This is a genomic window from Moraxella tetraodonis, assembly GCF_022359095.1.
GTDB lineage: Bacteria > Pseudomonadota > Gammaproteobacteria > Pseudomonadales > Moraxellaceae > Faucicola > Faucicola tetraodonis.
Genome location: NZ_JACSYB010000001.1, coordinates 1,441,789 through 1,499,459 on the forward strand (window position 1 = coordinate 1,441,789; position 57,671 = coordinate 1,499,459).

The window sequence follows — 57,671 nt, forward strand, 5'->3', positions numbered from 1 at the left end:
ATCGTTGGCTTCAAGCTTTTGTTTAACTTGATTCAGTAACATTTTGTCACTGTTTGATTTGGGCTGTGCTTGACTCAAGGCTGTCTGTATGGCTTCTGAACTAATCGGCCAGGTTGATATATCAACATTTACAACGCCATTGATTTTTAAAATCTCAAGTGTTTGGCGTAGCTCACTATCAATTTGAATTAATTGACCTGCCTGACTTAATTGCGAAAGTCCAAGTAGTACACCCAATGAGAGATATTTAACCGTTTTATTTGTCATATGAGACTCGCAGTTTATGTATTGGCATTGAATAGAGTGGTTAGTACATCAACCGTGGTAGTCGCAATCGTTTGCATTTCAGTTACTGTCAATGTCGGGTGTATTAAAAACATCAAGCTTGTTTCCCCTAATTCTTTAGCAACTGTCAATCGCGCGTTAGGACGTGATGGATGATTGTCAAATGCTTTTTCTAAATAAATTTCTGAACAAGAGCCAGAGAAACAAGGAATTTTTTTCTCATTAAGCGCATTTAAAATACTATCTCGATTGATATTCTCTGGCAAGTTTTCTGGTCTGACATATACATAATATTTATAATACGCATGGACAGAATCGCCACCCATGACTTGGTGAAATTCTATATCTGGTATGCGTAAAAACTGTTGCTCACCTGCAAATTGTGTTAGAGCATCACGCAAAATCTTGGCGTTTTGTGTACGAATCTTGGTCCACTCGGCCATTTTTTTAAGCTGAATACGACCAATCACTGCTTGCATTTCCATCATGCGCCAATTGGTGCCAAAGCTGTCATGTAACCAGCGAAACCCCGGTGGATGTTGTTTATGATAAATGCTATCGTAGTTTTTACCATGGTCTTTATACTCCCACATTTTTTGCCATAAGGCTTTGTCATTGGTCGTGACCATGCCACCTTCGCCGCCTGTGGTCATGATTTTATCTTGACAAAAACTCCAAGCACCAATGTGACCAATACTGCCCACTGGTCTACCTTTGTACTTGGCGCCATGCGCTTGGGCACAGTCTTCGATGACCCATAGGTTATGCTGCTTGGCAAGTGCCATAATCTCATCCATATCGCAAGGCCAGCCAGCTAAATGCACGCAAATAATGGCTTTGGTTTTATCCGTGATTTTTGGTGCAATTGTCGTGGCAGAAATATTACCCGTATTGTTATCTACATCTGCAAACACCGGTATTGCGCCAGCATTGACAACGGTTGACACACTGGCGATAAAACTACGTGGCGTGACAATCACTTCGTCACCCTCGCCAATACACATGGCTTGTAACGCAACATCGAGTGCCAATGTGCCATTTGACAGCGCCACTGCGTAGTCTGTCCCTGCCCATGCGGCAAATTCTTTTTCAAACTCTCGACATTCTGTGCCCGTCCAGTAGTTAACTTTATTGGACAGTAAGACTTGCGAGACGGCATCGGCTTCTTCTTGGGTAAAGCTAGGCCAGGGTGAAAATTGGGTGTTTAGCATTTATTTACCTCTTATTAATTTAATCTTTTTTTGAAAAAATATTTTCGATTTCTTGCCAACTTGAAACTCGAATATCAGGTAAAAACTCATTAGGCAATGAAAAATCTTGTTTATGTATATTATTACCTTGGTCATTTAAACATATAGTTAACCAACCCATCATATTTGGAGTAACAAAGTCTTTCTTAGTGTTGTCAGCTATATAGCAATAACTTTCACAATCCAATAGTTGTTTAACCTTGTCAAAGTTTGCTGGACTGGGTTTCTCGCTGCCTATTTCTTCTGAAATAATAATCGTATCGATATATAAATCGAGTCCAAGCGATTTAATTTTGTTACGTTGGGTTGTTGATCGACCATCTGTGATAATTGCAAATCTAAAATCATCTCTAAACTTTTTTAGAAAACATTCCACATGTGGGTAAAGTTTAATATGGGGAAAATGAGCTCGATACCAGGTTAAAAGTTGCGATTTATCAACATTATATGTTTTTCCAACATAATCGAAAACATTTTCATTTTTAAAATATTTTTCTAACATTAAGAAATATAATGTTTTATCAATTGGTGCAATTTTTTCCGAGATAAATTGATAGGCTGATTTAAGATAGTCAATTTCTGGATACAGGGTATCATCCAAATCAAATACTATTGCATTATTTTTTGAAGTCATGCACTAATACCTCAGCATCATACCGTAGCATTAATAAATCTTGCTCCCATGATTTATATACTTCAATCTGCTTATCAAGTAAATATTCTTCTAATACCCACTTACTATAATTTGCTCCAGATAAATAGGTAAGCGGATAACCACCACCAAATCTTGGATTTATTTCTATACCTTTAATGATTCGCTGCTCTTTATGCAAAAATACTTGAATAGTCAAGCAACCCCTTGCACCCTTTAATTGAGCAATATTATTAAAAAAATGCTCTACGATGAAATTGTTACGAGTAGCAGCTTTATTAACTTCTCCTGCTCTTACAACAAGGCGTTGCCGTGGTACTACACATTTTAAAATTGAATTTTTATCATAGTAACAATCAACCGTGAATTCATCAAATTCATCGTTTGAGATAAGCTCCATATACATAAGCTTTTCATTTTGGCGATGTTCTTGTGTAATATCATCCTGGCTATCTGCGATAAAGATTCCTTTACTTAAACTTCCATCACAGGGTTTTACAAATACAGGAAACTCCAAATTATTAAGCGTATATTGCTTCGGCACTGCAATATTATGGTCTTGAAACAATTGATTGGTTAATCGTTTATTTCTACATTTCTGAATCAGTTCATGGTCACTAACGAGAGCAGTAATATTATGCGATTTAAATTTTTCTGCATTTTCGCTTAGCATTAAAAGTTCGGTGTCTATAGTCGGAATAATAAGTTTAATATTGTTTTCTTCACAAATCTTTATTATTTCATCAATATAGTTTTCGGCTGTGACTCGTGGTACTTTAAAATAACCATCGGAAATATGACAAGCAGGTGCAAGAGTGGGATTTAAATCGGTGGTAAATACCTTAGCATCGGGATAAATTTTTTTTAGTTCATTTCGTAACGACTTAACTAAAGATACGCGTTGTCCTGCTGATGTGATTAAAATATTTTCCATGTGAAATCACTTAATAATTTTCAATTTATTATTAACAAATTGTAATGGGTAAAAAAGGAATTTATGGTTAAATATGCAAATAAGCATTTTTTGAGTCTTACTATTATAGCCGTCAAAACTCTTTATAGGATATGCTTTAGAGGCGTTCTTAAGTTTATTAGATACACTCTTTAAGTCTTCTTGTGTTCGAAGTGAACGCACTAATGCAAAAAACATATAACTTTCTTGTCGTTCACTTAATCTTTTATAAGCTAAGTTGTAATTGTCATCATTTTTATCTAAGCTTTCTATAAGTTTATTAAAATCTTGGGCTGCTAAAAACATATCATCCCGTAATTTAGCTTGTCTTTGTCTATTTTTGGTATTAACTGTCGAATTAGGGCTGTCGACATATTGATAGATGACATTTTCAACAATAATCCCATTTTCAACCGAAATAAGTAGTTGGGTAGTAAATAGACCATCCTCACATAATCTATTTGGAATGAAGTAAAAATTAGCAAATTTTTCTTTTTTATATATATACCACCAAGGGCCATTATTATAATTATGTTGGCTTAATAAATAGGCACCATTGCCCTTATACATGATATTAATTTTTCGTTCTGCTTTCTCAGTTCTTCTTTCACTTGTACGCTCCACTCTAAAGCCAACAAAATCATAATCATTTTCAAGAGCTAATTCTAATATACTACTGATACCATTTAATAATAAATAATCATCTGAATCAACGAAATATAAATAATATCCATTAGATTCATTGATGCCTTTATTTCTAGCGATACTTTGTCCATAATTTTCTTGTCTAAAAACACGAATATTAGGATATTTCATTTGTAAATCTAAACAGACCTGATATGAATTATCCTTTGAACCGTCATCTATCAATAATACTTCAAAATCTTTGATATCCAAACCCTGGTTAAAAATTGAATCTATGCAAAAAGTAAGATAATTTTCAACATTGTAAACTGGCACAATAATAGACAACAAGAGGTTATCGCTTTGCATTAATTAGCTCCTTGAAACTTTTCCATTGTGACATCCGTTGGGCTGTTGATATCATCTTTTCTTATCACTTTTTTAACGGTTTTTAGCAAGATTTTCATATCTAAAAAAAATGTTTGATGCTCAACATACCAGGTATCAAGCTTGAACTTATCTTCCCAACTTAAACTATTGCGACCATTAACCTGGGCATAACCTGTCACCCCTGGACGCACGTTATGACGCTTGGCTTGTTCAGCGCTATATAAAGGTAAATATTCCATGAGTAAAGGTCTAGGACCAACTAAACTCATATCCCCTTTTAATACATTCCACAATTCAGGTAATTCATCAAGGCTACTGGCACGCAGTTTTTTGCCAAAGTCAGTCAAACGCTCGCTATCTGGCAGCGCATTACCTTTTTTATCCGTCGCATCTTTCATGGTGCGAAATTTAATCATCTCAAACGGCCTGCCATGTAAACCTGGACGAGTTTGACGAAATAGCACAGGTGAGCCCAGTTCTTTTTTGACTTTATACGCCGTAATAGCGAGTACAGGCGATAGCACTACAAGGGCAGAAGTAGAAGCGGCGATATCAAAGGCACGTTTTAGCATTTACACTCCTAAAATTTTTAGTAGTCGCTCATTGACCTTGTGAGCATCAAATTTTTCTTGGGCTATTTTATAACTTTCTTCACCCATTACTTGAATTTGCTCTGGATTTTCGATGAAATGAACCATTTTCTCGGCTAAGGCCTGCGGATTCCACTTGGGTACAATAAAGCCATTTTTGCCATCTATCACAGTTTCACGACAACCTGGCACATCTGTGGTGATTACCGCTCGCCCCACTGCCATCGCCTCTTGGGTACTGCGTGGCACTCCCTCGCGATAGGATGGCAACACAAACACATCACCGTTGGTAATCCAATCCACGACATTCGCCACTTGCCCTGGATAATCAATCACTCCAGTCGCTACCAGCTCCTGCACTTGGTCAGCGTGTAACGCCCCTGGATTATCGGCATCTGTCCTACCAAGTACAGTAAATTTGGCGTTTGGATATCGCTGCTTGACAATTTTTGCAGCTTCAATAAAGTCGAAAATCCCCTTTTCCTTAAGCAAACGACCGATAAATAAAAAGTTAGTTTCATCGTTTTTTGGGTTAACAGGCTGATGTGGATAGTCCGATAATTTTAGTCCAATTCCACCCAATACCTCATAATGCCGAACGGGAATATTGTGTTTACACAATAGATCGCTAACATCATCAGGGTTAAGGAAAATAATTTTATCGGCGAATGGTAAAGCCAGTTTAAATAAAGCGACTTGTACTCGTTGTACGATTTTAGCTTTTTTTGAGTAGCCCTCTGGTTGCTCGGTAAAGGCAAAGCCTAAGCCTTCTATCATGGCGATTTTTTTAGGTACTTTGGCAAGTTTGGCAGCGAGCGTGCCATAGATGACAGGTTTAATAAAATAACTAAGGACGATATCGGGCTGAATTTTTTTGATTTTTTGATAGAGACTTATGGTGTTAGATAAATCTTCATAAGGATTAAGACCGCCACGACTAAGCTCGTAATGGGTAGGTATTGCCCCTAATTGGGCAATTTTAGCAAGCTCTACTTTATCACTGTCTGAGGTAAAGGCATACACGGTATAGCCTTTATTAACCAAAGATAGAATAAGGTCTTTTCTAAAGGTATAAAGACTGGATGCGATTGTGCCTAAAAGTATTATTTTCATAAGTAACCAAAAATATAAATAAATTTTAAAGAAGCAATAAATATAAATATAAATATAAACATTAAAAATAAATTTTTATACTTTCTTAAAATTGTATACGTTATTAGAGTATTTAAAAATAATGAGAAGAACCAACTGGGAAGACCATATCTATTGGAAAAACCCGCAAACCCAAAGGTATAATAGAAAATTGATAAAATCAAATATATATTTACCAAACTATCCAGCTTATTTTTAAGAAAAAATTTATTTACCGTATAATACAATAATCCTAAACTTATGGTGTAAATGTATAAATCTGGTTGAAAACCATATCTATATGAAAATACATCTTCTGTATAATATTTTATGTTTTTATACAATGGTAAATTTAATGTATCAGATATTAATTTAATTAATTCTTCATTTATACTTAAAAAGTAAAAAGCCGCTGAAATTATACTGATTATTAATATAGTCTTTGTTTTTAACTTAGTCAAAAATATAAAAGGGAGTAACAAAAAGTTAGAGTAGTGAAATAAACAGGAAGCTAAATATGTAGCAATAGCAGTTTTCTTTTTGTTAAAAAACATTAAGTCTAAAATTGCAATATATAGCAACGCTAATGCTAACCCTTGCCTTAATCCATTGGATGATGAAACCAAGTACCATGATGAAGTTAGAATAAATCCAAAAAAAACTATTAATAAATTTACAGCTTTATACTCGTAAAATCTAGCAATCTTAAATAAACTTATTATCAAAAATATATTTAAAATACAATTTAGAATAAAAAAGTATATAATATAGTCATTAGTAAAACTATGAATTAAGAAAGTAATTAAGTCAAAAATATATTCATATCTAAAATTACCGAAAGATATATTATAAAAATTTTCTTTATAAATCGAATTATCTTCTACTGCTTCAATATTTCTGTTAGCTACAACTAATGCTAAAAATCCATTAATGATAAATGCTAGATTTATAAATGAAAGGGTACTTTTCTTAATTAACATTGATTACTCTAAACAATTTTGCAAGAATTTTTCGAACTTACAATTTATTAAAATATTTTCCCAACTATACATATCCATTGCTGGTGAGTTATAAACATTAGGTAAAATTGTACTCCGACCCTCTTGTAGCCAAATTGGCTCAATTCCTATTTCTTTACAAAATCCCTCAATCCAATAATAGTGATTTGATATTAATCCCAATCCAGATGCTAAATACTCTAAAGTTTTAGTACTTGTTTGAATATTAAAGGGATAAATATCAGGTGTGAAATTTAACCCATATCTAGCATTTCTATATATTGCTGGTAAATCACTACGTTCTACCCGACCTAAAATAGTAATATTTTTATGCTTTAATAAAGAGCGTTCTATCTCACTTACATTCCCTACAACAACAACCTTATAATTTCCCGCAAGTCTTCTCAATACTTCTATAAGACCATTACGTCCAGCAATAGAGCCACAGTAAACAATATCATACAAAGGATTCTCACTTGGGCTTTGGAACAAAGCTTCTTCCACTCCCATATCTCTATAAATATAAGGGATATTATCACTAAAACTTAAATCACGATGTACAAATTCGTTTAAAAAAATACGCCCATTAGGTCGTTTATTCACTATTTTTTTTGTAAAATTTTTAAAGTGAGCATAAGGAGGTGTAGATAAACTTTGATATTCATGAATTTCTATAGCTCGACCCTCCTTTTTTTTCCAAAAAGGTCGACCACCCATAAAGTAAATATTGACGTCATTATTAGGATCAAGTTCATAATCTAATTGGACTTGATGTCCTAACTCTTTTAGATATTTTACGTATGCATAAGCTTCAGGAGTATATGCAAACTTTGATAAAGGTATACCTATATCCATATTAAACCCCTAACTTAAAGAATGGCTAACCATTTTTTAACGATCTCATTAACTTTAAAGTTACTAACATTCTCTTTAGCATTTATGCACATCCTCAAATAAGAATCCTTATCCAAATTCATCATATTAGTAATTGCATCACTTAGCTTTTCAATATTTTCAGGCTCAACTAAATATCCAGAAATCCCATTGCTAATCAACTCTGCAGGTCCTGTATCACAATCAAAAGACACTATTGGTAAACCAAAACTTTGAGCCTCTAATAATACCATCGGCAAGCCCTCAAATCTTGAACTCATACAATAAAATGAAGCACTTTTAAAGTATTTAGCAATATTATCTGTTGATGAGTTTATTTCTACAGTATCATTTATCTTCAAAAACTCACTAAGATCAATAATTTTTTGTTTATCTTCCCCCTCACCAACAATAACTAATTTCCATCCTTCTTTATTAGTTACTCCACTCCAGGCCTGCAATAACAAATCATATCCTTTTTGATACCTATATCGTCCGACTGCTAATATAACCTTAAAATCTAAATCAGGAATATGTTCAATACCCTCAAATGTACTAGGGTTTACAATTGTTATAATTTTAGATCTTATATTAGATAAGTTATTCTTCCACAATTCTTGATCCCTATGAGTCAAAGTAACAATATAGTCACAATATTTAGCTGCCCATTTGCGTCCGATATCACGATACTTTACTCCGAGATTAACATTAAAATTAAAATGCTCCCAACATATATGTTTTATATTCAGACCAAATAAAGCTGGTACAGTAAAAATGCACGAAATACTATCTACGACTACCAAAGTATCTATATGATGCTGTGTAACAAACTTTCGAATACGCCATATAGCACCAAAAAAGTTCTTCTTAAATGAAATTTTTTTGGTATAAAGTGAATATGTTTTAATACTCGGCACTAGCTCAAAAAAAGGCTGCTTTCCATCCACAAGACTTAAAATAGATACTTGAAAGTCTTTTTGGGCTAATGCATTGGCGATTAGTGTTGTTACTCTTTCGGTGCCACCAGGGTGGCTTAAATCACCAACAAGGAAACAAATTTTTTTCATTTTTTAATACCAAATTTTCTTGAATATAAAGTTGCACTGATAAAATATATTCCAAATAGAAAAAAAAATTTATTCCCGCGATTTACTATATATTTTTTATCAAATGATGATGTATATAATTGCTCTTTTAAAACTTTCCATCTCTTATTGGCTACAAAAAAGCCCTCCGTTTCATAGCTATTAGCTATATAGTATTGCGCTAAAGATATAAAACTTGCGCTCAATTCGGGCCTATAGTTAAAAAAGCCTATTAGCTTCTCAGCAGCTCCACCTATATCATTTATATTTTTTATAGATTTAGTTGCAGTAATTCCATTCGGATTAATTCTATAACCTATATATTCATTATTACAAAAATAAATATTTTTTGCCTTTAAATAAACATAAGGCGTAGTATAAGCATCCTCATAGTTCTTTCCTTCAGGAAATTTAATATCATCAAATAAATTTTTATTATAAACTCTTAACCATGAGTACCATGCAGATCTATTACACAGTTTTTTCCATATCTTTTGATCTAAATCATAAAAGCCATCATCAAATAATTTCGGGAAATAATATGATGTATTGCCATTATCATCAAAGCGAATAGCTCTAAACTCAATAATATCCGGATTATGTTTCTTTATTATAGCCAAAATATCATTAAAAAAATCACCTTGAAGTACATCATCAGAGTCAAGAAACGCTAAATATCGACCTTTAGCATTGTCTATTCCTGTATTACGAGCGCCGCTAAGACCCCTATTTTCTTGACTAAAAAGATGAAAATTACTCTTTATATTATCATTTAAATTTAAGATATAATTTTCTATCAAATTAATAGAATTATCTGGACTACCATCATTAATAATAATTACCTCAGTAGAACCATCACTAGGAATAATCTTTACAATTGAATTTAGGCATTCAATAATATAATTTTCCACATTATAAACAGGAACAATTAAACTTAAATTAACCATATAATTACTTCCTAAAAATACTTAGAAAAATAAGAAAAAAAACACCAAATTTATAAAATAAAAAATTGCCTCTATTTAACAGTAATTTTTTGTTCACATATTTATGATAATCAAAAAACTCATAATATGCTTTTATCATTGCAAAAATACCTTTTTTATCTTTTAAGTATGCTAAATAAGTTTGTAATGAAATTACATAAGGTATAGAATAGAAATTATTGTTTCTTATTTCATTATAAAAATAATTTATTATAAATTTATAGCTATCAATATTTTTCTGAACATTCTTCGAAGAAGCTGAAAGGAGGCTGCCATTCATATTATATCTATAGTTATAAATTTTTTTATCAGAAAAATAAATGTTATCTAATCTAAGTACCAATGAAGATAAAAACACTGCATCCTCAAAATAAATTCCTGAAATAAACCTATTATTTCTAATAATGGACCTCTTTACAATATATGACCATATATACCAATAATGTCTATTAAAAATTTCAATTTTCAGTTCATCAGTTAAGTCATATAGTCCAACTTTATCTAGTAGTTTCATTTCAGAGATTACAGCTTGGTCATTGATTAATTTTTTAAAACTCGCGGCTCTGATAGATATTATGTCTGGCTCATAACCATTTATTATCCTAAATAATTCTTTTATATAATTTCCATCCAAAATATCATCTGAGTCAATAAATCCCACATATTCTCCACATGCAATATTCAGTGCTTTATTTCTTGCAGCGCTTTGACCTTGATTTTTTTGACTAAAAACTTTAAATTGTTTAGCTTTATTTTTTGGTAAATTAAAAATTAATTCATCCAGTATTTTTTTTGAGTTATCTGTTGAACCATCATCAATGATTATAACTTCAACTTCATCAGTAATTTGATATTGTATACTATTAATGCACTCAGATATATAACTCTCAACGTTATACATCGGTATTATTAGACTTAACTTTACGCTCATTTATATTTTTCTCTAAGTATGATTTTTCATTTTTAACTTGCTTTTAAAAAATTTGATGATAAAAATTTTATGTTTTTTTTCTATACCAAAAAGATAGATAAAAGTTATTGCAAAAATACCTTCAATTAATCCCACTAAAATAAACATTAAAAAGTTATCAACAATTATATTTTTTGAACCTTGATATAAGACAAGAAAAATTAGTGACGCTACCATAAGTACATTTAATAAAACGTTAAAAATAAATTTTCTTACATTGAAATTAAAAACTTGAATTTTGGCAATGTAGAGATTAAGCAGCCCGGCAAACAAACTACAAAATATAAAACAAACATATACTACTTTATAATCAAACTTATTTTTTAATAAAAAATAAGTAATTGGTAAAGTTAAAATTATCAAACTACCCGTTATTAAACTAATTCTTCTTACATTTCCTGTAGCATGTATGAGGGTTATAATTGGATTGAAAATTATTGCCAGCAACGTGTTAAGTAAAGTCAAAATTGAAATCATACTTGCATATTGTGGTGGATTACCTAACCAAAATCTTAAAATATAATTTATATTCATAATGATAGGTACACATATCAATAACATCAGATAAAAAGAATATTTTGATGAATAAATTGTAATTTCATTCATTCTGTTAGTGTCATTCTCAGCATAACTTCTCATAATTTGAGGGTTAACTGCCATTAAAAAATTGTTAGAAAAACTACTGACTGCTGCTAAAATCTGATTACCAATTTGAATACTAGCTACCATTATTAGACCAAAAAAGTTGTTCATGATGAGTGTAGTACCATGAGCTCTTAAAATTACAGCAAAATTACCATATAAATCCCAGCCTACAAAACTAAAAATTTGCTTTAAAAATCCTTTATCAATGCCCGTCTTCAATCTCACTTCTTGATATAAATGTTTAGTGACTAATACATATATAGACCTAGTTAACAAGGTCGATAACAATAACCCAAACGCATAATAAACCAATTTCTCTGACGCAAAAAACACCAATGAATAGGCGACTGCTAATTTTGCAAATGTCTCGAAAACACTAATAAACGCATACGCTTTAAAATTTTCTTTAGCAATCAATAACGCTTCAAACGGTATTGTAAGTATTAAAATTAATAATGAAAGAATAGATAAATGCAAAACATTATTGGCTAATGCTAACTTACCATCTGGAATATGAATGTAGTATTTAAGTCCAATCACACCCACTATTTCTAACGCCAAACAAATAAAAACCGCGATACAGACATGCAAAAACAATGACGTCGTAAAAAGCCTTTGAATATGTTTAATGTCACCTTTTACCATCTCAATATTAAAAAAACGGTTAGTTGCACCTGATAACGCATTTTGCAAAAAAGCAATTAACGCAATAATACCTGCCACTGTGCCATACAGTCCATAATCTTCTACGCCTAAGTTTTTCAATACAATACGAGTAGTAAACAGACTTACAACTAACGTAATAAGTAAACGTAAATATAAAGCTATCGTATTAGTAAAAATCAATTTATTAGACATATGCATTCAATCTTATTTATTATGAATAATAATTTATTTAGTCAATCCAATTTTTTCGATTGATAACCTTCTACGTATTTTAAAAACTGTGCTCTTAACCAACTTGTATCTTTACCATTAACATTTTGTATAGAGATTTTCTCTATCACATTGTTGATTTCGTCATAACTATAAAAACGTTCTTTGGCTTTCATAATTAAAGGATGCTGCGTCTTCTCTATATTATCCCCATCAATAATCAGCTCTTCATACAGTTTTTCACCGGGGCGTAAACCCGCAATGACAATTTCAATATCACCATTAGGGTTATGTTGGTCTTTAACTTTAAGTCCACTCAACGTAATCATACGTTTTGCCAAGTCCATAATCTTGACTGGCTCACCCATATCCAGCACAAACACCTCGCCGCCATGTGCCATTGCCCCTGCTTGGATAACCAGCTGGGCAGCCTCAGGAATCGTCATAAAATACCTTGTCACGTCTGGATGCGTCAGGGTGATAGGCCCGCCTGCGGCAATTTGTTTATTAAACAGCGGTACGACAGAACCTGATGAACCTAATACATTACCAAATCTTACCATACTGATAGTGGTTGTTGATTGGTCTGCAGCCATCGCTTGACATGCCAATTCTGCCATGCGTTTGGTCGCGCCCATGACATTGGTTGGACGGACGGCTTTATCCGTTGAAATTGCAACAAAGGTTTCGACACCCGCGCTGACTGCGCCTTGTAGCGTATTAAACGTACCAACAAAATTATTGATTACACCCTCGTATTCGTTACTTTCGACGATAGGGACATGTTTATAAGCGGCTGCATGGTAGATGGTTTGAACCTTGTACTGGTTGCATAGCAGTTCAATAAGTTTTTGATTAGTAACACTACCTAGATGCACATACAGCGGCGTCACAGTTGGTAGTTGTCTTTCCTGCTGAATATGTTTGGCAAGTTTTTGTAGTTCACCATGTATAGCGTAAAGCGCATACTCCGACAGTTCAAATAATACCAGGGCTCTTGGTTGCTGCTTTAAAATTTGGCGACATAATTCACTGCCAATTGAACCGCCCGCTCCTGTCACCATCACAACTTTATCTTTGATATTCTTGGCAAGCAGCGATGTATCCGGTTTAACCGTATTGCGTTGTAGCACATCTAGCACATCAACCGGTTTAATATCTGATAATTTAATTCGACCACTGGTGATTTCTTCCAAACTTGGAATTTCACTAATTTTAACTGGTACGTTTTCTAGCTGCTTGACAATACGCTCTTGGATATGACGCTGATGGCTAGGTAACACAAAAAACACATGATTAACCTCTAAGTCTGTAATTAAAGACTCCAGGTTATCTTTTGGATACACCTTAACCCCTAATACCCTAGCCCCAATAAAGTTATCATTGACATCGATAATCCCAACTATTTTAAATTGGTGCGTTTGATGCAGCACATGCATCAAATCTTTAGTGACGTGACCCACCCCGTAAATCAATACATTTTCTTTTTTTTGTGTATAAAATTCAGGGTGCAATATTCTTGAAATAATAAATTGCAAAACAATTCGGCTATTCCATATCCACAAATAAAGCAAAAAAACATGGATAGCGGTCGCCGCTCGCGGAATCTCAGGGGTTACTCCTAAAAAAATCAGTATTTGACTAATTAACAAATAACCCAGCAAAACTACCAGCGCCCAGCGCATACGCTCATCTTGAAAAACTCGGATAACATGCGAGTAAAACTTGGTAGCCGCTAAAAAGATAACAGGTAAAGCGGCAAGTAGGATAATTGACAACAAATTGGTATGAAAGTCAAATTTTGCATAGCGTAAGGCAATCGCTAAAACCAACGTAATGATAGATGCAATATAATCTATCACCAGCAGACTCACTACTTTTAGCCAGCGAGGCTGTTCAATCGCATTCGATAATACGCTAACCGCTAAAGGTACTTTAATAGTTTTAGTAGCTTTAGTAACATTCGCAGCATTGGTTGTATTACTCATATAAAACCTAGTAGAAAATATGGCTATGATTGATTTTTATATCATTAGTTCTTTGATTTGTATTCATAACCATACTGATCATTATACTTACCAATTATCGATTGTTTCGCATCGTTGAAAATAATCCCTTCTACTTTGATGTTCGCACGCCGTAATCTTTCAATTGAATAATTGACTTGTCTTACAGTTGACACATCGTAACGCGCCACAAATAAGACTGAATCAACCAATTGCCCTATCGATAATGCATCTGAAGTACCCAACACTGGTGAGGTATCGATAATGACGTAATCATAGAACTGACGATAAAAATTGAGTAATGCTTTCATTTTTCTACCTAAAAACAATTCTGAAGCGTGGCTATGCCCTTTGCCTCTAGGTACAAAATGCAGATTTTCATATAGCGTGGTTTGAATCATATAGCTGCTATTAGCCGCATCAATCGTATCATCAACCAAATAATCGATCAATCCATTGATATTTGACAAATTAAATCGATCTTGCAGATGACCTAACCTAGCATCCGCATCAATTAACAGTACCCGTTTGCCTGTCATTGCCATCGCCACGGCAAGGTTGGCTGAAATAAATGACTTCCCAATACCAGGTCCTGCACTGGTCACTAACAACGTATTGCCATCAGTTTTTGTTGCATTAAACAATAAATGAGTGCGAATGGACTTAAAGCCTTCACTAACAATACCTTCAGGTTCAATTTTTTCAACCAAAGGAATTTTAGTTGATTTACTTTTCAACAACCGCGTTAATCGAGGCGAATGAGGAATGACACCAATAACCGGAACATCAGTATTGTTCTCTAATTCTTCCAAATTTTTCACGCCGGCGAATAGCAATGACTTTAAGAAGGCCAGTCCGATGCCTAGCATTAACCCTAAAAGGGTGGCGATTAAAACAATTTGCGCTTTTTTTGGTGCAATAGGTTCATAGGTGTTAATGGGTAAATCTATAATGCGTACATTACCCAATTGTCCAGATTTGACAATTTGTAATTGCTCGTAGTTTTTGAGCATATTTAAATAAATTTCATTGCTAATCTTAACATCACTCGATAACTCTAAAAACTGACGTTGCACCTCTGGAATACGCGTGATATTTTGTTCAAGAGCGTCTTCTTTGTCTTTTAGCTCTTGTATTTGCATATTTAATTGCTTTAATACTGGGTATTCATCCGTATAACGCTCGGATAATTCTGCTCGTTTTAGCTCAAGCTCACGTAGATTAGTTTCAATTGTCGCTCTTTGTGTGACCGCCAATTCCGCTTCTTTATCTATATCAACTGTCGCATTTTGCTCACGGAAATTATTAAATTTTGCTTCTGCTTCGGCAAGTTTTGATTTGAGTTTAGGCAGTTGCTCTTGCATAAATGCAAGTGTTTTAGTCGTTTCCGCGCTACTTTTATCAAGATTTTGCGTTTCATACATTTTAACGATGCGCGTTAAGGTATTAGTGATTTCATCTTGATTAGCGCCTGTAAGTGAAGCGTCTAGAATGCCTGTTTGTTTACCTTTTTCAGCCACCGCAAGATTTGCTCTAAGGTTATCTATCGCCCTAGCGGGTGTAAGTTTACTCAAGTTATAAGAATAACCCGGGGCTAATGAGGTGACTTGAATATCAATATTACCTGCGCTCGTTTTGAAACGCGATGCCGTTGCAACTTTACCGGTAAATTCAGTGCCATCATGCGAAATCAGTTTAAAATTTTGGCTGTCAATTGCTGTCAACACGAAATTCTTGTTTTGATAAGCTAATGGTACATTAAATTCAGCTATCCACAATCCAATCTTTAAATTACCCACCCCATTGTCTGTATGACTAACTAAAGAGTTTTTCTTGATCAGTAATTTGTCTAAAAAACTGTCTTTAAGTTGATTGACAGTTAAATCCAAATGCAATTGATTGATAACAGGCCAAAGAATCATGCGAGAATTAATGATTTCTGCTTCTGTTTGCGCAGAACCATCTTGAGCGTTTAGAAGTCCGGCAACATCCTCACCTAACGCAGAAACGCCTGAGGATTTTTTGTCAACTTGGATCAATGAGTTGGTTTTATAAATTGGCGTTGCCGATTGGGCATAATAGAGACCGCCTAATAAACCAAGTAACAGCATTGATACAATTAATTTCCAGTGATTTAACAAAACTGCGATTAACGCTCTTAAATCAATTTCATCATCATTTACTTTCTGATCCATGCTTACTCACTTGATGCTAAACTACGATAAAATACATTTTAATTGTTACAGAATAAATAAATCTTTCTTATAATTTCGAAAAACTGGCTAGCGTCAGAATTTACGCTAATTTATCCTTCCAACTTTCTACGGCTTTATTGAGCAATTCGCGGCTTTCATAAAATTTCTCAATGGGTAGTTTATAAGGATCGGCTACATTCTCATTTATCCAATGACCAATGCGATATACTTTGCCACGTTGGCTTGAGTAATTTTGTTTCATCCAATTCTCTTGATCTTTGGACATACACAGTACTAAATCAAATGCTTGCATCAATTCTTGGGTAAGCTGCTGGGCCCGATGACTACGAATATCAATATTCCATTCATCCATAACTTGAATGGCTTTCTCATCGGCCCCTTCGCCCACTAATGCACTTAATCCCGCTGATTTTACAGTCAAATTAGGATGCTGCTGCTGTAATAGCGCTTCACCGATAGGACTACGGCAGATATTACCGACGCATACCACTAAAATTTTTTTAAATGACATCGTTAATTTCCATGCGGTTAAAAGCTTCTAGCAATATTTGTAATTGAAGAGAATGGTAAGATTTGACTGATTACACGATTCCAACGCGTCAGACCTGTTGGATCTACATATACGACATCTCCCGGCTGCATTTTAAATCGATTTGCAACCGAAAAATTTGTAATGGAGGTTAAATCAATATGATAGATATTTGACTCGTTTTGGTAGCTATTTTCTCTTAGTACGTATACCTTTTTGGCATTTGCAGAGGTGGGCACCATACCATTGGCCTCCCCAATCGCACCAATCAAACTTAATCCATTCTCAGGAATTTGGATAGTACTGGGTTTGGTAAACTCACCCATTACCGTGACTTTATGATTGGTAATATCACCGACCTTGATGGTATCGCCATTTCTCAAATATAGCGAATTTGGCGAGTACCCGGCATTTTGTAGTGATTTAAAACCAAAGTTATAGCTTCTACCGTCGCGTATCAGCTGAATGTTATTTGTATCTGAGGTATTAATGGTACCGCCTGCCATACTGATTGCCGTATACAGATTGACTGGCTGATCCGCAATGTCATATTGCCCAGGCGATTTTACTTGCCCATCAACATAAAATTTATTACCACGGTAGGAAAGTACACGAACTTGTGGATCTGGATGTTTAAGATAACGTGATAAACGAATAGTTAATTGACTAGTGAGTTCAGCTACTGTAAGCCCCTCTGCTTTTATTCGTCCTATCATTGGAAATTGAATATAACCGCTTTGATCAACTAAAAAGCCACTGCCGTAAATGCTATTACCTGCTGCTGAACTAGTACCGACAACTTCAGGATATCCCGGAAGATTAATTCCTAATACATCTCCCCTAGCAATACGATTATATACACCCCCGCCTCTTGTCAATGGAGGAAAAGAGACCGTTCTTTTAGCAAAAATATCAGGAGCGGGTATATTGTTTACACTTAACTCAGCCACATTAAATCGTATACCATTATCTGCAACAAATGAAACAGGTTGATCTGGCGTCATGACTTCTGGCAGTTTACCCGAATACATTCCACTAGTAATAGCGGTTTTAGAACTACAGGCGCTAATAGATATAACTAATAATAAAGGCGATAGTTTTATGAGCTTTGCTAACATGTGACAATCTCGTAGAATAAAAAGCAAAATCTAACAGTATTAACCAATATGGTGCGTAATTGTAATAAAAGTTTAATGCTACACGCTTGTAAATTTTGTAAATTTAAGTAAGCGAAATGGTCATCATGACATATCACTTTATCATGTTAACTATTGAAAAAAGCGTTAACTCTTATTTTAAATAATATTTAATCCATTATAGCATTATAGATTTGCTTGATAAACAATTAAAAATAATACCTTAATCATTCATACGTTAAATTTTTATCCAGCAATTTTAGTTCAAAAAAAAAGCCCCTGTAATTAGGAGCTTTAATTTGGTACCAGTGGTCGGACTCGAACCGACACGCTTTTAAAGGCAACGGATTTTGAATCCGTCGTGTCTACCAATTTCACCACACTGGCATAGATGGCTATAGCTTTTTAGTTTATCTCTAATTGGCTATGTGGGGTGGTATTTTAGCAACTTTATTTTTTTTTGCAACAACTTTTTCAATTATTTCTCCCTCAAAACAAAAAATACGTAAAAAATAATTTTTCAATAAAATCGATACGTTTTTTACACACTCACTTACTACTTTGTATAGTATTCTTGCCCGCCACTTAATCATAATATCGCTAAAACTAGGGTAAAATTTGTTAATTTATGACTTTCAATCAACCTGCCTCGAACTTTTTCAATAGGATGCTATTTATTGTCACAGCATTAATGGCGGGTTGTAATTCTCCTAATAACAATCAAAATTCAACGGCGGCCAATAACCAATCTAGCAAAGAACCTGCCAAAACAATTTCAACCAATGCGCCTGTTGCCTCTTCACCCAAAGCGACTGAAACTCTACGTATTGCCGCTTTTTCCAATCTTCGCATGGTATTGCCGATTTTGGTATCAGATTTTAACCATAATTATCCGAATATAAAGATTCAAATTACTTTTGCGCCTAATACTGCGCTGTATGATACGGTAAATGCCAATCCCCAAAGCTTTGATATTTATTTATCGGGTAACCAGACTTACCCAAAGCAAATGCTTGCCAGTGTTAAGGGTGTTAAATCTTCGCCTTTTACTTATACCCGTGGTCAGTTAGTGCTTTATAGTCATAAATACCCTATGGACATTAGCCCTACTACCACGCTCGATCAGTTGATGCTCGACAATAAACCCTTTAGTTTAGCGATAGCCAATCCAGAGAATTTAGCTTATGGGGTGGCAGCAGAAGCCTGGTTGGTCAATCAAAACCTTTATAATAATATCAAGCCCAAGATTATTTATACCAATACCCTAGATGAAACTTTTGCGTTAACGGATAGTGGGAAAGCAGATTTTGGATTTGTAAGCCTCTCGCAAGTATTGAATAAACCCAATAACATTGCCCTGCAAAATGTGAATACGCTAAGCAATAACTATTTGATACTGCCTAAAAATAGTTATCCGCCAATTCTGCAAGATGGCATTATTTTGAATCAACCTGACACCAGTCAAATTTTTGTGGATTATCTAAAGTCGGTAAAAGCACAAGATGTTTTAACCGATGCGGGGTTTTTACCGATTTGTACCTCGACAACTATCTTACCTGCTTGCAAATAGGGGGTTGGGTGTTAATTATCCGCTACTTGCAAGTCGCGAATTAATTTGCAATCGCTGATTTTAATTGATTAGCCAGCGCTGCTAGACGCTCATGATCGCCTTGACGATTTTCATGCAATCCAAGATGATAAATACTGCTTGGAATCAAATGAACGTGGTAATGAAATACCGATTGTCCTGCCTCAGCATTATTTAACTGCATCTGCACAATACCTTGGCGATTAAATACTTTGCGCTGCGCTGCCATGACTTTTTGCGCGGCGCTAAAAACTGCCGCAATGTAATCTGCTGGCATATCCGACAATTCAACGGCTTCACATTTTGGAATCACTAAAACATGCCCTTCTGCCATCGGCATGATATCCATAAAGGCAAGCGTTTTATCATCTTCATAAACTTTATGGCTAGGAATCTCACCACGAAGAATTTTGGCAAAAATATTTTGAGTGTCATACGGCATTGATTACATTCCTTCTCTTATTTAAAACAGACTAAAAAACGAGACTAACAAACAGGCCTCAGCAATTAGGTGGGCTAAGCAAAAAAATCTAATATGGTTTCATTCAAGATAAATTGTCGATCATCACCCAACATAGTGACATCATAATTATGTACAAAGCTGACTGCTAATGCGCGGCTGGGATCACACCAGGCCATTGACCCGTTGTAACCCATATGTCCAAATGCATCAGACACATCATGAAACAGACTAAACACGCGATGATAACCGAGTCGCCATGCCATGACCGCTGGCATGATTTTGTCAAATTGCTCATTGTGAATGGTTGAAAGCGCCTTAAAAACAGCAGAATTTATTAGCGTTTTACCTTGCCAAACGCCGCGATTTGCAAGCATAGCGTAGACTGTTGCCAACGCTATCGCGCTGGCTACTCCATTTGCGGCAGGAATTTTCGCCTGCAGGGTGACAGGGTGATAATAATTAAATTGTCTGCTACCGATGGGTACCAGCGCAGATTTATAGTCTTCGATATTGATATTAGCAGGTTGAAAATAGAGCGCGTTAATTGCTTGCGTCGTCAAAGGAGAGCCTGATTGAGACAATTTCAACCAAGCGGGGTAAAAAGGCAATGATTGATAAAATCGTAGCGTTAAGTCAGTATCTTGAGTGAGTAAAGGCTTGGCCTGAGTCTCTTTGGCACGTATTTGACCGGCAACCTGCTCGACTTTGTCTTTGGGTACCCCAAAGTAGGCTTGACCGACCAAATTAAGCGGTTCCAATAAATAATACTCTAGGGCTTGCTGCAGCGGTAATCGCGTTACTTTTTCAATCAGCCCACCCAATAGCCAACCGGATACCAAGGCGCTATAAGCCGCACTGGAATCCGCATTGGAAGCCGTGCTAGATTCGGTTGATTGATCAACAGGCTGCTTCTTATTAGCTGAACTATTACCTGAACTATGCGTATTAGTTGGACTATTCAACGCCATTTGCTCAACATTGCTAAGCATCAGTTGCCAATCTAGCATGTCTTTGGCGTGTTCGGTAATACTGACAATATTAAATAATCCCGATTCGTGCGTTAGTATATCGCGTAAAGTGACGCTATCTTTGCCATTTTGGGCAAATGCTGGCCAATAGCTAGCTAGAGTTTTGTCATACGCTAAAAAGTTTTGACTCACTAAAATATGAATCAACGTAACCAGTATTCCCTTGCCTGTCGAAAAATTCAGCGATAGAGTGGATGGCTGCCAAGGGGTAACTTGCTGGTTAGTTTTATCAATATTTGCTACGCCATGAGCCAGTTGAGTGACCGCTTTACCTTGATGAAAAATGACAAGACTGCAGCCACCTACCTTTTGATTAAGATCAAATTTTGATAACAGTTGTGCTAGGTTTTGATTGAGCGCTTGATAATCCATTAAATCCTTCATTGCTTCAATAGCATCCTAAAAAACCATTTGCTAAAAATCATTGTGCTAAAAAACACCCTGCTAAAAAAATAGCCGCTTAACATTGAACCCTTATTGAAATTTTTCTGTCGCTTTTTTATCGCTATTATTTAGCCTGCGCTTGGGTGATTTTCCCTATCAAATTGGCTTTTGGTGTAGCGGGATCATACACACCAAAATCCACTTGCTCGTCACGATTATCAAATTTTGCGATAAACTCTACCTCAGAGGGCAAAAAAATCGGCAATTTAAACGTTACATCACAGGTAAAGCTCTCTGGTAAATCGCCCAACGCACCCAAACATTTTGCTTTTGTCCACATACCATGGGCAATGGCCTTTGGAAAACCAAATGCCTTGGCAGATAAAGGATGCAAATGAATCAGATTAAAATCCCCAGAGATAAATGCATAGCGACGCCCAATATCTTCGGGAATTTCCCAAAACTCATGCATATCATTGTCATCAAGTGTGGGCTTGGGTTCTACTTGCGTCGTCGATGCTTTGTGAGTCGTTTTTTTGCTTTTTTGGCGTGATAAATACGTCGAAGTCCCTTCCCAAACCAGCTCATCTTTTTCAAAAACTTTAGTCACAAAATCGAATTGCTTACCACGATCATGGTCGCGCAGGTTAGCAAAGCTCACCGCCATTTTAAAAATTGCGCTATCTTTAATGCGCCGATATTGGGTAACACTGTTTTGCACATGAATCAAGCCGAGCATGGCAAAGGGAAATGGCTCTTTGACCATCATGTTCATCTGTAACGACTGCGACAGCACCGCAAAATACGTCGGCGGCACGTAGCTATTGTTTTCAAAACCACAAATTCTGCGGTAATCGGCTAAGTTATCATGGTCGATTTCAAGCGTATTGACACTATAAGTAGCATTAGGCAGCACCGCATTGGCTGATTTGTCTTGGTCGCCAATGGGTAAAAAACTTTTGATAATATTGGCATAGGTGGTGTGCGGCTTTGGCAAACGACTAAAATTTTGGTCTGACATACAGACTGTCCTTACTTTTTTACTTTTTAAGCTCGAGCCAAAAAATGGCTATTTGATTAGATAGTGTTCGGGTATATTCCATTACTTTTCATTACCGTCAGATCTAAAAATCTGAGCGCTTAGTTTATTATAATCGAATGTCACAATCTAATTGTTGATTTTTTGCATAAAGCTTAGTTTAAGTTTGACTTAGAAAAAATGATGAAAAAAAATCAGTAGCGATGTTTTCGATACTGATTTTTTTTACAACGTCGAAATTAAGCACCTAACACACTTTGACCACAGACGCGGACAATGTTGCCGTTGACGCCGCCCGATGCGGGGCAAGCCAGCCAAGCAATGGTCTCAGCCACATCAATCGGCAAACCGCCTTGGCTCATTGAGTTCATCCTGCGACCTGCTTCTCGAATCGCAAAAGGTATGGCAGCCGTCATTTGGGTTTCGATAAATCCTGGCGCTACCGCGTTGATGGTAATACCGTTCTTCAACGTAGGCGCAGTCGCTTGTACCGCACCAATCACGCCAGCTTTGCTCATGGCATAATTTGTCTGTCCCAAATTGCCCGCAATACCGCTAATGGATGATACACATACAATTCTCGCGTTTTCATTGAAACTGTCATGACTGAGTAAATAATCATCAATTTTTTCTTCCGCATTGAGATTGACGTTCATGACGGCATCCCACATGTTATCATCCATTTTTGCCAATGTCTTGTCACGGGTTATGCCTGCATTGTGCACAATACCATCTAAGCCGCCACGTTTGGCTGCCGCTGCGGCTATTTTTTCACCGGCATCATCGGCGGTGATATCTAATGTTAAAGTAGAGCCGCCTATCTCGCCTGCTACTTTTTGCAAGTCAGATTGCTGTGCAGCCACATCGACACAGATGACATGTGCGCCATCACGCGATAATACCTTTGCGATGGCTTCGCCAATACCTCGGCTCGCACCAGTCACCACCAGTGTTTTATCTTTTAAAGGTTTTTGCCAATCAACCGTGACTGGGTTGCCTTCACCCACTCTCACCACTTGTCCTGACACATAAGCAGAACGCGGTGAGGCAAAAAAACGTAAAGTAGATTCAAGGTTTTGCGCCGCATTTGGGTCTACATAGATAAGCTGGCTTGTGATACCGCGCTTAAACTCTTTACCGACGGATTTGACAAATCCTTCTAAAGCACGCTGGGCTGCTGCCTGTGCGATACTGGTACATTTTTCAGGTGGCAAACCAATAACGATAATCCGACCTGAGCGGTCAATCGAACGCGCAATCGGATGGAAAAAGTTATAAACTTGTTTCAGCTCATGGGTTGTGTTGATACCTGAAGCATCGAAAATAGCCACTTTATAATATTGATTCGCGCCGAACTGCTCGGCGTCAATCGTCGCATTTTGTAAAGCATCACGCGCTGACTCATTGGCGTCTAGATAGACATCTGCTTGCACATTGGCTAATACTTTGGCGATGTCATTTGCCAAGACAGCGTTTTCACTGGCCCCAAAAATGACACTACCGGTAATAGGTGCTTGCTCGTCTTTATAACGTTCAAGACTAATTGGCATTGGTAGACCCAAGTTTTGGGCAATCTTACGTCCCAATGGATTTTGAACGAATTCGGAATAATGGTCTGACATAAGGACTCCTTTGAATAGTTAGTTTTGCTTAGGCTATTAGATAAGGCTCAATTAAAAAGTGAGTTAGACAGTCAATTAAAGACAGTTACTGTGTAAATTTTATACCAATCAAGTAACGTTGAACAGTCATATCAAATAAAATTTTATTGGTTTTATTGATTTATATAAATTATCGTTATATGTATATCTTTAGACGATATTTTTGTCTAAGTTTTATGGTAACATCACTATAACTTAAAAAGTTTAGTTATTTTTAAAAGATTTCGTTATTTTTAAAAAGTTATTTGGTTTAAGTTTATCCAATTTTTTTAATTGATTGCTCAAAAGGACTTTTCTATGGACAATTTTCAACAGCCCACTCACCAGCCTGCTGGCAAAAAGGTCGCTATTTTAGGTGGCAACCGTATTCCGTTCGCCCGCTCAAATGGCCAATACGCCAATGTCAGCAACTCTGAAATGTTGACGGCTGCGCTTAATGGCTTGGTGGAACGCTATAACTTACAAGATAAACGCTTGGGTGAAGTGGTGGCAGGCGCGGTCATTAAATTAAGCCGTGATATCAATCTCACCCGTGAATGTGTGTTAAGTACGGCATTAAGTCCACAAACGCCTGCTTATGATGTGTCACAAGCGTGTGGTACGGGACTACAAGCCGCTTTCGCGGTGAGCAATAAAATCGCCTTGGGGCTGATTGATTCAGGGATTGCAGGTGGTGTTGACACCACTTCTGATGCCCCTTTAGGTATTGGTGATGGGCTGCGTAAAGCGCTGTTAAAACTTAATAATGCCAAAACCAATAAAGATCGCTTGCAAGCATTATTAAGCATTAATCCAAAAGACTTGATTGATGCACCGCAAAATGGTGAACCTCGTACCAAATTATCAATGGGTGAGCACCAAGCCATCACTGCCCTTGAATGGGCGATCACCCGTGAAGCACAAGATGAGTTTACCTTTAATAGCCATAAAAACTTGGCACGTGCGTACGATGAGGGTTTTTTTGATGATTTAATCACGCCATTTAAGGGTTTAACACGCGACAATAATCTACGTCCTGATATTTCGTTAGAAAAATTGGCGTCATTAAAACCCGTATTTGGTAAGAAAAATGCCAACCCAACCATGACGGCGGGCAACTCAACGCCGCTGACCGATGGCGCGTCTTGTGTGTTATTAGGGACGGATGAGTGGGCTGCAGCGAATGGATTAAAACCGCTTGCTTATCTCACCTACCAAGAAACCGCTGCGGTTGATTTTACAGGTAAAAAAGGCGTTAAAGAAGGCTTATTGATGGCACCTGCCTATGCTGTCCCACGTATGTTGGAACGTGCAGGATTGACGCTGCAAGACTTTGATTATTATGAAATTCATGAAGCATTTGCCTCACAGGTATTGTCTACACTTGCTGCATGGGAAGACGAAAGTTTTTGTAAAGAACGCTTAGGTCTTGATAAACCACTTGGCGCGATTGACCGCAGTAAACTCAACGTAAATGGCTCATCACTTGCTGCAGGGCATCCGTTTGCCGCAACCGGTGGTCGCATTCTTGCCAGCACCGCTAAATTACTGGATCAAAAAGGGTCAGGTCGTGCGCTGATTTCTATCTGTGCGGCGGGCGGACAAGGTGTGGTTGCCATTTTAGAAAAATAATCAAGTAGCTAATACTTAAGTACTTAGTATTCAAATAACTGATAAATAAGTACTTAAAAAAATAGTGTAAAAAAGGCGAGATAATGCACTCGCCTTTTTTATCGGCTAACTAAATTTAATCGGTTTTTCACCGTCCTCGTCCTCCGGTTTATTTGGGTAGTGATGATCATGACCGATATCACAGTCTTCTGCCGCTTTTTTTGGACGATGAATATAGCCAGTGCGCTCTTCGACGCCCAAAAATTCATGCTCCCACACCATCACCGCTTGCATACAAGTTTGACGCTGTTCTTCCGTCAACTTTCGACCATCTTCCCATTTGCCAAGCGAAATCGCTTGACGAAATTTTTCAACAATTTCAGGCGTTAACGCTGATAAAATCGCTTGTTTATCCATGACTGAATTGTCCTTATACCCTTGAATAAATCAAAATAGTTTAAAAAAATTTTGCTAAATAATTAAAAAATTATAGCAAATTAAGCGGATAAAATCTATTTGGCAAGTCGTCTTATAGCCGGCTAGCTGCCTACAATGATATGATTACAAATTGGGCAATATTAATTTGCACACAGATATTATATGCTTTGCTTATCAAAAGTTGTGAAAATTTACCTTATAAAAATTTACCTTATAAAAAAAGAGTACCCCTATGAACTCTCTCAAATACAGCTATCATCAACACGCTGTAACCCGTGTTTTTAATCAAAAGAAAACAGCTTTTAATCAAAAGCAGTTAGCTAAAGCAGTCTTTGTATTGAGCCTAATATCCGCTCAACATTATGCGTTCGCAGCGCCTGTGTCACATGTATCACCTGCGCCCGCTCAGCAATTTTCGTCAGATACAGCCCCATCTACGCCGACGCCTATTACCGCTACCCAAACGCTGCAAACGGCATTAACATCCGCCCATGAGCAAAACTTAGCTTCGCAAAAAGCGTGGCTGCGGTTGTTGTATTATCCTGAAACAGTCACCACAAAACAGCCCTTTGAAAGTCGGATCAACAATCGTTTTAACTCACAAGCGAGCCAACGACAATTTTTTGCCAGCGCGCAAGGTGCCAAAAATCCACAAGCAGAACTTGATGAAATCCTCACACAGTTATTTCACCCTACCCAAAAAAATAATGCCTCTGTCCAATGTCGCTTTCCCGCTCGTACACAGTGGCTCATTGAAAACTTAGCCATCGATACCTCAAGCCTACCCCATCAACATTGTGATACGCTCGATTCATGGCTACAAAAAATCAATCCCCAATCCGTCTCATTAATTTTTGCCAGTGAGTATTTAGATAGCCCACCGTCTGCGTTTGCCCATAGTTTTTTGCGGTTTGATAATGCCGACCTTAGCAATCAATACTATTTGAACTTCACCCCGAAAGTCACTGACGGTGAGCATTTTTTAAAATTTGCTTACAAATCCAGTATCGGTGGCAATGCGGGCGAATTTACCATGACCAATTATCAGCAAGGTATTAAAGAATATTTGCAAGATAATGGGCGCAATGTATGGCAATATCAGCTCAATCTTACCGATAAACAGGTTAAACAACTTGCCTATCGAACTTGGGAAATCAAAGACCAAAACTTGCCCTATTATCTGTTATCCGATAATTGCGCCTCTGAAATTTTGGTGTTACTAAATTCTATTTTTCCCGATAAAAATTTTTTAGTGACTGACTCCCCAATGGTTTCCCCCGCCCAAGTGGTACGCATGTTAAACCAAGAAAATTTGATTCGCTCTACCAATTTTAGTCCTTCAGCACCGACTATTGTGCAGGCTCAATTAAATGCCCGCAGCGCGGCAAATCATCCCAAGGCTTTTAACAATCCCCATCAAGATATAGCGTTAAGTTCTCAGATATTGCCTAGCCGCGATAATTCTGTATTGGCTAATCCTTTAAGTCGATTTGATATCGGAGTTAGTCAGCAGTCGTTTGATAGGGTCAGTGGACGACCTAAATTAGACAGCAACCAGGCTGTCACTTTAAATTATCGCATGGTGTATCGTGATGCGTTAGATAAAATTGATGGCTATCCCATAGGCTCACAATTGACTGCATTGAGTATGGGTCTTAGCATCCATGACAACGCCGACCATCAAGATACCGTACAACTTGAGCAGCTAGGATTATTTGATGTGCGTTCATTGCATCCGATTAATAGCGCGAAAAAAGGTATTTCATGGGGTGGCAATATTGGCTTACAGCGAGTCTTTGATGGCATCAAGGGTATCAGCAGTAGCAACAAAGATGACCGCAGCGCTACAGACAATCATTTGGTCGCAAATATCAGCGGTGAATTTGGTAAAAGCGTGGCACTAGGTAGCGCTGCCCCAGACACAGGCGATATGCCCGCCAATATTTGCTATGGCTTGGGCACTATTGCAGCGCAGTTTGGTAAGGGCTTATATCATGGTTATCGCGCTGGGCTTGGCGTCAATATTGGATGCAATGCAGAATTGCGTCCAAATTGGCGCGCGATATCGGAATTAACACTGCCGTTTTGGATAAGTGGCGATAGCGATAACGAAAGCTACTGGCAGCCCAAACTCAGTATTGGTAGTCAATATGATATCAATCAAACCAATGCGATTCGGGTTATCGCTAGCCGTGAATGGTTGCCGAAGTCTGACATTATCGATAACGTTGATGAAGTTGCGTTAAAATGGCTACACTATTTTGAATAATCTATTTTGAATAATCTACGCCTAGCCAATTTTGTGCTACGCCAAGCCAAAATGGCGCAACAACGCCATGCCGATGGCTAGACTAAACATAGAAAACACGGTGGTAAATCCTAAAATATTGGCCGCTAATATTTCATTGCCGCCCATGCTGCGAGCCATCACATAACTGGCAGCAGCAACAGGCGATGTTACCATAATAAACATCACGCCCATTTGTATCGGTGATAACTGCATCAATACACCCACCACGACTGCGGTGATAGGCGCTACAATAATTCGACCGATGCTAGCCTGCATAGATACCCCTGTCATATTGAGCATCGACTTGATATCGAGTGTCGCGCCTGCACAAATCAAAGCCAACGGTAACGCTACCGCCGCCAATAACTCGCCTGTTTTGATGATAAATTCAGGCGGCATTGGCAGCTGCAATAACCGATAAGCAAACGCCGATACCAATGCGATAATTAACGGATTTTGCCCGATTTTTTTGGTCATGGTGATGGCTTTTTTAACCACGCCTTGGCTGTTGTTGTCATTTCTGCTTAGGCTAATCACAGATAACACATTATACACAATGGTTAAAAGACCCATATAAACCGCACCGATACTCACGCCTTGGCTACCATAGGCGTTGGTCACAGTCGCCAGTCCCATAATCGCCATGTTACTGCGAAAGACGCCTTGTACAAACACACCTTTATCGCGGCTATCTTTGACAAAAAAATAGGCAAATAGCTCACCGAGAAAAAACAGCCCAAAAGTGACCATCAATCCCGATTTAATCAAATCGACCTGCTCCGCAAAATGAATGTCACTTTTTAGAATACTAAAAAATAGCAAACATGGCAGGCAATAATTAAAGACCATATCAGAGGCGATTTCAACAAACGACTGGTTGATGGTTTGTTTTTTTTGCATCATCACTCCCAATAACATCAGCAAGATATTGGGCAAGGTAATTTTTAGCGCAAAGAGAAAGGCAGTTAGCATAATAATTTTTTTGAGTAGAAAATAAAAAAGTCCCAAGTTTGGCACATACCAATACCATGGGACTTATGTAGCATGGGTTAAAGTTAAGAGCTTAGCACTTCACGCGCTTTTTTGCTTTTTTTAATCATCATGGCCAAAAGCTGTACCGCAGCTGGCGTGACGCCGCTAATGCGACTGGCTTGGGCAAGCGTCGTTGGGCGCACCTTTTCAAGTTTTTGCACGATTTCATTGGAAAGCCCAGAGATATCATGATAAGTAAAATCCTCTGGAATCAGCGTGTGTTCAAGTTTTTTCATCTGACCGATTTCAACTTGCTGACGATCGATATAACCGGCGTATTTGACACCAATTTCAATTTGCTCACCCACTTCGGCAGACACCGGAGATTCGGTCAATTCGCTAATATCATCAAATGATACGTTTGGACGTTTTAACAAATCAAGCGCGTTATTCTCTTTGGTCAATACTTCGCCGGTTTTATCGATAAATGATTGACCCAGCGTATTAGTGGGCGTTGCCCAAAGCGAGCGCAAACGTGCGGTTTCTTGCTCAATCGCTGTCATTTTATCGCTATACACTTGCCAGCGCGCATCGTCCACCAGTCCTAAGTCACGCCCAATTTCTGTCAAGCGTTGATCGGCATTGTCTTCCCGTAGCAGTAGACGGTATTCGGCACGACTGGTAAACATACGGTACGGCTCTTTGGTTCCATTGGTGATGAGATCATCTACCAACACACCAATATAGGCTTGGTCGCGGCGCGGTGTCCAAGCATCCAGTCCTTGGGTGCGACGTGCAGCATTTAACCCAGCTAAGATACCTTGCGCAGCGGCTTCTTCATACCCTGTCGTTCCATTGATTTGACCGGCAAAAAATAGGTTGTCAATCGATTTGGTCTCAAGGCTTGGTTTAAGATTTTGTGGGTCAAAATAATCGTATTCAATTGCGTAGCCAGGACGCAAGATGTGCGCGTTTTCCAGTCCTTTCATGGAGCGTACTAAAGCCAACTGAATATCAAATGGTAGACTTGTTGAAATCCCATTGGGATAAAGTTCATGGGTGGTCAACCCTTCAGGCTCAATAAAAATCTGATGGCTGTCTTTATCAGCAAACCGATGAATTTTATCTTCAATCGATGGGCAATAACGGGGACCAATGCCTTCAATCACCCCTGAATACATAGGTGAGCGATCCAGCCCACTGCGGATAATGTCATGGGTGCGTTCATTGGTATGGGTGATATAGCAGTTGATTTGGCGCGGATGCATGGACACATCGCCCAAATAGGACATGACAGGCAGTGGTGTATCCCCTGGCTGCACGGTCATGACACTAAAATCTACCGTGCGCGCATCAATGCGTGGGGGCGTGCCTGTTTTGAGGCGTCCAACCGGCAGCTTAAGCTCACGCAATCTATCTGCCAAACGGATGGAAGGCGGATCGCCTGCACGTCCACCTTTGTGGTTTTCTAGTCCAATATGAATAGTACCACCTAAAAAAGTGCCAGAGGTCAACACCACTGCGCCGCAAGCAAACTCAATCCCCGACTGGGTAACCACGGCTACCGCTTTACCGCTTTCAACCAAAATATCATCCGCCGCTTGTTGGAAAATATCCAAGTTTGGCTGATTCTCTAAGGTATGGCGAATCGCCGCTTTATATAAAATACGGTCGGCTTGGGCGCGTGTGGCACGGACAGCGGCACCTTTACGGCTATTTAACACACGAAACTGAATCCCTGCTTTATCCGTGGCAAGCGCCATAGCACCACCCAACGCATCGACTTCACGCACCAAATGCGACTTGCCAATCCCGCCAATCGCAGGATTGCAGCTCATCTGTCCCAAGGTTTCAATATTATGCGTAAGTAGAAGCGTCTGCTGACCCATGCGCGCAGCAGCTAGCGCCGCTTCTGTGCCAGCATGACCGCCACCAATCACAATTACGTCGTAGATTTTAGGGTATTTCATCGTGTCACCCATCATTCGCTTGTCAATAAAAACTGACAATTATACCATGCTTAGATGGCTATCGATTATTTTTTTATCAATGCCAATCATTGAGCGTTTAGCGTGATACTTCGCCTCAACAATCACCAACAACATGGCGAAAAAATCTAACTCATAAAAAAATCCAAGTCATTCGGCTTGGATTTTGATTGATTCGCGGATTGATAGTTATTGTGAATCGATTTGGCTATCGCGGATGATGAGTAACTCATCTTTTAAACTTGTGACTTTGAGTTCGTTGCCATCATTAAACACTTGAATGTTAGCGCCTTTGCTATCTTTATAATCTTTATGACGACGAAAGTTGTGCTCAATTTCAAAACGCACCACCGTCGCAAGCAATGATTGCAATTCTGCTAACGTATAATTTTCCCATTGAATTTCAAGATGTGGGGCTAATTTACCTGTAATCATACGAACTTTATTGTCAATTTTGACGACTTTGGTGGTCATGCCGATGCTCCAATATTTTTATTAGTCATTATGAGTTTTATCAATAAATGCGGCTAGATGAACTAGAGATTGCTTTAATGCTAACGGATTAACCGGCTTTTATCAAGCAAGATTCATAGACTGGGTAATCACCCCAACCACTCTAGCCACTGCTATAAATTGTCTGTTCACTGGTGTAATCAATCATGTAATGGAAAAATAGGCGCGCTGAACGCTCTTGGACGCCTAAAAACAGCCTCATCTTGATAAAATTCTGGTATCACATTGTCATCACTATAGCCAGGGATACCCATTACAGGTAACGGCTGAAAGCTTTTGGATGATAGCTTAACTCCATTCTCCGTCAAATCTGGCATTGCCAGTTGTCTAAACATCCTAGCAATTGCGGTATCAAGCTGGTTTCTCTGACTGGCTATAGATTGCTCAAACCAACCCTCATCTACTAAAATCAGCAAGGTATGACTGGTGATATTTTTTCTTGGGTTAACTAATTTTTCAAGCAGGGCATGACCAAATGGAAAAAAGGCAATGGTACGATGTTGACCCAACCAATTTGCTCTATGCGTGACTAAAGCCGCTTGCCATTTAAAGGCTTGTAACTGTTCAAGCAATAGTTTATCTGAACTCACCACAATGCCGCCATTTTCATCAAATACCGTTAACGCATTACGCAGCGCTGTTCTGGCGTTATGAATACCATGTCGCAAAATATCTTTGGCATGGAGTTCGTTAAATACCGCTTTAGCCTGCGGAAAATTCAACCAAATTAAACCATTAAGCAAATCATGGTGATTGTCACGGGTTGGAATTTTCCCTGTCTTGGCAATAAAACTCTCATAAGCCTCACCCTCAGGCAGACACGCTTGGTCAACAAAGCGAATCGGTAAGTTTTCAAAATTGGCTATACGGCTGGCGTTTACATCCTCAAATCTATCCAAACAAGCATTCAAATTTTCAACAATATTGATAGCATTGATAGCAAGGGCATGACTATGTATTGAATGAGTATGTTTTGCGTCAAGCTTGGGAAAATTCGGAAAATAAGTCAAATAGTGATACCAAGGTTTATCAAAATCAATGATGGCGTTGGTGGGATGAGTCGCTGACATAAATACAATCTGATAATATAAGAATAAGAATAAGAAAAATAATCGTAGGCTGAACGAAAAATATTAGCATACTTTTGGTTAACCCCATGACAGATAATTACCACCTACCAATCATTACCAGCCAAGCATAGCTAATGGTTTAGATACTGTTGACTTCAATTCATCAAGCTATTGCGATTTTTTGAATGGCATGTTTGTATAACCTGTTTTGCATAATAAGCGATTTTTAGCACGATGTTGCAAAACATCATATAATAAGATACAGTCATTCAAATTTTACCACCCAGTAGAAGTAGAGTTATTACATGCATATTTTTCTAGCTCGCAATAATGTGCAAGCCGGCCCTTATACCCTTGAACAACTTAATCAAATGCTTGCCACAGGGCAAGTGTTACTCACTGATTTGATGTGGCATCAAGGGATGGATAACTGGAACACGGTCAATGCGATGACGGATGGGCAATTTTTTTACCGTCCAATAATTGATGAAAGCTTGTCAGTCGATGCCCACCAACGTGAGCAGCCCGCTTCTGATGAAGCAGATTATATTATTAACAACACGCCTAATCCTATATCGCCTTCAGAAGATTCTGAGAATGTTTGGGATCGGTATTCAGTGAATAACCCGCACAAATCCCCTAACCCTACCAAGGTCACATTGACCAAGAAACTTAGCGCGAACCAAGACATTGCACACGCCAAAAAACAGTTAGACCTTGCTAGCATCGGTAGTCGTATCGCAGCAAAATTAGTAGATACCCTGCTTATGGTATTGGCGTCGTCGCCGCTGTTTATCTCCCTATATAACAGCCCAAATTTTGATAAGTTACTCAAATGGGCAGAAGCCGGACAAACCCGCTTGACCTCTGCCCAGCAGATGGAACTCATGTCAGCATTACCTGAGCATATATTGTTGTTAACCAATATTTTGGTATGGGGTTTAATGATTGCGCAAGTCCTATTATTGATGCGCCGTGGTCAGACCATCGGTAAGATGATAATGGGCATACGTATTTTGGATCGCAAGTCCAATGCCATTCCTGGATTTTTTAACTTAATCATTATGCGTGGGTTATTTACCACATTGGCTTACTCTTTATCGATTTTTGGTTTGGTTGTGTTAGTTGTTGATTTGGTCATGATGCTCACCAGCAAAGAGCGATTAAGCCTGCATGATAAAATCGCCAAAACTTATGTGGTACGTGCCGATGACACCCAAACCACACCCCTTGCGTTAAAACCTGACTAAAGTAACTTAAAATCATCAAACCGTGTGGTATAACCATGCGGTTTTTTTATGCTCAGTTGCCAACAGGTCTCGCCACGCGCTAGGTATTTCACTTCAAAATGCGTGCGTTCACTATGATTGGGTACTTGGGTTTTCTCCACCGGTACTTGCCAAACCGTCTGTGCTTTATGCTCGGCTTCATTAATATAACTTTCAATATTACTGGCAAGTATAAGCTCACCACTTGGTTTTAACCGAGACAGCAACCACTCAAAAAACGGCATGTTAAGCCAACGTTGGTTGGGATTGTGCGGCTCTGGATTGGGATAAAGAATAAACACCCCTGACAAGCTTTGCGCGGGTACACCATGGGTGACCCAAGCAATGGCATCGGCATGAATAGTGGTTAAATTAGACAACTGCGCTTGGTTCGCCATTTTTTGCATGGCTTGATATTTTTCTGCGGTACGTTCAATCGCGATAAGATGGACATTGGCATTATCGCTGGCAAAACTCAGCGCATGCTTGCCTTTCCCTGCACCGATTTCAAGAAAAATGGCGGGCTGATGCCAAAATGTTGCGGCAAGTGGCTGAAAATCTCTGGGATGACGGATACGATCGGGTTGAAACGGTCTGGTAAATTGATGACTTAGCATGAACAGTCGCTTGATTCGCCCAAAAAAAAGGATTTATAGTATACTATGGCAAATAATCCGATACACCATTTTTCAGAATACCTTTTGTTTATGTCTAAAACCGAGCACACCCCATCAAATGCGCCAGTCAAAACTTACCCCTGTCCGCGCTGCGGCAAACCCACCGTTTGGGCAGATAATCCTACCAAGCCATTTTGCAGTGCACGCTGTAAGCTCATTGACTTAGGCGCATGGGCGAATGAGGATTATAAAGTCGGTGCAGAAGACACCCCGTTTAGTGACGAATTAGACGCTTTTAAATAACGTAGAGTTGATTGGTTAGTGATTGCGCTAGCTATGACTCGCTGACTATGATTCGCTAACTATGATTAAAGGAATCCCCATGAGCTCTTATTTACTTCCCACCTATAAACGCCAGCCCATTAGCTTTGTTAAAGGTCAAGGTAGTTACCTTTATACCGCTGACGGAACGCCGTATTTGGATGCGTTAACAGGGATTGCTGTCTGTGGCCTGGGTCATTGTCATCCGCGTATCACTGCTGCGATTGCCGATCAAGCCGCAACGCTTGTACATACCAGCAATCTTTTTGGTATTGATTGGCAAGAGCGCGCGGGTGAAAAGTTATGCCAAGTCGCAGGCATGGATAAAGTATTTTTTGCCAATAGTGGTGCCGAGGCCAACGAAGCGGCATTAAAAATGGCGCGACTGTTTGCATCAAATCGTGGGCAAACCCAAGCCAAAGTGATTGTGATGGAAAAATCGTTTCATGGACGCACCCTACTGACCGTATCCGCCACCGCAAATCCAATGGCTAGAGCTGGATTTTTTACCTTAGATGATGATTTTATTCGTGTGCCTTTTGGGGATATTGAAGCGATTAGCCAAGCGATTGCCGATAACGACAATGTGTGCGCTGTGATGCTTGAGCCTATCCAAGGTGAAAGTGGCGTCAATACCGCGACCAATGGTTTTGATTTTTTAACCCAAGTTCGCAAAGTTTGCGATGACCATGACTTATTAATGATTTTAGATGAGGTGCAAACGGGCAATGGTCGGACGGGGCAATACTTCGCTTATCAACATTCATCCATCAAACCTGATATTTTGACCACAGCAAAAGGATTAGGGAATGGTTTTCCTGTGGGTGCGTGCATGACCACGGCAAAAGCCAATGATATTTTTAGCTATGGCTCGCACGGTTCAACGTATGGTGGTACGCCGCTTGCTTGCCGTGTGGTTAGTGAAGTGATTGATGTCATTGATGATGAAAATATGATGGCAACTACCCTGAGCAATAGCGCAGCATTGATTGAGCAAATCACTAGCGAGCTGGGTAGCCAAGGGGTTACTGTACGCGGAACAGGCATGATGCTAGGGGTGGTGATGCCACAGGATCGCGGCCTTGCATTTGATACTTTAGTCGATAAAGCGCGTGACAATCATCATCTAATCATCAATGTGGCAGGCGGTAATGCCATTCGTTTATTGCCACCGCTTAACATGAGTGCCGATGAAACCAGTCAAATTAGTGAACGCATTATTTCACTTATCCAATCAGCCCTGTAGTTTTTTTGCACTTAATGATAAAGTTAGCCGATTAGTCAATATCGGCTTTTTCATCGCAAACTTGCCAGTCAACCGTTTGATTTTGACAAGATGATATAATAGCTGTGTTTTATATTGGGGTAATTTTATGACAACCATTGCTGTTTTTGGGCACAAAAAACCAGATACCGATGCTATCGTATCCGCCATCGTCATGACTTATTGGCTCAATCAACAAGGTATTGATGCCAAAAGTTACCGCTTAGATGATATCAATCAAGAAACCAAATTTTTAATGGAACTGGCTAAAGTCCGATTACCAGAATTACTCACCCATCTTGAGCCTGACCAACCCGCTGCTTTAGTCGATCATAACGAAAGCCAGCAATCGATTGCCAATCTAGCAGATGCCCATATTTGTTACCTTGTCGACCATCATAAACTCGGTGATTTAACCACTGCCGAACCTGCCTATATTCGTTTTGAGCCTGTCGGCTCTACCAGCACCATTTTATATCAAATGTTAAAGGAAAGAAATTTGCTGATTTCTCAGCAAATGGCAACATTGATGGCAGGTGCAATCATATCTGATACGCTTAATCTGACAGGTCCTACCACTACAGACAGTGACAAGCAAGCGTTACAAGCAGTCATCCACCTTGCAGGGATTCACGATATAAACAGCTTTGCCAATCAATTATTCGATGCAAAAAGCAATATCAGCGACTTAACGGATGATGCGTTAGTCACTACCGATTATAAACAGTTTATTTTCTCAAATAAAAAATGGGCAATCGCTAGTATCGAAACTGTTAAACCTGATGTGGTGTTGTCGCGCATTGAGGGCATCCAACAAGCCAGTGAACTAATCCGCCAAAGAGATGGCTTGGATTATATGCTAGTTATTATTGTTGATATTTTAAAACAGCAATCTTGGGCGGTTGGTAGCAACGATGCACAAAATGAAATCATTGAGCAAGCATTTAATACCAGACTCAATGATAAATTGCTTGATTTGGGTAACTTGGTCAGCCGAAAAAAACAATTTGTGCCTACTTTAGAAGCATTTTATGCCCAATAGTCAGTTTTTAATTCACAAAAAAGGGCTAAATTGTTAGCCCTTTTTTTTATTCAAAAATATTTTTTATGATTCAACTTTACCCAAATTCGGAAATTTTACCGATAAAATCGCTGTCACTGTTAGCACAGCGGCAATAAAGCCTAACGAGATAGCCATCGGCACATGGAACACATCAAGCAGCAGCATTTTGGCACCAATAAACACCAAGATGACACTAAGCGCATAAGGCAATAAATGGAATTTATCCGCCAAACCCGATAACAAGAAGAACATCGCCCGTAGACCCAAAATAGCCAGCAAGTTTGCCGTCAAAACAATAAACGGGTCGGTAGTGACCGCAAAAATTGCAGGAATCGAATCCACCGCAAAAATCACATCGGACAATTCAACCAAAATCAGCACCACCGCTAACGGGGTAAAATATTTAACGCCATTTTTCACCAACACAAACCGCTCTTGACCTGACGCATCATGACTGTCATCGCTGATTTTCAGATGTTTTTGTAAAAACTTATACAGCCCTGACTGCTTTGGGTCTTCTTGCTCATCGTGGTTTTGCCACATTTTTACACCCGTGTACAGCAAAAACGCACCGAAAATATATAAAATCCAGCTAAACTCCGTGACAAGCCAAGCCCCTGCAAAAATCATCACCGTCCGCATGACAATCGCACCAATCACCCCGTACAGTAAAATCTTCCGTTGCATCGCAGGCGACACCGCAAACGCCGCAAAAATCATCAACCATACAAAGACGTTATCAATGGCGAGCGATTTTTCCAGTAGATATCCTGTAAAAAACTCGCCCACTTTTTGAGTGGCGATAGCACCGCCAAAATTTTGTGATAGATACCACCATAGAGCGCCTGCAAACAGCACAGACACGCCCACCCAAATGGCACTCCAAATACCCGCTTGTTTCATCGAAACCGCTTCGCCATTTTTTGGGGTTTTAAAGGTAAAAAAATCAACCAATAACAGTATCGCTACGATAGCAAAGAACACAGCATATAGCATGGGACTGCCAATGCTCACGGGTTCTGTCATTTGATTCACTGCTGCAAGTAACATTATCGCTCCTTAGTGTGTATTTACAAACTATGGTTGGCAATAAGTCAAAGGATTTTGGAAAAACGCTAAGCACAAAAAAACCTTGACTCACACCGACCAAATATGTGGTTGTGTTAAGTCAAGGTCTGGCTTACTATTTGATAATTAGCTCAATATATGGCTAAAAAATAGCTGATTTACCGGTAAGCGGCTACTTACGTAATGACGATAAATCACAAACTGGTGAAGTGAGAAGTTACTCCCCTTGATAGCGATAATGTAGCAGATTAACGACGACTTATCAATTGAATTTATCAATCAGTACGTTTTGAATTTATTGTTTAAATTAGCTAGCGTATTAAGCGTTTAGACAGTTAATTAAATACTTCCCCCATACAGTTAGGATGGTAAACTAACACCCATGCGTAAAATTATTCATATCGATATGGATGCGTTCTTTGCCAGTGTTGAGCAACGGGATAATCCTGAGTTACAAGGTAAACCTTTGGTCGTTGGCGGTGATCCCAATGGGCGCGGTGTCGTCGCAGCAGCAAGTTATGAGATACGCAAGTTCGGTGTGCATTCTGCCATGTCATGCTATCGAGCGCGTCAGCTATGTCCACAAGCAATTTTTGTCAAACCACGCTTTGAGGTGTATCATGAAGTTAGTGAGCAAATTCGTGCCATTATGTACCAATATACGCCACTGGTCGAACCTTTATCACTGGATGAGGCGTATCTAGATGTGACCAATAGCCCGCATGAAAAAAATTCTGCGACACTAATCGCCAATCGCATTCGCCAACAGATTTTGCGACAAACGCAGCTGACCGCTTCAGCCGGGGTGTCTTATAACAAAATGCTTGCCAAAATCGCGTCAGATTTAAATAAACCCAACGGTATCGCGGTGATTACACCCGAGCAAGGATTGGACTTTATCGCCAATTTACCGGTAAAAAAATTTCACGGGATTGGCAAAGCCACCGTCAAAATGTTGCATGACATGGGTATATTTACAGGATTGGATTTACGCAATACCCCAGCGGACGTATTAAAACAACACTTTGGCAAACGGGGTGATTTCTTTCACCAGATTGCCCACGGTATTGATAATCGAGAGGTTAAAGCTGAGCGCAACCATAAATCTGTCGGTTCTGAGACAACGTTTGTGCACAATACCATGGATGATAAAGTCATTGTGGCTGCCCTGTATCGCGAAAATAGCCAAGCGTTTAAAGATTTACAAAAAAAGCAGCGTAAAGCCCGCACCATCACCATTAAAATCAAATACAGCGATTTTAGTGTGATTACCCGTTCTCATAGTATTTCCTCCCACTTTGAGCAGGAATCTGATGCCCATTATTGGATTCAATGGCTATATGACCATACCCCAAAACTTTTACCCGTGCGTTTGGTTGGGGTGACTTATTCAAATTTGCTACAAGCTGAAGCCTCGCCACAGATGCCATTACTCTAAACCACTATAAGCCAAATTTTGCCAAGATATTTTTTAGCTAAACGTGCAAAAAATTTTTATGTAAATGCTAACAACAGCAAAACCCTGCTATGTTGCAGGGTCTTACTTTATTGTTATCCTACTTAATTAAAATTAGATGAGCCTAACTTAACTTAACGATGGTTAGGTAAGCTGTGCTACGTTAATTTTATTTGCTTCTTCAGTATATTCGCTCATACGGTCGAAGTTTAAGTATTTGTAGATATCGGCTGACATGCTGTTGAGCTTACCAGCATATTGTTGATATTCTTCGTTGGTAGGTAGCTTACCAAGTACCGCAGCCACCGATGCCAACTCTGCAGAAGCCAAGTACACGTTGGCACCTTGACCTAAACGGTTCGGGAAGTTACGGGTCGAAGTTGATACAGCCGTTGATTTTGGTGCGATACGCGCTTGGTTACCCATACACAGTGAACAACCCGGCATTTCAGTACGTGCGCCCGCTTGTGCATAGACATTGTATAGACCCTCATCCATCAATTGGCGTGCATCCATTTTAGTGGGTGGTGCAATCCATAGACGTGTGCTTAAGCTACCTGCCGGTACTTCTTTTAGCAACGCACCCGCTGCACGGAAGTGACCGATGTTGGTCATACATGAACCGATGAATACTTCATCAATCTTGTCGCCAGCAACGTCAGCCAAGGTTTTGGCGTCATCTGGGTCGTTTGGACAGCAAAGAATCGGTTCTTTGATTGCGCTCATATCGATAGTGATGTCAGCGGCATATTCTGCATCTGCATCAGCGCGTAATAACGTTGGGTTGGCAAGCCAGCTTTCCATACCTTTGATACGGCGTGCAATGGTACGGGCATCGCCATAACCTTCAGAAATCATCCATTTGAGTAGGGTGATGTTTGACGTTAGGTATTCTTTTACTGATTCTTCAGACAGGGTGATAGTACAACCTGCGGCTGAACGTTCGGCAGAGGCATCTGACAATTCGAATGCTTGTTCAACGGTTAAGTTTTCTAAACCTTCGATTTCTAGGATACGGCCGTTAAATACGTTTTTCTTACCGGCTTTTTCAACGGTCAATAACCCTTCTTTGATGGCTTGGTAAGGAATCGCATGTACCAAGTCACGCAAGGTGATACCAGGCTGCATTTCACCGACAAAACGTACACGAACTGATTCTGGCATATCTAATGGCATCACACCGGTTGCTGCAGCAAACGCCACTAGACCTGAACCTGCTGGGAACGAAATACCCATTGGGAAGCGGGTATGTGAGTCACCACCTGTACCAACGGTATCAGGCAATAGCATACGGTTGAGCCATGAGTGAATAATACCATCACCTGGACGTAATGATACACCGCCACGATTCATGATGAAGTCAGGGAGTGTGTGCTGAGTTTCTACATCGATTGGTTTTGGATAAGCTGCCGTATGACAGAATGATTGCATGACCAAATCTGCAGAGAAGCCTAAACAAGCCAAGTCTTTTAATTCGTCACGGGTCATAGGACCTGTGGTATCTTGCGAACCCACGGTCGTCATTTTTGGCTCACAGTAGGCACCAGGACGAATACCTTCTACGCCACAAGCTTTACCGACCATTTTTTGCGCTAAAGTATAGCCTTTACCGGTGTCTGCAGGTTGTTCGGGTTTTGCAAAAATGTCAGACGCGCCCAAACCTAGATATTCACGGGCTTTGTTGGTCAAGCCACGACCTACAATCAATGGAATACGACCACCGGCACGCACTTCATCAAGAAGCGTTGGTGATTTTAATTCAAAAGTTGCAATCACTTCATCAGAATCATGTTTGGTGATTTTGCCGTCATGTGGGTAGATATCAAATACATCACCCATGTTAAGTTTGCTAACATCTACTTCGATAGGTAATGAGCCCGCGTCTTCCATGGTGTTAAAGAAAATCGGTGCGATTTTACCACCCAATACAAGACCGCCAGCACGTTTGTTTGGCACGCCTTGGATATCATCACCCATTAACCATAACACTGAGTTGGTCGCTGATTTACGGCTTGAACCGGTACCGACCACATCACCCACATATGCCAATGGAATACCGTCTTTTTTCATCTCTTCGATTTGTTTCATCGGACCAATCACGCCGTCTTGGTCTGGCACAATGCCTTCACGCGCATTTTTTAGCATGGCTAATGCGTGCAGTGGGATGTCTGGACGTGACCATGCATCTTGGGCAGGTGACAAATCATCGGTATTGGTTTCACCGGTGACTTTGAAGGTTTTGTAAGTGGCTTTTTTTGGTACTTCTGGACGGCTGGTGAACCATTCGGCGTTTGCCCAAGATTGTAACACTTCTTTGGCTACTTCATTGCCCGCTTCCGCTTTTTCAGTGACATCATTAAAGGCATCAAATACCAATAAGGTTTTTTTCAGCGCGTCGCCCGCACCTTTGGCCAATTCTTTATCATCTAATGCTTGGATTAATGGTTCTACGTTGTAGCCACCTTGCATATGACCCAATAATTCAATCGCTTTTTGTTTTGAAATCAGCGGCGAAGTGGTTTCGCCTTTAACGATGGCCGCTAGAAATGCCGCTTTAACATACGCTGCTTGGTCAACCCCAGGTGGAATACGGTTTTCTAATAAGTCTACAAGTGTTTCTTCTTCACCCGCTGGTGGATTTTTTAATAGTTCAACCAAATCAGCCGTTTGCTGTTCGTTAAGTGGCTGTGGCACAATACCCTGTGCCGCACGATTTTCGACGTGTTTACGATAGTTCTCTAGCATGAATCGTCCTCATAGTCATGTAAGATTATTGTGTTAACCATGCGTCTGCAAGCCCTCTTCACAACACAGTTGAATTTTGAAATGGCTACTAGCCAGCATGGCTTTGGCTAAAAAATTTAACCCTTCTAATATACTTGAAATGTGATGAAATGTTAATGAGAAAATACGTTTTTGTTAACATAGCCATTATTTTTTAAAAAAATAGCCCAATAATTTTTAATAAATGCGTTTGAGCCGATTGTCGCTTTTTTTACTAGGATGAAAAATAACTTTGGCTCTGTACTTTAAACAACAAAGCTTATCCCAAAATAGTTTAAATTCGTCAGCATAGATTTCTGTTATAATAACCCCCTAAAATCTGCTAAATGAATTCAAGGATTAATCATAGCAATGACCGACACTGTACAAACTTTTGCCCCTTCAACGCCGCACACCGATAGACCCATCGCTCGTGAAAAGCCAAAACGTCCTGAAGTGGGTGAAAAACTACGTGGCCATGATAAAGTTGCCCGTATTCCGATTAAAATCATTCCAACGGTAGAAACCCCAAAAAAACCTGACTGGATTCGCGTCAAGCTGTCATCACCCAGTGAAGTGGCGCGCATTAAATCAACCTTGCGTGAACAAAAGCTGTATACGGTTTGTGAAGAAGCGGCTTGCCCTAACCTGCCCCAATGTTTTGGTGATGGTACCGCGACCTTTATGATTATGGGAGATATTTGTACCCGTCGCTGCCCATTTTGCGATGTGGCGCATGGTCGCCCCAATGCGCTCGATGAGCTTGAGCCGATTCACACCGCTGAGACCATTGCGGGTCTAGGGTTAAAATATGCGGTGATTACCTCGGTTGACCGAGATGATTTGCGTGACGGTGGCGCTCAGCATTTTGCCAATGTCATTAAAGAATCTCGTCAGTTAAGCCCTAATTGCTTGATTGAGATTTTAGTCCCTGACTTTCGCGGTCGTGAGCAAGTGGCACTTGATATCTTGAGTGACACAGCGCCTGACGTGTTTAACCACAATATCGAAACCGTGCCGCGTTTATATAAAGCGTTTCGCCCAGGGTCGGATTATCAGCATTCATTACAGCTGTTAAAAGATTACAAAGCGCGTCGCCCGGATATCGTTACCAAATGTGGTTTTATGGTAGGTCTTGGCGAGACTGAAGAAGAGGTTTATGCGTTGCTCGATGATTTAAAGGCGCATGATGTCGATTTAATTACTATCGGTCAATATTTGCAGCCAAGCAAATCTCACGCCCCAGTTGATAGATTTGTGCATCCTGATGAATTCGATCGTTATACTGCACACGGTAAAAAATTGGGCTTTGCAAATATTTGGGCAGGCCCAATGGTGCGCTCAAGCTATTTTGCCGATCGTCAATACTATGGTGAACCTTGTCCACGTCCTACCCGTGGTGCCAATCCGTTATCAGAAGTGGATATGAAAAAATCAGGCTGTTGATTTGTGCGTTGATATGTACATTGATTTGTGAATTTGTGTGTTGATTTAAAGCCGTCATTAGACGGCTTTTTTATGCTACTCTAATCATAAAATAACACTCACAGGAAATTTGCGATGAATAACAACTACACATTCTATCTGCCTAAGGTGACGCCTGTTGCCACCCTTCTAATCGTGCATGGCATGGCAGAACACCAAGGGCGCTACCAACCCTTTGCGCAATTTTTGGCAAATCATGATATTGCGGTGTTGACGTTTGACCATTTAGGTCATGGACAGCAAGCCTATGACAATGGTTGCTTAGGCTATATGGGTAACCCCAATCCTGCCGAGTTGATGATTGACAATGTGATGGCGCATGCACAGTTAATCGCTGAAAAATATCCTGATATCCCCCATTTTATCTTGGGTCACAGTATGGGGTCATTTATCGTTCGCTGTATTGTGCAGCGCTATGGTGAGCGATTTGATGGGGCAGTGATTATGGGTACCTCAGATTTTAATCCATTGGCAAACTTGTTTGTGCCTGTGACCAAAAACCTTAATCACTTCACCACGCGCCGCACCAATCCGGTATTAGATAAGATTTTAAACCAATTTAATAACCTACCCTTTAGAAAAGAACCTGATTTACAAGGGTTTAATTGGCTCAATTCAGACCCCAAGCAAGTAAAAGCTTACCTTGATGACAAGCTTTGCGGCTTTCAGTTTACCAACAATGGCTATTTTGCGCTCATGTCGTTGATGCAAGCAGGCACCAATAAGCATTGGTATCAACAAGTACCCCGACAGTTACCGCTGCTATTTGTCAGCGGAAAAGATGACCCCGTTGGGCAGATGGGAAAAGGCATTCCGCGTATTGTCAAACGTTTGCAACAAAACAATTTTACCTCGGTGAGCATGCAGCAATATGAGGCGATGCGCCACGAAATCTTACTAGAGCCTAATCACCAACAAGTCTATGACGATATTTTGACTTGGCTCACTCACCATATCAATTAGCTTAAAACCCCTGAGCCTTACTAATGAGTCTTACCACTAGGTCTTTAAGCGGGGTTTTATAATTTTGATGATGGATATGGATAACGGATAAACCAATAGCCTCGTTTTGACACGCCAGTTGCTTGTTAGAAATATCGATGTGATGTATTGAAAGATTCTAAAAAACAACCATTTAATCTAAAGTTATTCATGGAGTTAAGCTATAGGAAATGTCATTGAGTACAACTGATAAAATTAAAGTGCGTTTAGATAAATGGCTATGGGCAGCAAGGTTTTATAAAACTCGCACCCTAGCCAAGGAAGCGATTGAATCGGGACGGGTCCACCATTTTGGCAATCGCGTGAAGGTCAGTAAAGAAATAGCGGTGGGCGATGAATTGACGATTCGCCAAGGGTCAGCCAATCATTACACCCAAAAGACGGTCAAGGTGCTGGCGCTGTCTGAAGTGCGTGGTAATGCCACTGCTGCCAGTGTGCTTTATCAAGAGACCGATGCCAGTATCAGCCAACGAGAATTTTTCACCGAACAAAAAAAACTTGCTAATCTTGCCCGCCCCGATCATCGGCCAAATAAAAAACAGCGTCGTCAGTTAAGCCGTTTTAGGGATATTAACCATTTTGGCAGTGATGAAGAAGGTTTTTAATTGCTTGTTATGGGGTCATAAAAATCCCGATTTTCCCTGTCATATTTCGTTATAATAAGCACTTTATCATTGCACTAGTCATTGCACTGGCGATGAGCAACTCTGCCGATTATTAACGATATTTTATGACCAATTTTTTTGAACCTAACCCTGTGCAGGCTAATGCTAGCTATGTGGATATTAGCGCATACAATACTATGGCATTAGCCTGTCAAGCCAAACAGTTCATTCGCCTAACTGACTTATCTGATATTGAGCCGACTTTTAAACGACTGGCAGCCCATCAACAAGCGTTTGTGGTGCTATCTAATGGCAGTAATATCATTTTGCCTGAAGTATTGGACGCGGTTGTTGTGTCACCCAGTCTTAAAGGTAAAAATATCCTGTTTGAAGATAGCCAAACGATAACCCTTGAGGTGATGGCTGGCGAGGATTGGCATACGCTCGTCGTAGACACGGTCCATCAAGGTTGGTATGGATTGGAGAATTTGGCGTTAATCCCAAGCTGGGTGGGTGGCAGTCCCGTACAAAACATCGGTGCGTATGGGGTACAAGCTGAAGATGTGATAGACAGTGTAAAAGCGTTTCATATACCGAGTTTAACTTGGCATCATCTAAGCAAAGCTGATTGCGAGTTTAGCTACCGTGACAGCCTGTTTAAACAGCAAGCCGGACAATGGCTCATTACCAGCGTCATTTTTACCCTCAGTAAAACCGCCAAACCCAATACCCAGTATGGGGATGTGGCAAAAGTTGCACAGCACTATGCAAGCCAAGCAGGTCGCGATGAAGTCACACCCGTGGATACCATGAATGCCATCATCGACATTCGTCAAAGTAAACTGCCCGATACCAACGACTTGCCCAATTGTGGCAGCTTTTTTAAAAACCCCATCGTCGCCAAATCTCAAGTTGACCAGCTACTACAGAGCTACCCCAATCTGGTGCATTATCCTGTCAAAGATGCCCAAGGCAATTTGACTGATTACTGCAAAGTTGCGGCTGGCTGGCTTATTGACCAATCAGGGCTTAAGGGTAAAGGCATTGCACCGATTTTAACTCATATAAAACAAGCCCTAGTATTGACTAACCATGCGCCAAAAGTTGCGACGCAATGTGATGTTGCCAAAACTATGCAATTTATACAAGACACTGTACTGGATAAATTTGGGATAAAATTGGAAGCTGAACCGGTTTGGATTGAATCTGATGGTAGCATTCGCCAAGCTCATTAATTATCTTGAGCGATTTTTTTCAATCATCAAACGGATTTTGACCGTTGTGGTATTGGTGGGGTGTTTAATCACACTCAGTTTTTTCACACCGCTGTTTTCTACGATTGTATTGTTTATTTTAGACTGCTATCGCCTTCCAGAATCAGCGGTGAGCGTCAATCCTGCAACGGCGATTGTGGTGTTAGGTGGCGGATTAACCAATAATCAGCAAAATGAAATTGTGATTAACCAATTTACCGAAAGTCGATTGATTAAAGCCAGCCAAGTGTATCAGCAGACTGGCTTACCCATCATCGTCAGTGGTAAGGAGGCACCATGGATGGCAAAATGGCTACAAAAAAAAGGCATCATGTGGGTCGTAGCAGAAAAAAACAGCTTTAACACCTGTCAAAATGCAAAATACACCGCAGAAATGGTCAATGTCAAACAGGTAATTTTGGTAACCGATGCTTATCATATGAACCGTTCAAGACGGCAGTTTGCCATCAATGGGGTGGCTACTGTCCCAAGTATCGCCCCATTACCAAAGGCAAATGATTGGCAGCATTTTGATCAGAACCTGCAGCATTCAAGACGTGCTTTATATGAATTGTTGGCATTCGCTCGCGATCTTGTCAAACCCCAATACGACTGCCAACCGACCAATAAATAAGTTATTTTTGAATTTCCACATTGGTGTAGCCAGCTGATTGCAAGGCAGATTTGGCTTGTTGGGCACGACCGCCGCCACGGCTATACACTTTAATGGTATCTGATTTTGCAATGCCTTGCGCGGTTATTTTGGCAAGTAATTCACTGTGTGGAATATTAATGGCACCTGCGGGATGATTCACAGAATACTCTTCTGGGGTACGTACATCAATGACCACTGTCGCAGCGTTTGCTGTTGGCATCAATAATGCACCAACCATGACAGCCGCGCCTAAAGCAAGCAACTGTTTTTTTGAAAGTTTAAGAGAAGGCTTAAAGATTTTAGGCATCAACATCATAATTTCCTTGTAGAATTTTGAGTTTTAAAACCAAGTTAAACCTCAATGTTTAACCCACTATGATTATAGCATTCATTGTTCGCACTCAAATCACTGAGTTGCTTTGATTTGCAACCCATGTGTCTATTTTGTAAGCATACCAATGGCTATTTGATTACTGCTATTTAATTGCTAGGACAACGCTGCGACATTTTGCCGCATTTATTTATGTCAAAATAAGCGTATAATGGTTTTTTTAACTTAATTCGTTTGTTTACGCCAAGTAATGGGGATGCACGATGCAAAGCATGTATTTTTTGATTCCTATTAGTCTAGTGCTATTTGTATTGGGTATTTTTGCCATTTATTACGCCATCAAATCACGCCAATTTGATGATTTGGACAATGAATCCCAGCGGGTCATTTTGGATGACAGACAATTTCGCCGCGAACAATTGGGGCAAAATCCCGCCAAGCCTTCATCTTCTCAGCCCCCAAAAACACAAGACCCTACTGACGAGCAAAAATAACGCGTTGGTGTTATCTGTCTTCCTGCTGATTTCTTTCTATTGATTTGTTTACGTTTTGCAAAAATTTTTAGACTTTTTTGGAGCATTTTATGACCTGGGCATTATTTTTGGCAGCGTTTAGCATGGGGTTGTTTGGCTCACCGCACTGTCTGGGGATGTGCGGTGGCATTGTGACGGCTTTTGGGCTATCTATGCAGCATGTATCGGACAGCAAAAAAAATGGCTTGATTTTGACTTATCATTTGGGACGCCTCATCAGTTATTCCTTGCTTGGATTGATTGCCAGTGTTGTTGGGGTGGCAATCTTTCAATCCATTATGAGTAACAGTGCGCCAAGAATTGTACTGGGTGCGGTATTGGTGTTGATTGGGCTTGCGATGCTTGGGTTACCGCTGTTTAATCAGTTAGAAAAAGTAGGGATGCGCTTTTGGCAATCGCTTGCCCCGATACGTAAAAAAGTTTTTCCAATTGATAGCTTTGGTAAAGCCTTGTTTGCTGGCTTGCTTTGGGGATTTTTGCCGTGTGGATTGGTGTATGGTGCGCTCATGATGGCGATTGCTGGCAACGACATCGCTACAGGGGCGGCTCTAATGTTTGTATTTGGACTGGGTACCATGCCGATGTTGATTGCCACGCAAAAAACTGTAGGGATGCTACAGTCAAGTATTAAACACTTTCGCCTTCGCCAAATTAATGGGGTGATTATGATGTTGTCTGGGCTTGCGGTGATTTTTATTCCGATGATGATGCACCATAATCATAGCCACGGTTCACACAGTCATGCCAGTCATGCCATGAATGAGACGAGTATGCACCACGATATGTCGACAATGAATCATTCTGCGTCTAATCCTGCTTCTGTGACAGCTTCGACTACCATGCCGACTACTATGCCTATGAACCATAATATGAGCCATAACATGAATCACGACATGCACAATATGCAGGATATGAACGATAAGCACCATGAGATGGCGATGCCTGCCAGTACCGGTCATAATCATTAGTTACTAATCATTCATTTATATTGCCCAAAAAAACAAACCTCTTAATCGGTATATTAAGAGGTTATCGGTTGCGAGTTTTTCAGTTTTACGCCTAACTTGCAGTTTACATTTCTACCGCGTCATCGCCTTCGTCAAGATAGATGATATCGGTTTCATATTCAAACGCTTCATTTAACATATCTAACATTTTTTACTCCTATCCTTCTTTATCCAATATCCCATAGTGGTGGATTTTTTATTAATTTTAAGGCTTTTGCCATTTTTTAGTTGTTTAATTACTACTTACTATTTTACGTTATCAATGCAACTTCATAACGTCATGATATTTAACGTGAGTTTGATGACATTAGCATGAAATTCCTGTAACAGGAATATGAATTTACAAAAAATTACTTTTATTGAAGAATACTCCAGCTACTGAGCAGGTTTGTCGGTGTCGTAAGTAGTTTTGGCACGCTTTTGAGTCGTTGTTGCTGTTCGTCATAGGCTTGTTTTTGAACGCGGTAAATTTCATACACGCACAGTTCTTCGCAGCCATTGTTGCAACATTCCCAATCTTCAGGATAGGTAGGTTCTTGAATCAGGCGCTCGCCATTAGGTAATTGATTTTCCATCATTTTCTAAATCTTCTTTTTCGCTATAACACGCTTATGATGAGCCAATAATTATTTATTATCAGGTCATCATCACGCTTTTAAAGATAATTTCTCTATGAGATTTTTCACCGCATCAATCCGCCCTTCTGGCGTAGCAAGGGCTTTGTCATCCATCATTTTTAGCCCTGTCGCGCCATTCATTTTAAATTTTTTCGGATTCGACTGAATAAGCCCAATAATGGTAATGGCTTCCACAGGGGTGCTTGGTGAAAACTCAAAGGTGACTTGCCGCTCATTGCCATCAATCTTGCTAATCTCCAGCGCTTCAGCCATTAAGCGGATTTGGTGAATGGCAAATAAATTTTTGGTCGGCTCGGGCAAACTGCCAAAACGATCCAGCATTTCGCTGCGAATGCTAATTAAGCTGTCATAGTCTTCAGCATTGGCGATTTTTTTATAAAACAATAGCCGCTGATGGACATCACCCAGATAATCTTCAGGGATGAGTGCCGACAAATACAGATTAATGTCACTGGTTAGCGATAATGGGGTATTCAAATCAGGTTGTTTACCTGCTTTGATGGCTTTGGTGGCACGGTTTAACATATCCATATACAGATTAAAACCAACCGCTTGCATATTGCCGCTTTGGTTTTTGCCCAGTAGCTCACCCGCCCCACGAATCTCAAGGTCTTCACTAGCAAGCATAAACCCTGCCCCCAAGGTATTGGCACGGCTAATGGCATCAAGTCGTTTTTGGGCGTCGCTGGTCAAGCCTTTAATAGAAGGCACGAGCAGATAACAGTAGGCTTGGTGGTGACTGCGACCGACTCGACCGCGCAGTTGGTGAAGCTGGGCAAGCCCGAATTTATCGGCACGGTTGATAATAATGGTGTTGGCATTGGGGATATCAATACCTGTTTCAATAATGGTGGTACACACCAACACATTGTGTCTTTTGTGGTAAAACGATTGCATGATTTGCTCAAGCTCTCGTTCTTTCATCTGACCGTGAGCCACTGCCACCCGAGATTCGGGCACAAGCTCACGCACGGTTTCTGCCATGCGCTCAATGCTCGCCACATCGTTATGCAGTAAAAACACCTGTCCGCCACGCAGTAATTCACGCAAAATCGCTTCTTTGAGTAAGTTATCAGACTTTTGCATGACAAAGGTTTTAATTGCCAACCGCCTTGCTGGGGGCGTGGCGATAATCGACATGTTTCTCATACCTGATAACGCCATGTTCAGCGTACGCGGAATGGGTGTTGCGGTCATCGATAGTACATCAACATCCGATTGCATGGCTTTGATACGCTCTTTATCTCGCACGCCAAAACGGTGTTCTTCATCAACAATCATCAGACCTAAGTTGGCAAACTTGACATCTTCTTGCAAAATACGGTGGGTACCAATGACGATATCAATTTTACCTTCGGCTAAGCCTTTGAGAATCGCATCGTGTTGTTTTTTGGTGCCAAAGCGAGACAGGCTTTCAATACGAATGGGCCAATCGGCAAATCTATCCAAAAAGTTGTCTTCGTGTTGCCCCGCAAGCAGCGTCGTCGGTACTAGCACTGCCACTTGATACCCTGCTTGCACCGCAATAAAAGCAGCATGCATTGCCACTTCGGTTTTACCAAAACCGACATCGCCGCACACCAGCCTATCCATCGGTTTATTTTGCTTCATATCAAACTTAACCGCTTCAATGGCATTAGCTTGGTCGGGCGTTTCTTCAAACGCAAATTGACTGGCAAATAGGTCATATTGGATTTGGTCAATTGGGAAGTTAATGCCCACTTTGGCATCACGGCGGGCTTGCACGTTGAGCAGTTCCGCTGCCACATCATGAATTTGGCTGAGTGCCTTGGCTTTGGCTTTATCCCATTTACCGCTACCTATGGTATGAAGCGGTGCGGTTGCCGAGTCGCCGCCAGCATAACGGCTGATGAGTTGCAGATTCGCCACAGGCACATACACACTGGCATCATCTGCATAGGTGAGATGGATGAACTCTTGCAGTTGTCTATCAATCTCAAGGGTAATCAAGCCTTGATAACGCCCAACACCAAAATCAATGTGCACCACAGGGTCACCGATATTAAGCTCACTGACCGATTTAACCAAAAATTCATCAGACACATCGCTTTGGCGACGGCGGCGAGTCTGTAACACCTGTCGTCCAAACAACTGGGTTTCTGAGAGAATCGCAAACTTATCAGGGAGTAACGCGCCTCGTTCAACCGGTGCAATGGTCAAGGCAATCGTAGTACTATGCGCCTCATCCATGTTTGCAAGAAAATCGGTCAATCCTGAAACACTTTGTAAATTAAAGCGTTTTTGCAACAGCTCAGATAAAATCTCACGGCGACCTGCAGTTTCGGCAACCAATAATATCGGTTTAGTAAATTGCTCGCGAAATGCCATCAGTCTTTGCAGTGGCTCAGCAAGTTTATGGTCAACGGTTAAATCAGGTGGCGTTTCAACCAATGCATTGATTGCACCTGCTCTGGTGTCATCAATGGGTTGTTCGCTAGTGATAATGCGGGGATATTGGGCAATTTTTTCATTAAAGATATGCGCTGCTAGATACAAATCTTGCGGTGCCACAATCGGTTTTTCGATATCGTGCCTGCGGTCATTGTAACGAGTTTGGATTTGCTGCCAAAAATTTTGGTAAGCCGTCTCTATTTGATTATCGACGATAAACAAGCTATCTTTGGGCAAATAACTAAAAAAATCCGAGCCATTTTGCCAAGTATCGGTGTCAAAAAATAATGGCTGATAATACTCCACCCCCGCGGGTGCAATGCCGTTCATCACATCGTTAAACAGCTCAAAACGGCGGGCGGATGTGTTGGCAAAGGTGCTGGCAAAATTGGCGCGAAACGTTTCTTTACCCTCATCCAGGGGAAATTCTCGCGCAGGTAAAATCTGAAAGCTGGTGATTTTACCGATGGTTTCACCCGATTTTTTTTGACTATTCATAAATTTGACATATTGATGGGGGTCACTGTCTTTTAACTCGTCCAAATCCGCTTGGGTCAAGCTACGCTGGGTTTGCGGGCTAAAAAAACGGATGCTCTCAATCTCATCATCAAACAAATCAATGCGCACTGGAAACGGCTGACCAATGGCAAACAAATCAATCACGCTGCCACGCACAGCAAATTCCCCAGGCTCAAAGACATTATCTACCGCATGATAGCCCGCAGTCGCCAGTTTTCGACGTTCGGTTGCCACATCAAAGGTGTCACCCACTGACAAATCAAAGTGTTGACCCAATAGCCATGATGCAGGGGCAACACGGTGCATTAAGGTCTGCACCGAAATCAGTAAAATACCATCAGTTGGCATATGGGTAAGTAAATGAATCCGCTCAGAGACAATGTCATGGTGCGGTGACAGTTCATCATAGGTAAGCGTTTCCCAATCAGGAAACACATGGGCATCGACCCCACTAAATGCCAACTCTGTTTCAAGCTGATTGAGCTGATTTTGGTCACGGGTCACGACGACTTTAAGTCGGTTTTGCTGACCACTATCGCTGCTGGTGAGGCTGGTGAGCCATAAGGCTTGGCTCATGCCTTGTAAGTTGCCCAGCCATTTTTTGTCATGCTTAGCATTGTCAAACAGTGATTGATTAAGGCGAAAGGAAAGATGAGACAGTGGGTGTGTAACATTCGTCATTGTTATCGGTCTTTTGGTTATAAGTCTTTTGATTGAAAAAGGCGAAAAATAATGACGTTATTGTGGGGGTTTTTGCTGAAAAATTAAAGCTAAAATAGCAGTGTTTTAGCAGACTTTTTGGCAATAACACTTTAACACTTTATCCCTGCAATGCAGCAATCTAGCGTTTTTTACCAAAGTGATATGCAAAAAAACACCGCCAATTTGACGGTGCTTTTTTGTCAAGTTGACGTTATTTTTTGAGCGATTTAGTGATTTGCGCTTTGACAAATTTGGGATTTGAGTTACCCCAGTTGGCGTAGATTTCGGTAAAGAGTGTACCTGTAATATCTTCGATTTCCGACTGGGTGATTTCGGCATTGCCTTGTTTACCAAAGATAACCACCTCATCGCCTGCCTTGATATCGGGGTAATCGGTGACATCGACCATAGTGGTATTCATCGAGATTTTGCCCAATGCAGGGACTTTATGACCATTAATTAAGACATGACCTTTGTTGGTAAAGGCGCGACGGTAGCCATCTGAATAACCAAATGGTAAATTTGCCAAATAGCTATCTCGTGTCAAGGTATAAGTGCGGTCGTAGCCAACAGTTGAGCCTTTAGGATAGAAATTGACGCTAGCCACACGGCTTTTGAACGACATGATGTAGTTAAAATCGGGACGTTCAAAGTAAGGCTCGCCAAACAAAATCGCCCCAGGACGCACCATATCAAACCAACCTTCTGGCACGTTCAGCGACACAAACGAGTTCGCCGCATGGATGGTGAGTTTTTTACGGTCGAGTTTGGCTGTCTTAATCAGCCAATCGGTGTTTTGTTTAAAACTAGCCAACCCTTTTTGTACATCGGCTTTATCCTCAACAGGAAAATGGGTCATGATACCGACGATATGGAGATTTTTAAGCTTGGTAATTGCCAAAGCGTCTTGTTTAGATTTCTCAACGCTCAAATCCAAGCCGTTACGGTCCATGCCACCATCGTTGAGTGCCATATGAAAATTAATGACCACGCCCGCTGCTCGTGCGATATCACTGGCAGTTTGGGCTTGTTTAAGGGTACCAAATAACTCTTCGATATTGTATTTTAAGCCGTCTTCAATTTCTTGGTTGGTCGCCGTACGCACCCGCATCACTCGTCCTTTATAGCCGTGTTTGCGGGCGATACGGGCTTCTTCGTTACTGGCTATGCCGATACAAGGCACTTTATGCTCCATCACGGTAGGCATCAAATTATCAATGCCAAAGCCATAGGCATCGGCTTTTAAAATCGCACAGATTTGGGATTTACCACCTAGATGTGCGCGCATCGCTTCAATATTATGCCCGTACGCCTCAGTATCTATTTCAAGCCAAGCGTTGGTATTGGCAAGATTAACGATATGAGGATTATCGCCAGCATACGTCAGCGCGGGCGCGGCTTGCGCGGGCGCAGCGTGATACATAACGGTGGCGATGGCAAGCGATAGCAAAGTTTGATGTAGTTTCATAATAATTCCCAAAATAACATGACAATAAAAAAATCAGAAAAAGTACGTGCTTTCATGCGCTGATATTAACGCAGTCAAGCCACATAAACAGTTAATATATCAACAATTGATGCGGTTTTTAACCAACCTAGGTTACTCTTTAGTTTAGAAGCTTAACTTAGCTCATTAAAGCAATGATGTCGTACTCACAATCATGCCATTGTTATCGGCATACACAAAGTCGCCATTATTTATCGTCATTCCGCCAAAATTGAGCGTCACACCCACATCGCCCACACCTTTGCGATTAGATTTGCGGGGAATGGCGCCGAGCGCTTGTACGCCGATTGGCATTTTGCCCATATCATCCACATCTCGTACACAGCCATACACAATCACGCCAGCCCAGCCATTATCAACGCCGCTTTGTGCAATCATATCACCCAGCAAGGCACAGCGCATTGACGCCCCACCGTCTACCACCAAAACCTTGCCATTGCCTTTCTCATCTTTGCCATGCGTGGCCAACAGCTCTTTAACACGGCTATTGTCTTCAAAGCATTTGACGGTTACTACTTCACCGCCAAATTTTGTGTTACCGCCATAGCTAAAAAAGCGTTTGCCTTCCATGTTGGGTGCACAAACCTGACATTCTGGATTATCATCTAATAAATCGCAGGTAATAAAATTTTGTAAGGTCATGTCGCTCATCATCGTTCCTTAAGTCAATTTTTTTGGGAAGGTTAGTTTCTAAACCGCGTCATCGCTAGCATTTCACCGTTACTGATAACTTGGGTTTTCTTGGCGGTATCGACACGGTTAGCACATTTTTCATAAGTATGTTTGATGTGCCAATTGTTACTCACCAGCGCCATTGCCATCGCTACCCTATCGGCTTCTATCGGACGGACAGGCAGTTTTTTGGGTACGATAGGTTTGATGAGTTTGTACGCCGTCTGCGCGATGGTTTCAAGTTTACGATCATCGTGTTTGCCAAGCAGCAAGGAGGGACGAAAAATTGCCAATTCTTGAAAACCTAAATTGCCAATCGCCGTCTCAAGCTCACCTTTGACACGGTTATAAAAAAAGCGACTGTCAGCATTGGCGCCCATCGCCGATAACAAAAAAAACCGCTCTACGCCTTTTTGTTTGCAAGCTTTGGCGAATGCCACATTATAGGTAAAATCGATTTGTCGAAAGGCGGCTTCACTACCTGCTTCCTTAATGGTGGTACCCAGACAGCTAAAAGCATCGGTGTCTTTACCAATCGACAGCGCAGACACAAATTCATGCATTTGATTAAAATCTTTAAGCTGGTAGAAATGCATCGAATCACTCAACCCTTTTGGCTGAGAGCGCGCAATGATAATGACTTTTTGATAAAGACTGCCAAGCTGAGTGAGTAATGAATTGCCTACCAAGCCGGTTGCACCGATGATTAATGCTGTGCGCTGCATAAAACAATGACCTCAGTATGAATATTTTTATGAGTTTTTAATATCATTTTATTTAATCACAGATAATCAAAACTTTCACCTACAAATACGTTTTTTTCAGCTTTGACGGCGTTGCCCGCTGGTTTTTTGGTCAATAGACGAAATACGCTGAATAATCTGCCGAAGTCAGTTGTTATTGTAGCTTGAGTTTGCTAAAATAGCGGGCTTTAAATCCGCTTGATATCGTTAATTGTGTTTCCGTGTCTAGTGATTCAAGGATTCAAGCAACCCTCACTACCCGTGTCTGTAATAAGCGAATGGCTGCTCACTTACTAACAGATCGATTTATATTGCAAATCCAAGGAGATTTACGTGGCAAATTCTGCACAAGCTCGCAAACGCGCTCGTCAAAACGTTAAACGTCGTCAATTAAAAGCATCACAACGTTCTATGGTTCGTACTTTCATCAAACATGTGGTAAAAGCCGTTGAAGATAAAAACTACGACGCAGCGACTGAAGCTTACAAAAAAGCAGTTCCAGTGATTGACCGTATTGCTGACAAAGGCGTGATTCACAAAAACAAAGCAGCACGTCATAAAAGCCGCTT

Annotated in this window: 51 protein-coding genes and 1 tRNA gene (2 of these 52 only partly in view); 16 read left to right on the plus strand and 36 right to left on the minus strand. The window is 40.1% G+C overall.

Features of this window, described 5'->3' with window-relative positions; genetic code table 11:
• The 18 genes from H9W84_RS06385 to H9W84_RS06470 all read right to left on the minus strand — a co-directional run.
• Positions 1 to 267, minus strand: the beginning of a protein-coding gene (locus H9W84_RS06385) for a capsule assembly Wzi family protein (RefSeq protein WP_239742475.1). The gene continues 1,170 nt to the left of window position 1, outside the view; 267 of the gene's 1,437 nt are visible here — the first part of the coding sequence; its start codon is at positions 265 to 267; its stop codon lies beyond the left edge, outside the window.
• A 14-nt stretch (positions 268 to 281) separates the two neighbouring features.
• Positions 282 to 1,496, minus strand: coding sequence for a DegT/DnrJ/EryC1/StrS family aminotransferase (locus H9W84_RS06390; RefSeq protein WP_239742477.1), 1,215 nt, complete (start codon positions 1,494 to 1,496; stop codon positions 282 to 284).
• 19 nt (positions 1,497 to 1,515) lie between these two features.
• Positions 1,516 to 2,169, minus strand: a complete 654-nt coding sequence (locus tag H9W84_RS06395; protein ID WP_239742479.1) for an HAD family hydrolase — start codon at positions 2,167 to 2,169, stop codon at positions 1,516 to 1,518.
• Positions 2,153 to 3,121, minus strand: a complete 969-nt coding sequence (locus H9W84_RS06400) for an ATP-grasp domain-containing protein (protein WP_239742481.1) — start codon at positions 3,119 to 3,121, stop codon at positions 2,153 to 2,155. The genes H9W84_RS06395 and H9W84_RS06400 overlap by 17 nt, the downstream gene beginning before the upstream one ends.
• A 6-nt stretch (positions 3,122 to 3,127) precedes the next feature.
• On the minus strand, positions 3,128 to 4,132 hold the full coding sequence (locus H9W84_RS06405) for a glycosyltransferase family 2 protein (protein WP_239742483.1): 1,005 nt from the start codon (positions 4,130 to 4,132) through the stop codon (positions 3,128 to 3,130).
• The gene (locus H9W84_RS06410) at positions 4,132 to 4,725 is read right to left on the minus strand and encodes a sugar transferase (RefSeq protein WP_239742485.1); all 594 of its coding nucleotides are present in this window, start codon (positions 4,723 to 4,725) and stop codon (positions 4,132 to 4,134) included. Before H9W84_RS06410 ends, H9W84_RS06405 begins: the two co-directional genes overlap by 1 nt.
• Positions 4,726 to 5,856, minus strand: a complete 1,131-nt coding sequence (locus tag H9W84_RS06415) for a glycosyltransferase family 4 protein (protein WP_239742487.1) — start codon at positions 5,854 to 5,856, stop codon at positions 4,726 to 4,728.
• The gene (locus H9W84_RS06420) at positions 5,853 to 6,854 is read right to left on the minus strand and encodes an EpsG family protein (protein ID WP_239742489.1); all 1,002 of its coding nucleotides are present in this window, start codon (positions 6,852 to 6,854) and stop codon (positions 5,853 to 5,855) included. Before H9W84_RS06420 ends, H9W84_RS06415 begins: the two co-directional genes overlap by 4 nt.
• A 3-nt stretch (positions 6,855 to 6,857) precedes the next feature.
• Positions 6,858 to 7,727 (minus strand): glycosyltransferase family protein, encoded by an 870-nt coding sequence (locus H9W84_RS06425; RefSeq protein ID WP_239742491.1) that lies wholly within the window; start codon positions 7,725 to 7,727, stop codon positions 6,858 to 6,860.
• Positions 7,728 to 7,741: 14 nt separating this feature from the next.
• Entirely contained in the window at positions 7,742 to 8,812 is a 1,071-nt protein-coding gene (locus H9W84_RS06430; protein WP_239742493.1) for a glycosyltransferase family 4 protein, read from the minus strand.
• On the minus strand, positions 8,809 to 9,777 hold the full coding sequence (locus tag H9W84_RS06435; RefSeq protein ID WP_239742496.1) for a glycosyltransferase family 2 protein: 969 nt from the start codon (positions 9,775 to 9,777) through the stop codon (positions 8,809 to 8,811). The genes H9W84_RS06430 and H9W84_RS06435 overlap by 4 nt, the downstream gene beginning before the upstream one ends.
• 4 nt (positions 9,778 to 9,781) lie before the next feature.
• Positions 9,782 to 10,747: a glycosyltransferase family 2 protein gene (locus H9W84_RS06440; protein ID WP_239742499.1), complete on the minus strand. Its 966-nt coding sequence runs from the start codon at positions 10,745 to 10,747 to the stop codon at positions 9,782 to 9,784.
• 12 nt (positions 10,748 to 10,759) lie between these two features.
• Positions 10,760 to 12,289 carry a lipopolysaccharide biosynthesis protein gene (locus H9W84_RS06445; protein ID WP_239742500.1) on the minus strand — a complete coding sequence of 510 codons (1,530 nt, stop codon included), beginning with the start codon at positions 12,287 to 12,289 and terminating at the stop codon, positions 10,760 to 10,762.
• A gap of 41 nt (positions 12,290 to 12,330) precedes the next feature.
• A complete protein-coding gene (locus H9W84_RS06450; protein WP_239742502.1) occupies positions 12,331 to 14,295 on the minus strand; it encodes a polysaccharide biosynthesis protein in 1,965 nt (654 codons plus the stop codon).
• A 44-nt stretch (positions 14,296 to 14,339) separates the two neighbouring features.
• Complete coding sequence (locus H9W84_RS06455) at positions 14,340 to 16,508, minus strand: polysaccharide biosynthesis tyrosine autokinase (RefSeq protein WP_239742503.1); 2,169 nt, start codon at positions 16,506 to 16,508, stop codon at positions 14,340 to 14,342.
• A gap of 100 nt (positions 16,509 to 16,608) precedes the next feature.
• Complete coding sequence (locus H9W84_RS06460) at positions 16,609 to 17,040, minus strand: low molecular weight protein-tyrosine-phosphatase (protein WP_239742506.1); 432 nt, start codon at positions 17,038 to 17,040, stop codon at positions 16,609 to 16,611.
• 17 nt (positions 17,041 to 17,057) lie between these two features.
• A complete protein-coding gene (locus tag H9W84_RS06465; protein ID WP_239742508.1) occupies positions 17,058 to 18,176 on the minus strand; it encodes a polysaccharide biosynthesis/export family protein in 1,119 nt (372 codons plus the stop codon).
• A 318-nt stretch (positions 18,177 to 18,494) separates the two neighbouring features.
• A tRNA-Leu gene (locus tag H9W84_RS06470) sits at positions 18,495 to 18,581 on the minus strand.
• A gap of 241 nt (positions 18,582 to 18,822) precedes the next feature.
• Here H9W84_RS06470 and modA point away from each other — a divergent pair.
• Positions 18,823 to 19,764 (plus strand): molybdate ABC transporter substrate-binding protein, encoded by a 942-nt coding sequence (gene modA, locus H9W84_RS06475; protein ID WP_239742511.1) that lies wholly within the window; start codon positions 18,823 to 18,825, stop codon positions 19,762 to 19,764.
• 40 nt (positions 19,765 to 19,804) lie between these two features.
• Here the strand turns inward: modA and H9W84_RS06480 are convergent, their stop codons facing one another.
• The 4 genes from H9W84_RS06480 to H9W84_RS06495 form a co-directional block, all read right to left on the minus strand.
• Positions 19,805 to 20,224: an HIT family protein gene (locus H9W84_RS06480; protein WP_239742513.1), complete on the minus strand. Its 420-nt coding sequence runs from the start codon at positions 20,222 to 20,224 to the stop codon at positions 19,805 to 19,807.
• A 74-nt stretch (positions 20,225 to 20,298) separates the two neighbouring features.
• Positions 20,299 to 21,657 carry a serine hydrolase domain-containing protein gene (locus H9W84_RS06485; RefSeq protein WP_239742515.1) on the minus strand — a complete coding sequence of 453 codons (1,359 nt, stop codon included), beginning with the start codon at positions 21,655 to 21,657 and terminating at the stop codon, positions 20,299 to 20,301.
• A gap of 124 nt (positions 21,658 to 21,781) precedes the next feature.
• On the minus strand, positions 21,782 to 22,678 hold the full coding sequence (locus H9W84_RS06490) for a MaoC family dehydratase (RefSeq protein WP_239742517.1): 897 nt from the start codon (positions 22,676 to 22,678) through the stop codon (positions 21,782 to 21,784).
• A gap of 257 nt (positions 22,679 to 22,935) precedes the next feature.
• Positions 22,936 to 24,318 carry a 3-oxoacyl-ACP reductase gene (locus H9W84_RS06495; RefSeq protein WP_239742519.1) on the minus strand — a complete coding sequence of 461 codons (1,383 nt, stop codon included), beginning with the start codon at positions 24,316 to 24,318 and terminating at the stop codon, positions 22,936 to 22,938.
• A 336-nt stretch (positions 24,319 to 24,654) separates the two neighbouring features.
• Between H9W84_RS06495 and H9W84_RS06500 the strand changes: the two genes are divergently transcribed.
• Complete coding sequence (locus H9W84_RS06500) at positions 24,655 to 25,968, plus strand: acetyl-CoA C-acetyltransferase (protein WP_239742521.1); 1,314 nt, start codon at positions 24,655 to 24,657, stop codon at positions 25,966 to 25,968.
• Between the two features lie 105 nt (positions 25,969 to 26,073).
• Here the strand turns inward: H9W84_RS06500 and H9W84_RS06505 are convergent, their stop codons facing one another.
• A complete protein-coding gene (locus tag H9W84_RS06505; RefSeq protein WP_007116986.1) occupies positions 26,074 to 26,364 on the minus strand; it encodes a YeaC family protein in 291 nt (96 codons plus the stop codon).
• 253 nt (positions 26,365 to 26,617) lie between these two features.
• On the opposite strand from H9W84_RS06505, the gene H9W84_RS06510 reads away from it, so the two are divergent.
• Entirely contained in the window at positions 26,618 to 28,654 is a 2,037-nt protein-coding gene (locus tag H9W84_RS06510) for an Lnb N-terminal periplasmic domain-containing protein (RefSeq protein ID WP_239742523.1), read from the plus strand.
• A gap of 36 nt (positions 28,655 to 28,690) precedes the next feature.
• On the opposite strand, the gene H9W84_RS06515 is transcribed toward H9W84_RS06510, so the two are convergent.
• The 4 genes from H9W84_RS06515 to H9W84_RS06530 form a co-directional block, all read right to left on the minus strand.
• Positions 28,691 to 29,647 carry an AEC family transporter gene (locus tag H9W84_RS06515; RefSeq protein WP_239742524.1) on the minus strand — a complete coding sequence of 319 codons (957 nt, stop codon included), beginning with the start codon at positions 29,645 to 29,647 and terminating at the stop codon, positions 28,691 to 28,693.
• Positions 29,648 to 29,730: 83 nt separating this feature from the next.
• A complete protein-coding gene (gene mnmG, locus H9W84_RS06520; protein ID WP_239742527.1) occupies positions 29,731 to 31,617 on the minus strand; it encodes a tRNA uridine-5-carboxymethylaminomethyl(34) synthesis enzyme MnmG in 1,887 nt (628 codons plus the stop codon).
• A 207-nt stretch (positions 31,618 to 31,824) separates the two neighbouring features.
• The gene (locus H9W84_RS06525) at positions 31,825 to 32,109 is read right to left on the minus strand and encodes a hypothetical protein (protein ID WP_239742529.1); all 285 of its coding nucleotides are present in this window, start codon (positions 32,107 to 32,109) and stop codon (positions 31,825 to 31,827) included.
• A 179-nt stretch (positions 32,110 to 32,288) separates the two neighbouring features.
• Positions 32,289 to 33,218, minus strand: a complete 930-nt coding sequence (locus H9W84_RS06530; RefSeq protein WP_239742532.1) for a DUF3025 domain-containing protein — start codon at positions 33,216 to 33,218, stop codon at positions 32,289 to 32,291.
• 305 nt (positions 33,219 to 33,523) lie between these two features.
• Here H9W84_RS06530 and H9W84_RS06535 point away from each other — a divergent pair, with 305 nt between their 5' ends.
• Positions 33,524 to 34,468: an RDD family protein gene (locus tag H9W84_RS06535; protein WP_239742534.1), complete on the plus strand. Its 945-nt coding sequence runs from the start codon at positions 33,524 to 33,526 to the stop codon at positions 34,466 to 34,468.
• On the opposite strand, the gene H9W84_RS06540 is transcribed toward H9W84_RS06535, so the two are convergent.
• On the minus strand, positions 34,465 to 35,103 hold the full coding sequence (locus tag H9W84_RS06540; RefSeq protein WP_239742537.1) for a class I SAM-dependent methyltransferase: 639 nt from the start codon (positions 35,101 to 35,103) through the stop codon (positions 34,465 to 34,467). The two genes, H9W84_RS06535 and H9W84_RS06540, sit on opposite strands and share 4 nt — an antisense overlap.
• 90 nt (positions 35,104 to 35,193) lie before the next feature.
• On the opposite strand from H9W84_RS06540, the gene H9W84_RS06545 reads away from it, so the two are divergent.
• The 3 genes from H9W84_RS06545 to H9W84_RS06555 all read left to right on the plus strand — a co-directional run bounded on the left by H9W84_RS06545 (position 35,194) and on the right by H9W84_RS06555 (position 37,730).
• Positions 35,194 to 35,406: a DNA gyrase inhibitor YacG gene (locus tag H9W84_RS06545; RefSeq protein ID WP_201666419.1), complete on the plus strand. Its 213-nt coding sequence runs from the start codon at positions 35,194 to 35,196 to the stop codon at positions 35,404 to 35,406.
• A 79-nt stretch (positions 35,407 to 35,485) separates the two neighbouring features.
• The gene (locus tag H9W84_RS06550; protein ID WP_239742539.1) at positions 35,486 to 36,670 is read left to right on the plus strand and encodes an aspartate aminotransferase family protein; all 1,185 of its coding nucleotides are present in this window, start codon (positions 35,486 to 35,488) and stop codon (positions 36,668 to 36,670) included.
• A gap of 127 nt (positions 36,671 to 36,797) precedes the next feature.
• Positions 36,798 to 37,730, plus strand: a complete 933-nt coding sequence (locus tag H9W84_RS06555; RefSeq protein ID WP_239742541.1) for a manganese-dependent inorganic pyrophosphatase — start codon at positions 36,798 to 36,800, stop codon at positions 37,728 to 37,730.
• A 63-nt stretch (positions 37,731 to 37,793) separates the two neighbouring features.
• Here the strand turns inward: H9W84_RS06555 and H9W84_RS06560 are convergent, their stop codons facing one another.
• Complete coding sequence (locus tag H9W84_RS06560) at positions 37,794 to 38,801, minus strand: TerC family protein (RefSeq protein WP_275579722.1); 1,008 nt, start codon at positions 38,799 to 38,801, stop codon at positions 37,794 to 37,796.
• A gap of 400 nt (positions 38,802 to 39,201) precedes the next feature.
• Between H9W84_RS06560 and dinB the strand changes: the two genes are divergently transcribed.
• Positions 39,202 to 40,257, plus strand: coding sequence for a DNA polymerase IV (gene dinB / locus H9W84_RS06565; RefSeq protein ID WP_239742543.1), 1,056 nt, complete (start codon positions 39,202 to 39,204; stop codon positions 40,255 to 40,257).
• A gap of 162 nt (positions 40,258 to 40,419) precedes the next feature.
• Here dinB and acnB read toward each other — a convergent pair whose 3' ends face one another.
• Positions 40,420 to 43,020, minus strand: coding sequence for a bifunctional aconitate hydratase 2/2-methylisocitrate dehydratase (gene acnB / locus H9W84_RS06570; RefSeq protein WP_239742546.1), 2,601 nt, complete (start codon positions 43,018 to 43,020; stop codon positions 40,420 to 40,422).
• Between the two features lie 390 nt (positions 43,021 to 43,410).
• On the opposite strand from acnB, the gene lipA reads away from it, so the two are divergent.
• The 5 genes from lipA (at position 43,411) to H9W84_RS06595 (ending at position 48,017) form a co-directional block, all read left to right on the plus strand.
• A complete protein-coding gene (lipA, locus tag H9W84_RS06575; RefSeq protein ID WP_239742547.1) occupies positions 43,411 to 44,484 on the plus strand; it encodes a lipoyl synthase in 1,074 nt (357 codons plus the stop codon).
• 114 nt (positions 44,485 to 44,598) lie between these two features.
• Positions 44,599 to 45,486, plus strand: a complete 888-nt coding sequence (locus tag H9W84_RS06580; RefSeq protein WP_239742549.1) for an alpha/beta fold hydrolase — start codon at positions 44,599 to 44,601, stop codon at positions 45,484 to 45,486.
• A 209-nt stretch (positions 45,487 to 45,695) separates the two neighbouring features.
• Positions 45,696 to 46,130 carry an RNA-binding S4 domain-containing protein gene (locus tag H9W84_RS06585; RefSeq protein ID WP_036598052.1) on the plus strand — a complete coding sequence of 145 codons (435 nt, stop codon included), beginning with the start codon at positions 45,696 to 45,698 and terminating at the stop codon, positions 46,128 to 46,130.
• Between the two features lie 125 nt (positions 46,131 to 46,255).
• Positions 46,256 to 47,365, plus strand: coding sequence for a UDP-N-acetylmuramate dehydrogenase (murB, locus tag H9W84_RS06590; RefSeq protein ID WP_239742551.1), 1,110 nt, complete (start codon positions 46,256 to 46,258; stop codon positions 47,363 to 47,365).
• The gene (locus H9W84_RS06595) at positions 47,340 to 48,017 is read left to right on the plus strand and encodes a YdcF family protein (RefSeq protein ID WP_239742553.1); all 678 of its coding nucleotides are present in this window, start codon (positions 47,340 to 47,342) and stop codon (positions 48,015 to 48,017) included. The genes murB and H9W84_RS06595 overlap by 26 nt, the downstream gene beginning before the upstream one ends.
• A gap of 1 nt (position 48,018) precedes the next feature.
• Here the strand turns inward: H9W84_RS06595 and H9W84_RS06600 are convergent, their stop codons facing one another.
• On the minus strand, positions 48,019 to 48,351 hold the full coding sequence (locus H9W84_RS06600; protein ID WP_239742555.1) for a rhodanese-like domain-containing protein: 333 nt from the start codon (positions 48,349 to 48,351) through the stop codon (positions 48,019 to 48,021).
• Positions 48,352 to 48,632: 281 nt separating this feature from the next.
• Between H9W84_RS06600 and ccoS the strand changes: the two genes are divergently transcribed.
• The gene (gene ccoS, locus H9W84_RS06605; RefSeq protein ID WP_096489036.1) at positions 48,633 to 48,863 is read left to right on the plus strand and encodes a cbb3-type cytochrome oxidase assembly protein CcoS; all 231 of its coding nucleotides are present in this window, start codon (positions 48,633 to 48,635) and stop codon (positions 48,861 to 48,863) included.
• An 89-nt stretch (positions 48,864 to 48,952) separates the two neighbouring features.
• Positions 48,953 to 49,870 (plus strand): sulfite exporter TauE/SafE family protein, encoded by a 918-nt coding sequence (locus H9W84_RS06610; protein ID WP_239742557.1) that lies wholly within the window; start codon positions 48,953 to 48,955, stop codon positions 49,868 to 49,870.
• Between the two features lie 395 nt (positions 49,871 to 50,265).
• Here the strand turns inward: H9W84_RS06610 and H9W84_RS06615 are convergent, their stop codons facing one another.
• From H9W84_RS06615 to H9W84_RS06635, 5 genes are all read right to left on the minus strand, one after another.
• Positions 50,266 to 50,487, minus strand: coding sequence for an oxidoreductase-like domain-containing protein (locus H9W84_RS06615; protein WP_239742559.1), 222 nt, complete (start codon positions 50,485 to 50,487; stop codon positions 50,266 to 50,268).
• Between the two features lie 69 nt (positions 50,488 to 50,556).
• Positions 50,557 to 54,159: a transcription-repair coupling factor gene (gene mfd / locus H9W84_RS06620; protein ID WP_239742560.1), complete on the minus strand. Its 3,603-nt coding sequence runs from the start codon at positions 54,157 to 54,159 to the stop codon at positions 50,557 to 50,559.
• A 232-nt stretch (positions 54,160 to 54,391) separates the two neighbouring features.
• The gene (gene alr, locus H9W84_RS06625; RefSeq protein WP_239742562.1) at positions 54,392 to 55,648 is read right to left on the minus strand and encodes an alanine racemase; all 1,257 of its coding nucleotides are present in this window, start codon (positions 55,646 to 55,648) and stop codon (positions 54,392 to 54,394) included.
• Positions 55,649 to 55,813: 165 nt separating this feature from the next.
• Complete coding sequence (gene rraA, locus H9W84_RS06630) at positions 55,814 to 56,329, minus strand: ribonuclease E activity regulator RraA (RefSeq protein ID WP_239743701.1); 516 nt, start codon at positions 56,327 to 56,329, stop codon at positions 55,814 to 55,816.
• Between the two features lie 41 nt (positions 56,330 to 56,370).
• Positions 56,371 to 57,084 (minus strand): NAD(P)H-binding protein, encoded by a 714-nt coding sequence (locus tag H9W84_RS06635; protein ID WP_239742565.1) that lies wholly within the window; start codon positions 57,082 to 57,084, stop codon positions 56,371 to 56,373.
• 351 nt (positions 57,085 to 57,435) lie between these two features.
• On the opposite strand from H9W84_RS06635, the gene rpsT reads away from it, so the two are divergent.
• Positions 57,436 to 57,671, plus strand: the 5' portion of a protein-coding gene (gene rpsT / locus H9W84_RS06640; RefSeq protein WP_065263785.1) for a 30S ribosomal protein S20. 34 nt of this gene lie beyond the right edge of the window; 236 of the gene's 270 nt are visible here — the first part of the coding sequence; the start codon lies at positions 57,436 to 57,438; its stop codon lies beyond the right edge, outside the window.

What these genes read in the sequence shown, in the direction of transcription:
- H9W84_RS06390 (WP_239742477.1), bottom strand. Translation starts at nt 1,496, where the DNA reads ATGCTAAACACCCAATTTTCACCCTGGCCTAGCTTTACCCAAGAAGAA.
- H9W84_RS06395 (WP_239742479.1), bottom strand. Translation starts at nt 2,169, where the DNA reads ATGACTTCAAAAAATAATGCAATAGTATTTGATTTGGATGATACCCTG.
- H9W84_RS06400 (WP_239742481.1), bottom strand. Translation starts at nt 3,121, where the DNA reads ATGGAAAATATTTTAATCACATCAGCAGGACAACGCGTATCTTTAGTT.
- H9W84_RS06405 (WP_239742483.1), bottom strand. Translation starts at nt 4,132, where the DNA reads ATGCAAAGCGATAACCTCTTGTTGTCTATTATTGTGCCAGTTTACAAT.
- H9W84_RS06410 (WP_239742485.1), bottom strand. Translation starts at nt 4,725, where the DNA reads ATGCTAAAACGTGCCTTTGATATCGCCGCTTCTACTTCTGCCCTTGTA.
- H9W84_RS06415 (WP_239742487.1), bottom strand. Translation starts at nt 5,856, where the DNA reads ATGAAAATAATACTTTTAGGCACAATCGCATCCAGTCTTTATACCTTT.
- H9W84_RS06420 (WP_239742489.1), bottom strand. Translation starts at nt 6,854, where the DNA reads ATGTTAATTAAGAAAAGTACCCTTTCATTTATAAATCTAGCATTTATC.
- H9W84_RS06425 (WP_239742491.1), bottom strand. Translation starts at nt 7,727, where the DNA reads ATGGATATAGGTATACCTTTATCAAAGTTTGCATATACTCCTGAAGCT.
- H9W84_RS06430 (WP_239742493.1), bottom strand. Translation starts at nt 8,812, where the DNA reads ATGAAAAAAATTTGTTTCCTTGTTGGTGATTTAAGCCACCCTGGTGGC.
- H9W84_RS06435 (WP_239742496.1), bottom strand. Translation starts at nt 9,777, where the DNA reads ATGGTTAATTTAAGTTTAATTGTTCCTGTTTATAATGTGGAAAATTAT.
- H9W84_RS06440 (WP_239742499.1), bottom strand. Translation starts at nt 10,747, where the DNA reads ATGAGCGTAAAGTTAAGTCTAATAATACCGATGTATAACGTTGAGAGT.
- H9W84_RS06445 (WP_239742500.1), bottom strand. Translation starts at nt 12,289, where the DNA reads ATGTCTAATAAATTGATTTTTACTAATACGATAGCTTTATATTTACGT.
- H9W84_RS06450 (WP_239742502.1), bottom strand. Translation starts at nt 14,295, where the DNA reads ATGAGTAATACAACCAATGCTGCGAATGTTACTAAAGCTACTAAAACT.
- H9W84_RS06455 (WP_239742503.1), bottom strand. Translation starts at nt 16,508, where the DNA reads ATGGATCAGAAAGTAAATGATGATGAAATTGATTTAAGAGCGTTAATC.
- H9W84_RS06460 (WP_239742506.1), bottom strand. Translation starts at nt 17,040, where the DNA reads ATGTCATTTAAAAAAATTTTAGTGGTATGCGTCGGTAATATCTGCCGT.
- H9W84_RS06465 (WP_239742508.1), bottom strand. Translation starts at nt 18,176, where the DNA reads ATGTTAGCAAAGCTCATAAAACTATCGCCTTTATTATTAGTTATATCT.
- modA (WP_239742511.1), top strand. Translation starts at nt 18,823, where the DNA reads ATGACTTTCAATCAACCTGCCTCGAACTTTTTCAATAGGATGCTATTT.
- H9W84_RS06480 (WP_239742513.1), bottom strand. Translation starts at nt 20,224, where the DNA reads ATGCCGTATGACACTCAAAATATTTTTGCCAAAATTCTTCGTGGTGAG.
- H9W84_RS06485 (WP_239742515.1), bottom strand. Translation starts at nt 21,657, where the DNA reads ATGAAGGATTTAATGGATTATCAAGCGCTCAATCAAAACCTAGCACAA.
- H9W84_RS06490 (WP_239742517.1), bottom strand. Translation starts at nt 22,678, where the DNA reads ATGTCAGACCAAAATTTTAGTCGTTTGCCAAAGCCGCACACCACCTAT.
- H9W84_RS06495 (WP_239742519.1), bottom strand. Translation starts at nt 24,318, where the DNA reads ATGTCAGACCATTATTCCGAATTCGTTCAAAATCCATTGGGACGTAAG.
- H9W84_RS06500 (WP_239742521.1), top strand. Translation starts at nt 24,655, where the DNA reads ATGGACAATTTTCAACAGCCCACTCACCAGCCTGCTGGCAAAAAGGTC.
- H9W84_RS06505 (WP_007116986.1), bottom strand. Translation starts at nt 26,364, where the DNA reads ATGGATAAACAAGCGATTTTATCAGCGTTAACGCCTGAAATTGTTGAA.
- H9W84_RS06510 (WP_239742523.1), top strand. Translation starts at nt 26,618, where the DNA reads ATGAACTCTCTCAAATACAGCTATCATCAACACGCTGTAACCCGTGTT.
- H9W84_RS06515 (WP_239742524.1), bottom strand. Translation starts at nt 29,647, where the DNA reads ATGCTAACTGCCTTTCTCTTTGCGCTAAAAATTACCTTGCCCAATATC.
- mnmG (WP_239742527.1), bottom strand. Translation starts at nt 31,617, where the DNA reads ATGAAATACCCTAAAATCTACGACGTAATTGTGATTGGTGGCGGTCAT.
- H9W84_RS06525 (WP_239742529.1), bottom strand. Translation starts at nt 32,109, where the DNA reads ATGACCACCAAAGTCGTCAAAATTGACAATAAAGTTCGTATGATTACA.
- H9W84_RS06530 (WP_239742532.1), bottom strand. Translation starts at nt 33,218, where the DNA reads ATGTCAGCGACTCATCCCACCAACGCCATCATTGATTTTGATAAACCT.
- H9W84_RS06535 (WP_239742534.1), top strand. Translation starts at nt 33,524, where the DNA reads ATGCATATTTTTCTAGCTCGCAATAATGTGCAAGCCGGCCCTTATACC.
- H9W84_RS06540 (WP_239742537.1), bottom strand. Translation starts at nt 35,103, where the DNA reads ATGCTAAGTCATCAATTTACCAGACCGTTTCAACCCGATCGTATCCGT.
- H9W84_RS06545 (WP_201666419.1), top strand. Translation starts at nt 35,194, where the DNA reads ATGTCTAAAACCGAGCACACCCCATCAAATGCGCCAGTCAAAACTTAC.
- H9W84_RS06550 (WP_239742539.1), top strand. Translation starts at nt 35,486, where the DNA reads ATGAGCTCTTATTTACTTCCCACCTATAAACGCCAGCCCATTAGCTTT.
- H9W84_RS06555 (WP_239742541.1), top strand. Translation starts at nt 36,798, where the DNA reads ATGACAACCATTGCTGTTTTTGGGCACAAAAAACCAGATACCGATGCT.
- H9W84_RS06560 (WP_275579722.1), bottom strand. Translation starts at nt 38,801, where the DNA reads ATGTTACTTGCAGCAGTGAATCAAATGACAGAACCCGTGAGCATTGGC.
- dinB (WP_239742543.1), top strand. Translation starts at nt 39,202, where the DNA reads ATGCGTAAAATTATTCATATCGATATGGATGCGTTCTTTGCCAGTGTT.
- acnB (WP_239742546.1), bottom strand. Translation starts at nt 43,020, where the DNA reads ATGCTAGAGAACTATCGTAAACACGTCGAAAATCGTGCGGCACAGGGT.
- lipA (WP_239742547.1), top strand. Translation starts at nt 43,411, where the DNA reads ATGACCGACACTGTACAAACTTTTGCCCCTTCAACGCCGCACACCGAT.
- H9W84_RS06580 (WP_239742549.1), top strand. Translation starts at nt 44,599, where the DNA reads ATGAATAACAACTACACATTCTATCTGCCTAAGGTGACGCCTGTTGCC.
- H9W84_RS06585 (WP_036598052.1), top strand. Translation starts at nt 45,696, where the DNA reads ATGTCATTGAGTACAACTGATAAAATTAAAGTGCGTTTAGATAAATGG.
- murB (WP_239742551.1), top strand. Translation starts at nt 46,256, where the DNA reads ATGACCAATTTTTTTGAACCTAACCCTGTGCAGGCTAATGCTAGCTAT.
- H9W84_RS06595 (WP_239742553.1), top strand. Translation starts at nt 47,340, where the DNA reads ATGGTAGCATTCGCCAAGCTCATTAATTATCTTGAGCGATTTTTTTCA.
- H9W84_RS06600 (WP_239742555.1), bottom strand. Translation starts at nt 48,351, where the DNA reads ATGTTGATGCCTAAAATCTTTAAGCCTTCTCTTAAACTTTCAAAAAAA.
- ccoS (WP_096489036.1), top strand. Translation starts at nt 48,633, where the DNA reads ATGCAAAGCATGTATTTTTTGATTCCTATTAGTCTAGTGCTATTTGTA.
- H9W84_RS06610 (WP_239742557.1), top strand. Translation starts at nt 48,953, where the DNA reads ATGACCTGGGCATTATTTTTGGCAGCGTTTAGCATGGGGTTGTTTGGC.
- H9W84_RS06615 (WP_239742559.1), bottom strand. Translation starts at nt 50,487, where the DNA reads ATGATGGAAAATCAATTACCTAATGGCGAGCGCCTGATTCAAGAACCT.
- mfd (WP_239742560.1), bottom strand. Translation starts at nt 54,159, where the DNA reads ATGACGAATGTTACACACCCACTGTCTCATCTTTCCTTTCGCCTTAAT.
- alr (WP_239742562.1), bottom strand. Translation starts at nt 55,648, where the DNA reads ATGAAACTACATCAAACTTTGCTATCGCTTGCCATCGCCACCGTTATG.
- rraA (WP_239743701.1), bottom strand. Translation starts at nt 56,329, where the DNA reads ATGACCTTACAAAATTTTATTACCTGCGATTTATTAGATGATAATCCA.
- H9W84_RS06635 (WP_239742565.1), bottom strand. Translation starts at nt 57,084, where the DNA reads ATGCAGCGCACAGCATTAATCATCGGTGCAACCGGCTTGGTAGGCAAT.